This window comes from Desulfovibrio sp. An276 (assembly GCF_002159665.1).
In the GTDB taxonomy this organism is placed as follows: Bacteria; Desulfobacterota; Desulfovibrionia; order Desulfovibrionales; family Desulfovibrionaceae; genus Desulfovibrio; species Desulfovibrio faecigallinarum.
This window is the reverse complement of the sequence record NZ_NFJC01000006.1, coordinates 1-57,417: the sequence shown is the minus strand read 5'-3', so window position 1 is coordinate 57,417 and position 57,417 is coordinate 1. Positions and strand designations below refer to the sequence as shown.

Below are 57,417 nucleotides of genomic sequence, written 5' to 3'. Positions count from 1 at the left end.
CGTCGTCCCAGTCCATTGTGTGGATGTTAAACAGCATGGTCCTGCTGGCATTTGAGGGATCCGTTGCGTGTACGGCTCCCTTGGTCAGATTCCAGATGAGCCAGGTATCGACGGTTCCGAACAGCAAATGTCCTGCTTCCGCCTCGCTTCTTGTGTTCGGGATATTGTCCAGAATCCAGCGAAGCTTTGTTCCCGAGAAGTAGGCGTCGGGCAAAAGCCCTGTCCTTGAGGCTACAAGCTCTGCCTTGCCATCCCTTTTCAGCACGTCGCTTATGGCAGCGCTGCGCCTGTCCTGCCAGACTATGGCATTGCAAATGGGCGCTCCCGTTCGCCTGTCCCAGACAATGGTTGTTTCCCTCTGATTCGTAATCCCTATTGCGGCTATCTCTTCCAGCGGGATGTTTGCCGCACGCACGCATTCCTGGGCCACGGCAAGCTGGCTGTCAAAAATCTCGTTGGGATTGTGTTCTACCCAGCCTGGTTTGGGGTAAATCTGGGTGAACTCCTGCTGGGCTATCCGCACAATATTGCCGCGATGGTCAAAGAGAATGGCTCTGGAGCTGGTCGTTCCCTGGTCGAGAGCAAGAACATAACGCTTCATCACAAATACCACAGTGCAAAGCCCCTGCTTTCCGCAGGGGATACTGCGCTGCCTCCCTGGGTTAGAGTTGTACGTGGAGGGACGGGCATCCAAGAGGCCCTTTTTGTCTCTTCCCGGATTTTTCCGGATTTTGCAAGATGCCCGAAAAGACCCAAGAGCATGAACAAAGCCCAGGGCACAGGCATAAAAAAGGATCCGGCGTGCACTTGGGTGTCACACCGGATCCGTATAATCAGAAGGAAGTTTGCCGCATGTCTACATGGCGTCGAGCTGGGCCTTGGCGTCCTCGGCTTCCTTTTCAAGAAGTGCCTGACGCACCTTGTCTATGGCAAGGGCCCCTGCAAGGGCGTCGAGATAGCCTCTTTCCATAAAGTGATCTATGTCGAGCACAAGGCAGGAGAGACGATAGAGGTCTTCACGCTGTTCCTGGGACTGCATCTGGGAGGCGAGAAGGTCGAGATTCAGAGGTTCCCGCACAAGCTCGTCCACAATGGCCTGAGAGTTGCGGCCAGGCAAAAACTGCTGGGTCAGCTTGCCTATTCTTTCCTGTTCGGCAGCATCAATGTGGCCGTCGGCTCGCGCTGCATAGACCATGGCTCTGAGCATGAGCATGGCCGCGGGATCTTCTGCCGGAGGGAGCGCTTCCTGCGCAGCAGGGATTTCCGCTGCCTGCTGTTCCTTGTTGGTAGACCACTTTTTGTAGAAATTCCAGGCAATTGCTCCGGCTCCCACCACGGCAGCGGTCTTGACAACATCCTTGGGGAGGACTGCGCCAAGCAGGGCAACAAGGGATCCCACACCAAGCAGGGTTCCGGTATTCTTGGGCAAATTGTTGCTTACGGTTCCAACTGCGTCCTTGGCCCTAGCGCCAAGGTCCTGCACAGACTGGGGGATATTCTTGCCAACGCTTCCGGCCGCGTCCTTGGCTCTGTTGCCAAGATCCTGAACCGACTGGGGAATATTTTTGCCGACAGTTCCGGCCACTTCCATGGCCTTGCCGGACAGAGACTGCAGGGTAGAGCTGAAGCTGTCAGACTTCAAAATACTGAAAATGGACATTATGTACCTCGTGCATGTGTTTTCCTGGGTGTACTGGAGCTGGGCAGGGAAACAGATTTTTTCGTCTGACTAAAAGCGTCAGCAACCAAGTCCGCTTTCTTGCCCGTATGTCGGAAAGATAGACATGTTTGACAGGTTTTCAAGTGTATGAAAAATAAACACCCAACATATAACACTGTAATATCAATTAATATATATCATATATATTGAAAAACTATATTACAAATAATGTTTAAAATATTTTTATATTATGCAATAAAATTATTTTTGTATTGACTTTATGACAGTTTATTGACAAATTACGGGAAACAATATTTTTTGTTCCAATTAGTTCATCAGATTCTTCGGAGGACTCATGGATTTTTCTTCATTTCTCGCCTCGGAATTTCCCGATACCACTCCGGAAAACGCGGGCTTTCACATAATCCCCGTACCACTGGAACGCACAGTCTCCTACGGAGCTGGCACGCACCTCGGCCCTGCGGCCATTCTCGAGGCCTCGCAGCAGCTCGAGGCCTGGGATGGAATTTCCTCCCCTGGCACTCTGGGCTTCCACACCTGTGAGCCTATAAACTGCGAACAATCGCTCGACGCGGTATTTGCAGATATCATGGCCAAAGTGCGCACGGCCCTGGATCACGGAGCAATTCCCGTCACCCTTGGTGGTGAGCACACAGTCAGCTACGCTCCCATCCGGGCCCTGCACGACGAAGGCAAGGAATTTGGCATACTGCACTTTGACGCGCACGCGGATCTGCGCAACATCTACGAAGGCGATGCATTCAGTCACGCCTGTGTCCTGAGGCGCGTAGTCGAAGACTGCGGGCTGCCCCTTGTCCAGTTCGGCACCAGAGACTACAGCGAGGAAGAGGCCGAATTCCGCAAAAAGGCAGGCATCACTGCCTACGATGCTGCCTTCCTTGCCCGCAAGGGACTGCCCAGGAAACCGCTGCCCAAACGCTTCCCCCAAAACGTCTATGTCACTTTCGACGTGGATGGTCTGGATTCCTCGCTCATGCCGGCCACAGGCACACCCTCCCCCGGAGGCCTCTTCTGGAATGATGCCATGCACATTCTTGCCACCTGTCTCAAGGGCAGAAGACTCATAGGCTTTGACGTGGTGGAGCTGGCACCCATTGAGTCTCTGCACCACGCGGATTTCACGGCTGCCAAGTTGGTCCACGCCCTCATGGGCATGGCTCAGCGCAGCAAAAAGTAGCCACCAGACTTTCAGCAGCTTTGCAAAACAGATGGGGGAGCCTCTTGGGGCTCCCCTTCTGCTTTTACTGCTCCTGTATTTTAACGACCCGTGCCGGAGAACCGCAGGCTACGGCAAACGGCGGAATGTCCCTGGTCACCACGCTGCCGGCTCCAACAATGGCTCCGCGCCCAATGGTAACGCCCTTCAATATAATGGAACGCATGCCAATCCAGGCATAATCCTCGATAACCACGGGCCTGTCGTTCTCAAGGCCCGGATCCGTGCTCCTCGATTCCATGGGCCAGGGAGCGTGAAAGTCGCTGTCGACGATGATGACGTCCGGGGCGACAAGCACCTTTTTGCCAAGGGTAATGGAGGTAGATCTGCAGGTGATAGATGTGCCCGAGAGCTCGCACCCCTCACCAATGGATATGAGCGCATCTGGACCAAAGGTGCGCAGACGCACGGGGTGCGAGAGTGCTGCCGCAGTTGCCCTGCGCCAGGACGAGATGAGGTGCACGTCATTTCCTATGACAATGCGGCTTTGAGGCCAGCGCATGATGGCTACAGGCCCGTGGGCTGTCACTCCATGTCCTAGGCTTGCGCCCAAAAGTCTTGCCTTGAGACCAAGGCAGCATGTGCCCCACACAACACCCCAGCGACGCATGATATCAAGAGAGAGATAGCTTGCCACATTGGGCACTGTCAGACCCCGATCAAGAGCCTTGCGCATGAATTCCCTCATGCCTCTACCCTCTTTTCCTCAAGCTGATGCCGTATGCGACACACACCACATATGGCCTCGCCGGATGTCGGATAGCCGCACTCTGGACAGTCGTGCAGGGGATTCCCCCTGTCCTGTTCCATGTTCTCGAATCCCTTGCGACCGCGATGGATAAAGCCCTGATAGAAATCAAGCTTGCGACCGGGCATGGCATATTCGAGACGCTGCAACACGGACTTCAGGGTGGTAAAGCTGGCTCCCGGACTGTACGGACAGGGTGCAATATGCGGCTCTATGCCTGTCAAAAAGGCATAGTTTGCTGTCTCGAATTCCGTAAGGCGCCACAATGGCTTGATCTTGCGCACAAACTTTCCACTTGCAGGCAAGCAGGGGCCGTCACAGGAAAGATAGGAAATGTCCCAGCGCAGGGTGTTGCTGAACAGCCGGGCCACCTCATCGTCGAGATTGTGTCCTGTAGCAAGCACGGTGTAGCCGCCTTCCATGGCGATTTTGTTGAAATAGTGCCTTTTAATCTTGCCGCAGACCGAGCACACTGGGCGCTTTAGGGCTGCCTTGACATCGGGAATGGCAAGCCCCTCCTTCTTCATTTCGCACACATGCAGCTTCAGACCCTGCCGGACACAAAAATCCTCGACAGTGGCCCTGGCCGACTCCGAGGATTTGGGAATGGCAAGGTCAATGAAAAGACCAGTCGCATCATAGCCCTGCCTTGTGAGCTCGTAGAGCAGGGAAAGACTGTCCTTGCCGCCGGACACGGCTACAAGGATCTTGTCCTCCTTGGTGCACAAATGCTCCTGCTCGATCCCGCGCTGTACCTGACGGGAAAAAAAATTCAAAAAGCAGTCGCGGCAAAAGGCGGCATTGTGCGCGCGCAGCTTGACTACGGCGTCACGCTTGCAAATCTTGCACTTCACGGCATTCCCCCAAGGCCCTGTTCTGTCCTTTGGGACAGAAGCTGCCGCCTCCCCCGCGAAGGGAAAGCGGCAGCAGACTTTTTTGTCCCCGTTACAGGGCTTGAATCGTTCGTTGCTGGCTTAGGCGATTAGGCAAGGAAGGTGTCGCGATCCTGTTCGTTCACGCGGACAAGGTCGCGCTTCACGAGTTCCTCGGCAATCTGCACGGCATTCAGAGCTGCGCCCTTGCGGATATTGTCCGCGACAATCCACATGTTGAGACCATTTTCAATGGACTCGTCATCGCGGATGCGTCCCACAAAGGTCTCGTCCTTGCCCGCGCCCATGAGAGGCATGGGGTACATGAGCTCGCGGGGGTTGTCGTAGACCCTGACACCCGGAGCCTGCGAAAGGAGCACGCGGCATTCCTTGGCGGTCAGCTTCTTCTCGGTCTCGACGTTTACAGACTCGGCATGGCCGTAGAAAACGGGCACGCGGGCACAGGTGGCAGTCACGCGGATGAGCGGGTCATGGAACATCTTGCGTGTCTCATTGACCATCTTCATCTCTTCCTTGGTGTAGTCATTGTCGAGGAAGACATCGATATGGGGCAGGATGTTGAAGGCAATCTGGTAGGGATAGGCCTTGCATTCGACGTACCTGGCATTGAAGAGGTCGCGAACCTGCTTTTCGAGCTCCGCAATGCCCTTCTGTCCTGTACCGGAAACAGCCTGATAAGTGGAGACCACAATGCGCTTGATGCCCACTGCGTCGTAGATGGGCTTCAAGGCCACAAGCATCTGTATGGTTGAGCAGTTGGGGTTGGCGATAATGCCCTTGTGCCAGGAAAGATCCTCGGGATTCACTTCCGGCACGACCAGGGGGCAGCGATCGTCCATACGCCAGGCAGCGGAATTGTCCACGACCACACAGCCAGCCTTGGCGGCGTAGGGAGCAAACTTGAGGGAAGTGGCACCACCAGCGGAAAAGATGGCGATATCCACTCCTTCAAAGCTGTCTTCCTTCAGTTCGCGTACGGTCAGTTCCTGGTCGCCAAATTCAACCTTGCTCCCCGCGCTTCTCGAAGAGGCAAAGGCCAGTACTTCGGTAGCAGGAAAGGCACGCTGATGCAGCGTGTTCAGCATTTCTCTGCCCACGGCACCGGTGGCACCACAGACCGCAACAGTCAACTTGCTCATCTAAAAAACCGGCGCAAAGGCCCTGACGAAATACAGGGGAGGAAGCGCCGCCTCCATGTTTTTCCTGAAAATGTCAATGCGATATGCGCCACACAAGGCCAGATTGTGCTCAAAGCACCCATATGCTCTTCGTCTCCCCTCTTTCTGGTGTTCCACCCCCAAAAGAGAAAGCTCAAAGCCTGTGGCTTCGTCTGGACATGAGCCCATCCCCATACAGAGGAAAGGCTTGTGGCGCAGTGTAAAATGAAAGTTTTTCTTACTCTTTCCCCCCAAAACGCGTCAATATGAAGGGCAGTCATTTTTCCGGCATTCGAACCACAGAGCTTTCCCTTTTTCCCAATGGATAGGATGGAGACAAGCAAGATTTTGGGGCGAAAAACACAATGTTCCCCTTCTTACATGGTTCAGAGCAGACACTTTTTGCAGGGATGGGATATTTTGCCTTTTTTGCCCTGCTGTGCCATAGTGAACCCCGTTGCAGACCTATAAAAAGATACACTGAAGACGCACACCTGCACGCCCTGCACCCGCTTTGTTCCCTGCAGTGCCGCTCTTCTCCCGAGGTAACCTATGGTCCCTACCACCGACTGCTGTGAACTCTCCGTCCTGGATCTTGTCCCCTTCGGATTGGCCGATCCTGTACACAGATATTTTGCCCTGCGCCTTTCGCCGCCAAACTGGCCGGACTGGAAACCCGGGCAATTTCTCATGATCCGCCCCAAATCCTTTGGCCTGGAGCTTCCCTGGGGACGCCCTCTCGGCATCTGCCTGATTCGTCCGCAACACCTCATCTGCTTTTTCCAGGTTGCAGGCCGTGGGACAGAGCTGATGGCACAGCTCCGCCCCCAGGATCCCGTACAGGTCTGGGGACCTCTTGGCAATGGCTTTGCTGTCGAGCCAGACACTCCCACCCTGCTGCTTGCCGGAGGCATGGGCATTGTCCCCTTCATCGGCTACGTGGCGCAGCACCCCAAAGCCTGGAATGTCAGCATGCTCTTCGGACACAGGGATCCAATCGAATGCTACCCGGTAGACAGCATCAACGAACACATTCCTGTGGACACCTTGCGCGAGACAGTGCCCGGAGATCTCGACAACTTCATCTTTACCCTGCAGGAAAGGATCAAGGAGTACGCCTCGCAAAACGGTCTCATTCTGGCCTGCGGCCCCCTGCCCTTCCTCAAGACCGTGCAAAGCTTTGCCAGGGAATACCACGCGAGAGTACAGCTTTCGCTGGAAAACAAGATGGCCTGCGGCGTGGGAGCCTGCCTCGGCTGTGTCGTTCGCACAACGGACGCCTGGCCGGATCCTGCACACCGCAACGCTCCTGTGCAATGCTGCACTCAGGGACCGGTGTTCTGGTCAAACCAGATTGAGCTGGCCTGATGGCAAGGCAGCGCGTCCATTTGCACCTGATCCAGGATAAAGAGATGTTGGAGGCGGCACAGCCCTGCTGGCCGAACACAAAGTGAAGCACAACGAACTTGCTGTCACCCTTACGGGCCCGAAGCACACCCTGTCCATGAAAAACCCAGTCATGACTGCCTCCGGGACCTTTGGCTACGGGATGGAATTTGCCAGATTCGGCGATCTCGCCACCCTTGGGGGAATCATCGTCAAAGGCATTTCCCTGAAGCCCAGGCACGGCAATCCCTGCCCGCGCATTGCCGAAACTCCCTGCGGCATGCTCAATTCCATTGGCTTGCAAAACGATGGGCTCGAGGCCTTTCGCGATCACAAGCTGCCGCAGCTTCCCTGGAAGGATGTTCCCATTATTGTGAACATGTACGCCACATCGGCAGAAGAATTCGGGGAACTGGCTGCAGAGCTCAACGCCATGGAAGGTGTTGCAGCCCTGGAGGTCAACATTTCCTGCCCCAACGTGAAGGAAGGGGGCTCCATTTTCGGAGCAGATCCCGTCCAGGCGGCCAGAGTCACAAAGGCTGTGCGCGAAAACGCCCCGAACAAACCTGTCATCATCAAACTTTCTCCCAATGTGACCAGCATTGCCGAAATTGCCCACAGCGTGGAGGACGCAGGAGCAGACATGATTTCCTGCATCAACACCCTGATCGGCATGAGCGTTGACTTGCGCACGCGCAAGCCCAGGCTTGCCAACATCATTGGCGGACTTTCCGGCCCCTGCATTAAGCCCGTGGCGCTGCGCTGCGTGTGGCAGGTGGCCAACGCGGTCAACATTCCTGTCATAGGCATTGGGGGCATCTGTTCTGCCGAAGACGTTCTGGAATTCCTCCTGGTGGGAGCCAGTGCTGTGGAAATAGGCACTGCAACATTCATGCGTCCAGACGCGGCATTCCACATCGTGGAAGAATTGCCGAAGACCATGGAAAAATACGGTATCCGCCACCTTGACGACATACGCGGCATGCTGTCGCTCGGCTAATCCTTCAGGACCGGCAAGGCGGGTTCATCTTCGGGCAGGAGACTGCAAATCCAGTGTTCACCCGAGCGCGCATTCTTGCGAGCACAAAGCCTTGTGAAATCCTGAACACCCCAGATTAAGGAGGAAGGCGCATCCTCGCAATCGCATACGCGAAAGGGGGCGCGCCGATATCTTGAGATGCCCCTTCCAGTCTCCATAGTTCCCGTTTCCACGCAAAGCGAGCTCGAGACCTTTGTCTCCCTTCCCTGGGAGATCTATCGGGATTTCCCTTTGTGGGTTCCCCCCATCAGAAAGGAAGATATCGCTCTTCTGACACCGGGAAAGCACCCCTTCTGGGAAACGGCAAGGCGTGAACTTTTCCTTGCCCTGCGTGGCAACAAGCCCGTAGGACGCATTGCTGCCATTGTTGACGACAAGTCCAATCGGTACTGGCAGGAAAAATGCGGCGCCTTCGGCTTTTTCGAATGCCTCCCGGACAATGAAGCGGCAATAGAACTGCTGGGCAGTGCAGCGAACTGGTTGCACAGTCAGGGCATGACCTTCATGCGCGGGCCATTGAATCCGTCAACGAACTACACATGCGGCCTGCTTGTGGACGGCTTTGATGTGCCCCCGGGGCTCATGATGCCCTGGAATCCGCCCTACTACGCCCAGATGTTCCACAGATTCTGCATGCGCAAGGAACAGGATCTCTTGGCCTACCACATCTACAAGGACAGGGTAAAGGTGGCATCCTGGCTTGAAACCGAGCTTGCCAGACTGAAGGAAAAAGGGGACTTCACCTTCAGACGCTCAAAAAGGAGTACCCTGGCTCAAGACGTAGAAATCATGCTGCAGATCTACGGTGAGTCCTGGGCCAAAAACTTTGCCTTCTCCCCCCTGTCGGAAGCAGAATCCAAGGCACTGGTCAAGGAACTGGTCTCCTTCCTGGATCCCCGCTTTTTCGTGCTCTTCTTCCATGGAAACGAGCCTGCCGGAGGCATGGTAGCCCTGCCAAACTTCAACCCTCTGCTCAAGCGCCTCAACGGCCGCATGGGACTGTCTGCAGTCTGGCACTACCTTGTGACCAGAAGGAAGATACGCGAAAGCTATCGCATCATGCTGTTCGGCATACGGGAAAAGTTCCGCCTGCTTGGCCTTCCCCTGCTTCTTTTCGACTACATGCTCGCACAGGCCCGCTCCCAGGCAGACTTCAGGTGGGTTGAAGGATCCTGGGTTCTGGAGGACAACGCGGCTGTGGACGATCTCATCGAGGATTTCGGCGGAGAAGCCTGCAAGCGGTACAGAATCTATCGCAAGGACTTGTTGTGAATTACGATATTGTGCGCGACAAGCGCATTCTTGTCACAGGCGGTACCGGCTTTGTGGGAAGCCGGGTTGTGCCCATGCTGCTGCGCGCTGGGGCGAAGGTTACACTGCTGTGCAGAAAATCCTCGCATACGGAAAACTATCCCTCCTCGGTCCGTGTCCTGCGCACGGACCTGTGCAAGAGCCAGGATTTCCTCCCTGCCCTTTGTGAATGCGACATCTTTATCCACATGGCAGCCCTGCTCTTTGGCCTGGGTTGGCAGGATTACCTCAAGGCAAACTGCGGCGCAGCCCAGAATCTGGCGTCCATGCTGCGCGCTGCAGGCGACAGGGGCCCGAAACGCGTCATCCTTGTTTCCTCGCTTGCAGCGGCAGGCCCATGTGATCAAAATGAGGGACGAAGCGAAAACCAGCCCTGCGAGCCTGTTTCCGCCTACGGCTGGTCCAAGGTGCTCACGGAAAACATCTTTCGCGGCGCAGCCCAGGACCGCCTCGTGATCCTGCGTCCCCCCATTATCTATGGTTCGGGCGATCTGGGGCTTCTGCCCGTGTACAGGGGCCTTGCAAAGGGTGTAGGCGCAGTGCCCGGCGTTGGCAGACGCTTTCCCGTTTCCATCCTGCACGTAGACGACATGGCTCAGGCCATTTTCCTGGCCTGTATGGACGAGGCCCACGGCATCTACCATTTGAGCGACGGCGACGTATGGAGCATGGCCGAATTCTATGCAGCTGCGGCAAAAGCCCTGGAGTGCAGGGCCCATATCTTCCATTTGCCCTTGTGGCTCATGGGCATGACGGCCCTAGCCTCCACCGGTTTCGCGCAACTGGTGCGCATCATCCTTGCCACCAACAACAGGGCGCCGAACTGGAATTTGGACAAGTATCGCGAGGCCAGCCAGTGCGGCTGGGTCGCCTCCAACAGACGTATTGTTGAAGAACTTGGGTTCAGGCCTACCCAAAACCTTGAAAGCGGCATGGCCGAAACTATTGCCGGCTACAAGTCTTTCAATCTTTTATAGTACTTGTTCCAGCACAGCCTGGTACTATTAGCAGCAAGGCCCTTGAAGAGGGCCTTGCTGTTTCGAATTTCCCCGCAAAAATCGCTTTTTCCAAGACAACGGATTCCCATCCGGGACAGAACAAAAACACATGAAAATCACATTGCACGAAATCTCCAAGGCCTTTGGCGGCAGGGACATTTTTACCAACTTCTCCTTGGACATTGAATCCGGCATGCATTTGTGCGTATGCGGCCCCAACGGCATGGGCAAGTCAACGCTGTTGCGTCTTGTTGCAGGCCTTGAAGTGCCGGATGCGGGCAGGGTTCTGATCCCTTCCGGCGTGCGCTTGGGCTATGTGGAACAGGAGCTGGACGCAAAGGCCCTGGAAACGCCACTTATCACCTATGTTCTGGATGTGGTCCACGACTGGAACGAATTCTGGCTGGACTGGGAAGAGGCGCAGGCAAAGGGAGACGAGGCCCGCATCAAAGAACTCATGCACAAGCAGGCCGAGCTTGAGGCAAGCGTAGGCTACAACCCGGAACAGAGAGCCAAGACCGTGCTCTCGGGCTTGGGCTTTTCCGAAAGAAAGTGGACGCGTACCCTGGGAGAGCTTTCTGGCGGCTGGCGCGAGCGGGCCAAACTGGCCAGGGTGCTCACTGCTGGCGCAGACGTCCTGCTTTTGGACGAGCCCACCAACCACCTGGACATAGACGCAGTGGAGTGGCTTGAGGATTTTCTCAAGAGCTTTCAGGGTGTCCTGGTTTTCGTTGCCCACGACAGGGTGTTCATGGACCACATGAGCACGCACATACTCTATCTCGGAGGCCAGAAACCGGTCTTCCGCAAGGCAACCTATACCCAGTTTCTGCATCTGCAGGAAGAATACGAACTGCAGCGCGAGCGGGAACGCAAGGCCGTGCAGGAAGATCTGCAGAGAAAGATGGCCTTTGTGGATCGCTTCCGCTACAAGGCAACCAAGGCAAGACAGGCAGGCTCAAGACTCAAGCAGGCCAAGAAGCTGGAAAAGGAGCTTGACGGACTGCGCCCGGAACCAAAGCGCAAGGAACTCAGGTTCAGCTGGCCGGAAGCCCCGCACGCTGAAAAGCTCATCTACCACGCAGTCGACCTGGAATTCCACTTTCCGGACGGCAAATTCATGTGGCCCAGGCTCAACTTCAGTATCTATAATGGCCAGAGGGTGGCCTTTGTGGGCCACAACGGCTGTGGCAAGTCCACGCTTATCAAGCTCATGGCTGAACGCCTTGCCCCTACCCATGGCGTTGTGCAAAGAAGCACTTCCGCAAGGGTTGGCTACTACGCCCAGCATCAGATGGAGCTTTTGCGCGAGGATATGACAGTGCTTGCCTGCATACGCAGCATGAGTGATCCACATACAACGGAAGAAGAGCTCATGAGCGTGCTAGGCCTCTTCCTGCTGGGTCAGAACTTTTTTGACAGACAGGTCTCGAATCTGTCTGGTGGCGAGAAATGCCGACTAGTCCTGGCCTCGCTCTTTTTGAAACGCTGCAATGTGCTCTTGTTGGACGAGCCGACCAACCACCTGGATCTGGAAAGCCGCGAGGCACTGGCCAATGCGCTCAAACGATTCGAAGGCACGCTGATCATGGTGGCCCACGACCGCTGGCTGCTTGGCGAGACCAATTGCGAAATCTGGGCTCTGGATAGGGAGGGCATACACGACTACGCCTCCTTTGCAGCCTACGACGAGGCGCGCCACAGCCTGCCCGCAAAGGAAGCTTCGGGCGCACCAAAACCTGTCCAGCCGCAGCAGGCAGCCAAATCCCAGGCACAGCCGAAATCCTTGAGCAGGGAAGAGCAAAAGCGCCTGCGCAGGGAACAGGCAGAGGCCCGCAATGCCCTGCACAAGAAACTCAAGCCCCTGAAGGAAAAATACGCCAAACTGGAGGAAGAACTGAACAGGGCAATGGAGGAAGAGCAGGAAACCGAGCACAAGCTTGCCGATCCCGAGACCTACGCGGACAAAAATCTTTCGACTACGCTTCTAGCCCGCTACAACGAGCTAAAGCTGCTTTGCGAAAAACTCTTCCTTGATCTCGAGGAGCTCGAGGGTCAGATCCGAACCATCGAGGAAGAAGCAGGAAAGGGCGAAACTGCCTGAGCTTCGGGAGGAGAAAGCATGCGTGAAATCGCCGTTTCCTGCGGCATTGTCTGGAAAGACATGGACATTCTCTGCTGTCTGCGTCCTGCAGACAAGGAGCAGGGAGGCTGGTATGAATTCCCCGGAGGCAAGCTGGAAGCAGGGGAAACACCCCAAATGGCCCTTTGCCGCGAATTGCAGGAAGAGCTTGGCCTTGAGGTCAGGCACTGCAGCCTCTACAGGACGCTGCGCCACGTCTATCCAAAGGAAGATCTGGCAGTCTTGCTGTATTTTTTCCACGTGACAGACTTTGCTGGCTCTCCCCGCGGGCTTGAGGGGCAGCACTTTATGTGGACACGCTACGACAGGGCAAGGGAGCTCCCCTTTCTGGCCGCAAACAGGGAGCTTCTCGCCAATCTCTCCCTGCCTTGTCAGGATCAAGCAGGTGAGAGGGTACAGGAACTGTCCCCACAAGGCGTGGGGATACATGCCGGAAACAATCTTCGTTGATGAGGACAAAGCATATGTCATTCCGCGAAAGACGCGAACGCCTGCGCAAACTTCTCGCAGAGCGTGCGCTGGATGCACTTGTAGTGACCTATCCGAGCAACCGCTACTATCTCTCTGGCTTCGAACTGCACGACGTGCAGTTCAACGAAAGCTCGGGGACCCTTGTGGTCACGAGATCCGGCAGAGATTACCTCATCACCGACGGGCGCTACGAGGACGCTGCCAGGCAATTCTTCTCCGAGGACGAAATCTACATCTACAGGAGAAACTACATCCATACCCTGAACCTGGTACTCTCCATGTGCGGAGTGCGCATTGGCTTTGAATCTGATTCCGTCAGCGCCCGTCGGGCAGGCCTCATGCAGGCCAGACGCAGGCTCGAGCCCTGCAATGGCCTTGTGGAACGCCTGCGTCTGCACAAGGACGCAGACGAAATTGCCGCACTGAAGAAATCCTTTGCCCTGAACCACGCAATGCTGAAATGGGTGCCGACCATACTGAAGGAGGGCATGACCGAAAGGGAGCTTGCCTGGAAAATAGAGCACTACTTCCGCGAAAACGGCGCAAGCGAGCTGGCTTTCCCGAGTATCGTGGCCTTTGGGGGCAACGCTGCCCTGCCCCACGCCATTCCTTCCGAAAGGCCTCTGCAGGAGAATACGGGTATTTTGCTCGACGTTGGCTGCAGGGTGGACAGCTACTGCTCGGATCAGACCAGATCCTTCTGGTTTGGCGAGAAGGAGAGCGATTTCTTCTTGCTCACAAGGGACATTGTCGCAAGGGTGCAGGAAGAGGTCATAAAGAGCATGGAACCCGGAGTGCCCCTCTCGAAGCTCGCCTGGAAGGCCCAGCACATTTTCGAGGATGCCGGGGTAGCGGACCACTTTACCCATGGTCTTGGACACGGAGTTGGTCTGGACACCCACGAGCAGCCCTCCTTCAACACGGGCTCGAAGGCTGTTCTTGAGCCAGGCATGACTGTGACTGTGGAGCCGGGCCTCTACTATACTGACAAGCTCGGCATACGCCTGGAAGTCACAGTGCTGGTGGAAGAAAACGGTATCACGGTTTTGTAGGGGGCACAGCATGCAAAGGACGCAACGTATCTTTCTCGTTGGCCCGAGGGGATGCGGCAAGACAACCATAGGACTTATGCTTGCCACGAAACTGGGAGCCAGGTTCTGGGACACGGACCTTGTGCTCCAGGATCTGCTTGGAAGAAGCATCGCCGACTTTGTCGCCAGCGAGGGCTGGGAGCGATTTCGCGAGGAGGAACACAAGGCCCTTTGTCTCGTGCTTGAAAAGGCCGATGTCCAGTGCCCGCACGTCGTCTCCACCGGCGGCGGCATAGTCCTTGGAGAAGCCAACAGGAAGCTCCTGCAGAAGGAGGGCTTTTGTATCTATCTCAAAGCGCCTGTCGCCATCCTGGCCGAAAGGCTTGCCAAAAGCCCCAACGCAGCTCAACGCCCCTCGCTGACAGGACGAGGGCTCATCGAGGAACTGGAAGAGGTCCTTGCCGCACGCGAAAGCCTCTACCAGGAAGCCTGCCACAGTATTGTTCCCGCAGACCAGAGCCCAGAGGACATCTGCTGCGCCATACTGCACATCCTGCCTGACAGGGAGCAGGTGTAGCCGCCTGACAGTCCGTGAAAAATATCACTACTGCAGGCACGAAAAAGACAAATAGAACACCTTTTTGTTCCAGGTTTCACGAGGAAGGCCCGCTGACCCGATCGGACTCAAGCGGGCTTTTCCTGTATAAACGAGAAGTTGCAGATCGCATGCGCGCCTATTCGACAAAAAGAGTAATACGCGCCAGACAGAAGGAAAGCGGGTGGCAATTGCAACTTAAAAAAGTTCTCAATGCATTTCATATTTAAATATGTGATTAAACGCCATCATTAGTACGCATATTGCCAAAGTCCCTTATGTACTTTTATTGATTTACCTAAAATATAAAGAAAAGAGGCAATTTGGGGCGCTCCCCCGGGCAGACAGGGTAACGAAGCGCCACAAGCCCAGTTCAATAACCATAATGATACGTGTTGCCAATAAGTTACAAAAGAAATTCTGAGATCCTTTGCTTAAGTCGGGGAAGAAAGTTTAAAAAAAACGCTCACAACCGCAGCATGTCTCATTAACTCGTTGACACAACAAGATGCGTCTAGTATAAGTGCAAATTAACTTATGCCGCGTGCAACCCTATGCTCTGGCATGGGAGTGCGGGCGACCTGACACCCCTCCCCATCTTTTGACCAGGGGGTATCGTATAAGCATTCAGGAAAGGACTAATGGTCCTGACTTGATAGGGGCATTGTGGACATGCCCGCGGCCTTCCGTTCTGCGGAATGCCGCAAAGTGGGGTCACCCATGAAGCCGTACACGCAAGTGGAAGGCAGTTCATCGTAATGCCCGCCAATCTTTTCCAGATGGAGGATGGAACGTGCTGGATCTCAACATAACACTGCTTTTTCAGCTGGTGAACTTCTTGGTCTCCATAGTCGTTCTCAACTATCTGCTCATCAAACCCCTTCGCAAAATCATGCGCGAAAGAAAGGCCATGATGGCAGAGCTGGGGAGCGAGGCCGAGGGCTTTGAAGCCAAGGCCCAGAGCAGCCTGGATGACTACGAGGCCCAGCTGGTAAAGGCACGTCAGGATGCTGCTGTCAACCGCGAGGACGGCCGCAATGCCGGTCTGAAGGAACAGCAGGCTGTTCTTGACGAAGCGCAGCAGCAAGCTCAGGGCATCCTTGGTGCAGCCCGCGCCCAGCTCAATGCCGAGGCGGAAAGTTCTCTCAAGGAACTGCGTGGCAAAATCGAGGGCTTCTCTCAGCAGCTCGCCGCTCGCATTCTCAATGGTTAAGCGGGCCATGAGCGAGTCTGACCATAACAGGAGGTGGGATGCATTGAGGAAGAAACTAGTGTGTACAGCCATGCTGGCCGCAGGGGGCCTTGCCTTGAGTCTCCTTGCTGCCGACCCTGCCATGGCCGCAGAAGGGCATGATCTCCCCTGGGGAGACTTTGCCTGGCGCGTGGTCAACATCATCGTCTTTGTTGCCATTCTGTGGCACTTTATCGGCAAGCTGTGCGTCAACTACTTCCGCGGACGCAAGCAGGGGATAAAGGACGGCATTGACGATCTGACTGCGCGGCGCGAGCAGGCCCAGCAGCGCCTTGCCGAAATCGAGAAACGCATAGCGAATCTCGAAGAAGAGCGCGAGGCCATTCTGGCAGAAAGCAAGGCTCAGGCTGAAGCCCTCAAGGAAGACATCATTGCCAAGGCTAAGGTGCAGGCGCAGCAGATTGTTGCCATGGCCCACGTCACTGCCGAAAGTGAAGGCCAGAGCATGCTGCAGCAGATGCGTGCCACCATTGCCGACGAGCTCATTGATGCCACGCGCGAGCACCTTGAGAAGTCCCTGAACAAGAGCAAGCATGAAAAGCTCATTGAAAACTCGCTGAAAAAGGTGGTGCTGCAATGAACGACACTCGTATTGCCCGTCGCTATGCCAGTGCTGTCTTCAAGGTGAGCATGCAGGAAGGCGGTGACGCCATTTCCAGACGCGGCGAATGGTTCGTTCAGCTCAATCAGATGCTCGACGAAAACTCCAGTCTGGACAATGTCTTCAAGAGCCCCATTTTTACCGTTGCCGAAAAAAAGAAGGTCCTTTCCGACATTCTTGACAAAATAGGATGCGATACAGTCACGCGCAATTTCTGCTATCTTCTGGCAGACAAGGAGCGCCTGCCCTGGTATCGTAGCATTGTCCTTGCCTACACCAAGCTTCTTGACGAGGCCAAGGGCATCATCCGCGGTACGCTAACGACCGCCATTCCCCTGACTCCGGCCAAGCAGAAGGCCGTTCGCGGGGAAATCGAAGCAAAGGCCGGTGCAGCACTGGAACTCACCTTTGATGTGGATCCTGCCATCCTGGGCGGTGTCGTCCTTAAGGTGGGCGATCGAATCCTGGATTCGAGCCTGCGTGCACAGTTGGAGATCCTGAGGAGTACGCTCAAGAGGGGTAATTAGCACATGCAGATCAAAGCAGACGAAATCAGCAAAATCATCGAAGATGAAATCCAAAACTACGACCAGCGCGTCGAGATGAGCGAAACCGGCACGGTTCTCTATGTCGGTGACGGCATCGCCCGCGTGTATGGCGTGGAAAACGCCATGGCCATGGAACTGTTGGAATTCCCCGGCGGCGTCATGGGCATGGTTCTGAACCTCGAAGAAGACAACGTTGGTGTTGCCCTTCTCGGCCCTGATACCGGCATCAAGGAAGGCGATACGGTCAAGCGTACCGGCAAGATCTTCTCCGTGCCCGTTGGCGAAGCCATCATGGGCCGCGTGCTCAACCCCCTTGGCCAGCCCATCGACGGTCTCGGACCGGTTGAGACCAGCGAAGTCCGCGAAGTGGAAATCAAGGCCCCCGGCATCATCGCCCGCAAGAGCGTGTGCGAGCCCATGCCCACAGGCTTGAAGGCCATCGACGCCATGACCCCCATCGGCCGCGGTCAGCGCGAGCTCATCATCGGCGACCGTCAGACCGGCAAGACCGCAGTGTGCATCGATGCCATTCTCGCCCAGAAGGACACAGACATCCACTGTTTCTACGTTGCCATCGGCCAGAAAAAGGCAAATGTCGCCCTTGTTGCAGACACCCTGCGCAAGTACGGCGCCATGGAGTACACCACCATCATCTCCTCCACGGCTTCCGAACCTGCGCCTCTGCAGTACATCGCAGCCTATACCGGCTGCACGATGGCGGAATACTATCGTGACAAGGGTCAGCACGCCCTCATCATCTACGATGACCTTTCCAAGCAGGCCGTTGCCTACAGACAGATGTCCCTGCTGCTCCGCCGTCCTCCCGGACGTGAAGCATTCCCCGGCGACGTCTTCTACCTGCACTCCCGCCTGCTCGAACGCGCAGCCAAGATGAGCGACGAACTCGGTGGCGGTTCCCTGACGGCTCTGCCCATCATCGAAACTCAGGCTGGCGACGTTTCGGCCTACATTCCCACCAACGTTATCTCCATCACCGACGGCCAGGTGTACCTCGAACCCAACCTCTTCAACGCTGGTGTGCGTCCCGCCATCAACGTCGGCCTCTCCGTCTCCCGTGTGGGTGGCGCAGCCCAGATCAAGGCCATGAAACAGGTTGCAGGCACGATGCGCCTTGACCTCGCCCAGTACCGCGAACTGGCCGCATTCGCCCAGTTCGGCTCCGACCTCGACAAGGCCACCAAAGCCAAGCTCGAGCGCGGCGCCCGCCTGGTGGAACTGCTCAAGCAGCCCCAGTACCAGCCCATGCCGGCACACGAGCAGGTCGCTTCCATCTACGCAGCCACAAACGGCTACATGGACGATGTGGCTGTGGAGAATGTAAGAGACTTCGAAGCCAAGTTCCTCACCTACATGCGCGATACCAAGAAGGACGTCCTTGAGGCCATCAGGGACAAGAAGGTTCTGGACGACGAACTCAAAGCCAGTCTCAACAGCGCCATACAGTCTTTCAAGCAAGGCTATACAGCCTAGTTAAGGAGGTGCCATGCCTTCTCTGAAAGATGTCAAGATGAAAATTGCGGGTGTCGGAAAGACCCAGCAGATCACGAAGGCCATGAACATGGTGGCCTCCGCGAAACTGCGCGGCGCACAAAGCCGTATTGAGCGCTTCCGGCCCTACGCAAGCAAATACAAGGCGGTCCTCACCGAGCTGGCAGGCAAGGTTGAAGGTGCTGCTCATCCCCTGTTCGAGGTCCATCAGGAGCACAAGACCTGCGCCCTGATTGTGATCACCTCCGACAGAGGCCTGTGCGGCAGTTTCAATGCCTCCATCATCGATGCAGCAGCCCGCATTGTCCGTGAAAAACAGAGCCAGGGTCAGCAGATCAAGGCAATCTGTGTGGGTCGCAAGGGCCGTGACGCCCTGCGCCGCATGGAGGGTGTTGAAATGCTCGACAGCTACGGCGACCGCATGGGCAGTCTGGATTTTGCGCTGGCAAGCAGTGTGGCCCAGACCGTTATTCACGGCTATGAAACAGGCGAACTGGATGAAGTCTACATGGTCTACGGAGAATTTGTCTCCATGGCCCATCAGCCTCCGCGCACCATCCAGCTTCTGCCTTTCGAAAAGCCTCAGACGGAAGAGAGCGAAAAGGCCCCCGAGGGGCCCCATTGCGAATACCTCTATGAACCTGCCGAGGAACAGCTGCTTGGAGTCATCCTGCCGCAGTACCTCAAGGTTCAGACGTACAGGGGAATGCTGGACACCTCGGCCAGCGAACATGCAGCCCGTATGGCAGCCATGGACAACGCCACACGCAACTGCACGGATCTTATCAACTCGCTGACCTTGCTGTTTAACAAGACTAGGCAGGCTTCCATCACCAGTGAGCTCATCGACATCGTCGGTGGAGCGGAAGCGCAGAATGGGTAAGGAGCCAACATGGAAGAAAAAAATATTGGCAAAATCGTCCAGGTCATCGGTGCTGTGGTGGACGTGGAGTTCGAAAGCGGCAAGCTTCCCTCCATCTTCACAGCACTGGAGATCAAAAACACAAACAATGTAAACGCCCCGGACCTCGTCTGTGAAGTTGCTCAGCATCTGGGTGACAATATCGTCCGCACCATCGCCATGGATGCTACGGAAGGACTTGTCCGCGGGATGGAAGTGGTTGACACCGGCCATCCCATCATGGTGCCGGTGGGCAAGGCTTCGGTCAGCCGTATCATGAACGTGCTTGGCCGCCCCGTGGATGAACTCGGCCCCATCAATGCCGAGAAGTACTACCCCATCCACAGGCCTGCTCCCGACTTCACAGAGCAGAACACCAAGGTCGAACTGCTTGAAACCGGTATCAAGGTCGTTGACCTGCTCGTGCCCTTCCCCAAGGGCGGCAAGATGGGCCTGTTCGGCGGCGCCGGCGTGGGCAAGACCGTTATCCTCATGGAAATGATCAACAACATCGCAAAGGCACACGGTGGCAACTCCGTGTTCGCCGGTGTTGGTGAGCGTACCCGTGAAGGCAACGACATGTACCATGAACTCAAGGAAGCCGGTGTTCTGGAGCGTTCCACGCTTGTCTACGGCCAGATGAACGAGCCTCCGGGAGCACGTGCACGTGTGGCCCTGACCGCCCTTGCCTGCGCAGAATACTTCCGCGATGAAGAAAACCAGGACGTGCTTCTCTTCATCGACAACATCTTCCGCTTCACCCAGGCAGGCTCGGAAGTGTCCGCACTTCTCGGTCGCATGCCCTCGGCCGTGGGTTACCAGCCCACCCTTGGCACCGACCTTGGCGCACTGCAGGAACGCATCACCTCCACAAACAAGGGTTCCATCACCTCCGTGCAGGCCGTGTACGTGCCCGCTGACGACTTGACCGACCCCGCACCCGCCACCACGTTCTCGCACCTTGACGGTACGCTCGTGCTTTCCCGTCAGATTGCAGAACTCGGCATCTACCCCGCAGTGGACCCGCTCGACTCCACCTCCCGCATCCTCTCCCCCGATGTCGTGGGCGAAGAGCACTACCAGGTGGCACGCCGTGTCCAGCAGGTGCTGCAAAAGTACAAGGAACTGCAGGACATCATCGCCATTCTGGGCATGGACGAGCTCTCCGACGAGGACAAGCTCACCGTGGCCCGTGCACGCCGCATCCAGCGCTTCCTCTCCCAGCCCTTCCACGTGGCAGAAGTCTTCACTGGCACTCCCGGTGCCTACGTGAAGGTCGAAGACACCATCAAGGGCTTCAAGGGTATCCTGGACGGCGAGTACGACGATCTCGCTGAAAGCGATTTCTACATGCTCGGCGACATCAGCCAGGCTGTGGAGAAAGCCGAAAAGCGTCGTGCCAGTGAAAAGTAGCCGCTTTAACGGGCACAGAAGGAGTATTCAATGAGCGAACTTACTCTTGAAGTTGTGACGCCGGACCGGACAGTTGTCAGCACCCCCGTTGCCGTGGCCGTGTGCCCCGGCATGGCTGGCGAGTTTGCGGTCCTGAAGAATCACATCTCGCTCCTGTCTGCCTTGAAAGTCGGCGTACTGCGCTACAGGACAGAGTCCAGAGAGGAACAGAAGGTGTTCGTCAACCAGGGCTTTGCCGATGTGAACAACAATGTGGTCACCGTCCTGGTGGAATCTGCGGAACTGGCGGAAGACATTGACGCCGCAAGAGCCGAAGCCGCCAAAAGACGCGCCGAAGAGCGCCTGGCAGACAAGTCCGACAACATCGACCATGCTAGGGCACAGGCTGCACTCAACCGTGCCCTGGTTCGCCTGAGTCTGGCACGTCACTAGACGAGTCAAGACCCACTCTTTAAAGGCCGGAATTCGTTTCCGGCCTTTTTCTTTATCCCTGCTCCAGCCCCCTGCTCGCGGGTATCAGATGCATTTGACGGAAATGGGGGGCTATAGTATCAGACCTTGCCCGACATAGGGCAGGCTTTTGCACAAGCAGCCAAAGCACGCACAAGACTTCATAGGGAAAACGCATGACAGCCTTAAGCAACATCAGGAATTTCTGCATCATTGCCCACATCGACCACGGGAAATCGACCCTTGCGGACCGCATTCTGGAACTGACAAAGCTTGTCAGCGCCCGAGAGGCCAAGGAACAGTACCTGGACCGCATGGACATAGAGCGCGAAAGAGGCATCACCATTAAGGCACAAACTGTGCGCATTCCCTACAGGTCCAGAAATGGCGAGCTGTACGAATTCAACCTGCTCGATACCCCCGGGCACGTTGACTTCAACTACGAGGTTTCCAGATCTCTTGCTGCATGCGAGGGAGCATTGCTGGTCGTGGACGCCACCCAGGGTGTGGAGGCACAGACCCTTGGCAATGTCTATCTCGCCATGGACCAGAATGTGGAAATCATTCCCGTTCTGAACAAGATTGATCTTCCTTCCGCCCAGCCGGACGTTGTAAAGGAAGAGATCGAGGACATTATCGGCATTGACTGCACAGACGCCCTCGAATGTTCCGCAAAGACAGGCCAGGGCGTGGGTGACATTCTGGAAGCCATCGTAGAGCGCCTGCCTGCCCCGAAGGGTGACATCAATGCTCCGCTCAAGGCCCTCATCTTCGATTCCTGGTACGACAGCTACCAAGGTGTAGTGGTCCTTTTCCGTATTATAGACGGCACACTGCGTCTCAACGAAAAGGTGCGCCTCATGAACACGGGCAAGGAATATGAGGTGCTGCGCCTTGGCGTCTTCTCCCCGGAGGCAATGGATATTCCCGAACTGCACGCGGGCGAAGTGGGCTTTTTGTGCGGATCCATCAAGGAGCTTGGCGACGCACGTGTGGGCGATACCATTACCCATGCCCTGAATCCTGCTGCAGAACCCGTGCCTGGCTTCAAGGAAGTGCAGCCCATGGTTTTCTGCGGCTTCTATCCTTCGGAGTCAGACAAGTACGAGGCACTGAAGTTTGCCCTGGAAAAACTGCAGCTCAATGATGCGGCCTTCCGCTTTGAACCAGAAACCAGCCAGGCCCTTGGTTTTGGCTTTCGCTGCGGCTTTCTGGGGCTTTTGCACATGGAAATCATTCAGGAGCGCCTTGAGAGGGAATTCGAAGTCGATCTCATAGCCACTGCTCCCTCGGTGATCTACCGCTGCCTGACAACGGGCAACGAATTGCTGGAGATCCACAACCCTGCCCATCTGCCAGATGCTGGCAAAATCCAGACCCTCTACGAGCCCTTTGTGGAACTGGACATTCACGTTCCCAACGAATACGTGGGTAACATCCTGAAATTGTGCGAAGACAAGCGTGGAATACAGAAGAATCTCCAGTACGCTGCCGCAAATCGCGTCATCATTACCTACGAGATGCCCTTTGCTGAAATTGTTTACGACTTCTTTGACAAGATGAAATCCATGACCAAGGGCTACGCGTCCATGGACTATCGTCCTGTCGGCTACAAGGAATCCGACCTTGTGCGCCTGGACATCCTGCTCAACGGCGATCCTGTGGATGCCCTGGCTGTCATTGTGCACAGGCAAAGCGCCTATCCCTATGGCAGAAGCCTTGCCCTGAAGCTCAAGCGTACCATCCCCCGCCAACTCTTTGAGGTGGCCATTCAGGCTGCCATCGGTACCAAGGTTATAGCCAGGGAAACCGTCCCGCCCTTCCGCAAGAACGTGACCGCAAAATGCTACGGTGGTGACATTACCCGCAAACGCAAGCTTTTGGAGAAGCAGAAGGAAGGCAAGCGCCGCATGAAGCGCATGGGCAACGTAGAATTGCCCCAGGAAGCCTTCCTTGCTGCGCTTACCGTGGGCAAGGACGATTAGGAAAACAGTTTGGGCAGTCTGTAGTAGATACTTGCGGCAACGTCAAAAAGCGAACCCGGCAGGTAGCTCAGCAGGCGAAAGGCCACGATCTTCCTGTTTTTCTTGCCATAGGGGGCAAGAAGGCTGCGAGCCCTTGCCCCGTCACCCTTCTGCCACAGGGAGACAGCCTCTTCAAAATCGGCCCTTGTCTGTAGAAGTTCGCACAAGTCCGCGTGTTCAATGTCGTAGTTCGGGTACAGCTTTCTGTGCTTTTCGAGGATGATACGCGTTTCTCTGGCAAATTCCCCAAAGCGCCGCAGAGTGGTGTTCTGCCCGTGTACACGCCAGCGTGTCAGAGGCTCGTCCACATAGTCGAGCTCCCAGTCGTGGGCTATGCGGTAGAAAACATCCGCCTCTTCGGAGACGTTGAGCTCCTCGTCAAACCAGCCGCCGCTCCAGCCTGTTCCCGGAACCAGATCCTCAAGGGCCTTTCTGCGCACTATGGCCGAGGACATGGATATCCACTGCCTTTTGATCAGCTCGGAAAAAACCATGCCCCGAGCGGGCCTTGCGCCTTCAAACACACGACGCATGACCTTGTCCCCGCTAAAGACCTCGGTGTCCGTTGTCACCAGTCCAATGCGGGGATTTTTGTCGAAAAGCGCAATCTGCTTTGCCAGCTTTGTCGGTTTCCACAAGTCGTCGCAGTCCAGAAAGGCTATGAATTCACCCCTTGCCTGGGCTATGGCCAGATTTCTACCTGCCCCCAGACGCACCTTTTTTTCACCGCGAAAATAGCGCACCTTGTCCTTATAACTCTTGGCTATTTCAGGGCTTGAGTCTGTGGAGCAATTGTCCCAGAAAACAATTTCGAAATCCTGGAAACTCTGGTTCATCACGCTGTCCATGGCACTTGCCAGATGCTTTTCGCCATCAAGACAGTTCATGATCACTGAAACCCTGGGAGTGGCCGTATTCTCGCTCATGGGGTATTCCTTGATGAAGTCGCCCGGCTTGGAGGCCGGGCGGCATGAAGACTAAAGGTTTTCGCAAGCTGCCTTGAGGGCAGCGCAGACATCCTGCACATCCTGGTCCGAAAGGCCTGGGTGCAGGGGCAGCGTCATGAGTTCACCAAAAAGAGCCTCGGTTGCAGGCAAGGGAGCCGCGTTTTCATCGTGGAAATAGGCAAGCAGATGATTCGGCTTATAGTGCACGCCAACAGGGATGCCTGCATCCAGCAGGGCCTGACGAACCCTTGGCATATGACCATCCAGCACGCGTACAGGCTGAATATGCGGCACTATGTCGTCGCGCGCATCGCTTGCAAGGAATCTGATCAGGGGTACGTCAGCCAGACAGTCGCGATACAACTGCGCGAGATGCTTTCTTGTGGGAACAAATTCGTTTTCAAAACGGGAGAGCTGCACACGACCTATTGCAGCCATGATATTGCTCATGTGAAAACGCCATCCCTGCCGCATGACACTGGGATCCCAGGTTCTGCCCCCGCAAAAACGTGCTTCCGTATCCTTGTTCACGGACAAAAGACGCGCGTCCTGTATGATCTTGGCCTCTTTCTCGTCAAAGGCAACCACAAGGCCACCTTCGCCGCAGGTAATGTTCTTGATGCCGTCGAAACTGAAGCAGACGACATCGCCAAAGCTGCCTATCCTTTTGCCATCATGCTTGCAGCCAAAGGCATGGGCTGCGTCCTCTATGACCCTGAGGCCGTGTTCCCTGGCAAAGGCGTATTCCTCATCCACACCCCAGGGATTGCTGGCGTAGTGTACGGGCATGATGGCAAAGGTGTCTTCCTGCAGGCGCTTTTTTGCGTCATCAAGATCAATGGTCCCTGTTTCAGGCAAGACCTCGCAGGCTATGGGTCTGCATCCTGCGGCAGTTACGGCCTGAAAGGACGCCACAAAGGTCAGCGAGGGGACAAGGACTGATCCTCGCACACCCTTGCCAAAGGTTCCCGGAGCCGTGGCATCCACTGCCAGGGTCAGGGCTGCGGTTCCGGTATTCACGGCAGCAAGCCTTGATGCCGGCACGCCCAGATAGGCCGCAATATCCTCTTCAAGGCACTGCACTTCCTTGCCCATGCCAAGATAGCCGTCCTCAATGATTATTCTTGCTACGGCATCGGCTTCGGCCTTGCCGACAATGGAGCGGGATAAACGCATAGCCATGTAAGAAACTCCTTCAAAAAAGGGTTTTCGCATCAAACCTTGTCGTCACTGACAACAAAGGCATCGGGGAAAACATCGCGAACGCGCCAGAGATTGTCGTTGGCAGTGTTGAGATCAGACCATGGCCCAAGCAGCACATACCAGCGGCTGCGCCTGTAATCCACTCTGGACTCCATGTCCAGACGCCTTGTCTTGCGCATGGCGGACAGGGCATTGCCTCTTTTGCCAAAAACGCCAACCTGGATATAGAACGTTCCTTCCACCTGTACGGGCTGCACTGCCGGAGGCAAGGGTCTTCTTGCCTCTTCTGCTCCCCCCACATGGCGCAGGCGCACCCTGGCTGTGCCTGTGCCTATGATATCGAGCTTTGTCGCAGCGGCCTTCGAGAGATCAATGATGCGCGAATCCGTGAAGGGGCCACGGTCATTGATGCGAACCACAATGGAGCGACCATTGCGTAAATTCGTCACTTCGATCTCGCTCTGAAAGGGCAGGATGGTATGGGCTGCAGTCATGGCATTCTGGTTGAATATTTCCCCGGAAGAGGTGGATTTGCCATGAAAGCCCGGGCCATACCAGGAAGCAATGCCCTCCTGCTCGAAACCTTCGGCAGAAAGAAGCGGATAGTATTTTTTGCCATTAACCACGTAGGGCTCATCCACTCCCGGTCCGTGCGTGCGTATGGAAGGCTCCTTGCTTCCACAACCGGCCAGGAGGAAAAGCATGGTCAGTACAAGCGCAAGAATGGCGGTAGCATACGTCGATCGAGAAGTTTCAGCCTTCATCAAATTTCGGCGCGTCCCCCTTGTTTACAGGGGATAAGGACGCCGCCTCCCTTAGCGTTTTATTTGTATCTTGCCCGTACCCAGTTGACGCTGCACGCCCCGGACAAAAGCGGGCCTTTTTTGCTCAACGTCCCTTTTGGGCAGATGTCGCCTCTGCACGCGCCCGCAGGGCATCCTCAAGCCTGACCCCGTCTTCGTCCAAAGAGCCAATGCCCCTTGCGTGCTCAAGCAGGGCCATAGCCTCAGAGGTTCTGCCGCAATCCAGAAAATCCACAGCCGCAAGAGTGTACATGCGCTCGGGATTGTTCTTGTAGAGAGCCTTGAGCAGGGCAGGATAGAGATTCTGGAAGGTTTTGCGCGCCCTTTCCTCGTCCGTAGCCAGCCAGCGGGCGAGACTGCAGTTCTCGGATGCAGAGGGAAGAAAACGTATAAGCAGAAGCATTCCTGCCCGCAAGACATGCAAAATACGCGTGATCTCCCTTTTGACGCTTTCAGCCGTCTGCCCGGCAAGAGGCATGAGCGGGGCAGACAGACGCATGGTCAGGGGATTTTCGCAGGAAAGTTGCACCAGCCTTGTTGCATAATGCTGTCCCTGAAAGGCATCCTCGCGCAATTTGCAGCACTCGTGAAAGGCATAGCCTATGCACCAGTCTATAAGACGGCCTATGTTTGTATAGCTTGCCGCAGAATTGTCCTGCTGGACGCTTTCTTCATTGCGGAAGAGATAGTGTGCTGTATCCTTCAGACGCCAGAGAACTCCCTTGCTCATGGATTCGCCAATCAGATTGCGAACCTGTGTGTAGGAGATATTGCCGTCCTTTCGGCAACGAACCTGCTGTTCATCTACAGCAAGGTAGACTACACAATAATCGCGCAAGAGATCACGCACGAAAAATTCGTGATTGCTGGCAAGCCTGTAGTTGCTCACTTCCTTTCCTTGTCCTGCAAAAGGGCCTCTGCCACAGAGGCATCATAGATGGCTTCTGGATGCCAGTTGTCGCCACGCTCGGTGCCGAAGAGCTCGATGGCTGCATTGACCACATCCATGGAGATCCAGCCGTGCTTTTCCCACACTTCATCGTGCTCTGCATCCCACATGCGAAATTCTATTGTGCCATCCTCTGCCCTGCGAACATAGACACGCACCTGGGGCAGGCTGGGGTTTGGATAGTAGTAAATGCCGTTTGCGTCTTCCATGAGAGAGTTCCTCTTTGAGCATGAATCTGTGAAGACATTCTCTGCCTTCACGAAGGAGCCTCAATGTAGCTTTTGCCCCCCGCTTCTGGCAAGAAGCTTTGTCGCGTCTTTGGTAGGCGTACTGCAGGGCACTTTTGTAAAAAAGCGCACAGGCAAGACAGAGCGTATGCACAGCCTGCCCCGAGGCTTGATCCAGCGGGAACAAGCACAAACAGATCCCGCAAACCCCTTCTTGTTCTGTTTTTCACAGCTTGCAGAGCAAAAAAACTTGCAGTTGCATGCCCGCAACGGCCTCTTTCGGCTAATAATTGTATTATTTCAATATGTTAAAAGCAAGAAACAACTCGTCTCAAAAACTTTTGTTGACTTTCTTTCTGGCTCGGGTATCCTTGTTCATTGTCCTTATATTCAAGCCCTGCATTGCAGACAAAATGCAGCGCGCTTCGCGGGAAAATCGCCCAGGTCAAGGCCAGAAACTAATGCCCAAAAGGGCTTTTGCGGGATGCACCAGGCCAAATGCACAAGAAAAAAACTCCTTCCCGAAAGCAGCATGATACTTTTTTCACAGCTTGCGCGGCAAAAATGAAGAACAGTTGCCAAGGCAGTAAAAATTGGCTATTGCTTTCGCATTCATTGATTTATATGGGTCTGTTTGGAAAGTCCGAGATTACGCATAAAGGCGTGCTTGAGAACAATTTCATCAGTCCCAAGATGGCCCAAAATGATATTGCCCAAACCACGTGGAGGTAAGGTAATGAAATTTGAGACCCCTCTGTTGGACCAACTCGAACAAGGCCCCTGGCCGAGCGTTGTGTCTGACATCAAACAAGAGGCCGCCCATCGCGCAGCTAACCCCGACGGATTGGATTATCAGATTCCCCAGGACTGCTGTGAAGATCTGCTTGGCCTTCTTGAACTGAGCTACAAGGACATGGAGACACACTGGAAACACGGTGGCATCGTGGGTGTCTTCGGTTACGGCGGCGGCGTTATCGGCCGTTACTGCGACCAGCCCGAAATGTTCCCCGGTGTGGCCCATTTCCACACCATGCGTGTTGCCCAGCCTTCCGGCAAATTCTACAGCACCAAGTTCCTCCGTCAGCTGTGTGACATTTGGGATCTGCGTGGCTCCGGTCTTACCAACATGCACGGTTCCACAGGCGATATCGTTCTTATTGGTACCACCACTCCCCAGCTCGAGGAAGTGTTCTACCAGCTCACCCATGAGATGAACAACGACCTTGGTGGTTCTGGCTCCAACCTGCGTACTCCTGCTGCCTGTATGGGTATGTCCCGCTGCGAATATGCCTGCTACAACACCCAGGACGTATGTTACCAGCTGACCGAAGACTACCAGGACGAACTGCACCGTCCCGCCTTCCCCTACAAGTTCAAGTTCAAATTTGACGGCTGTCCCAACGGCTGCGTCTGTGCCATGGCCCGTTCCGACTTCGCAGTCGTGGGCACCTGGCGCGACGACATCAAGATTGATCAGGACGCAGTGAAGGCCTATGTGGGCGGCGAATTCACCCCCAATGCCGGCGCTCACAGCGGCCGTGACTGGGGCAAGTTCGACATCCAGGCCGAAGTCATCGATCGCTGCCCGAGCCACTGCATGAGCTGGGATGGCCAGAAGCTGACCATCGACAATGCCAACTGCGTGCGCTGCATGCACTGCATCGATACCATGCCCCGCGCCCTGCACATCGGCGACGACCGCGGCGCTTCCGTCCTCTGCGGCGCTAAGGCCCCTGTCGTTGACGGCGCCCAGATGGGCTCCCTGCTCGTGCCCTTCGTGAAGGTCGAGCAGCCCTACGATGAACTCAAAGAGATCATCGAAAACATTTGGGACTGGTGGATTGAAGAAGGCAAGAACCGTGAGCGTCTTGGCGAACTGATGAAGCGTGCTTCCTTCCAGAAGCTGCTCGAAGTGACGAACACCGAGGCCCAGGCCTTCCATGTGAAAGAACCCCGTAACAACCCCTACATCTTCTTCAAGGAAGATGAGGTTCCCGGCGGCTTCAAGCGCGACCTCGCTGATTACCGTTCTCGTCATCAACGCTAAGATTAGGGGGAAACGAAAATGGCCTTTATTTCTTCCGGCTACAATCCTCAAAAACCCATGGAAGGTCGTATCACCGACATTGGTCCCCACAAGTACGACTCCATGTTCCCGCCCGTCATTGCCAAGAACTTTGGCAAATGGCAGTACCACGAAATTCTTGAGCCCGGCCTTTTGATGCACGTGGCCGAGTCCGGCGACAAGGCCTACACGGTCCGTTGCGCTGGCTCCCGTACCATGTCCATCACCGCCATCCGTGAAGTTTGCGATATCGCCGACAAGTACACTGGCGGCTTCGTGCGCTGGACCACCCGTAACAACATTGAGTTCATCACCGACAACCTTGAAACTGCCAAGGCCCTGAAAGACGACCTGAACTCCCGCAAGTTCGCTGGCGGCTCCTACAAGTTCCCCGTGGGCGGCACCGGTGCCGGTATCAGCAACCCTGTGCATACCCAGGGCTGGCTGCACTGCCACACCCCCGCTACCGACTCCACCGGTCCTGTGAAGGTGGTCATGGACGCCCTGTTCGACGAATTCAAGGACATGCGTCTGCCCGCCCCCGTGCGTGTGTCTCTGGCCTGCTGCATCAACATGTGCGGCGCAGTGCACTGCTCGGACATCGGCCTTGTGGGTATCCACCGCAAGCCTCCCATGATCGACCACAAGTGGGCCGACAAGCTGTGCGAAATCCCGCTTGCCGTGGCCGCCTGCCCCATGGCAGCCGTGCGTCCCACCAAGGTTGACTTTGAAGGCCAGAAGGTGAACTCCATCGCCATCAAGGAAGACCGCTGCATGTACTGCGGCAACTGCTACACCATGTGCCCCGCACTGCCCATCGCCGACAAGGAAGGCGACGGTATTGCCATCATGGTTGGCGGCAAGGTCTCCAACCGTATGACCTTCCCCAAATTCTCCAAGGTCGTTGTGGCCTACATCCCCAACGAGCCTCCTCGCTGGCCTACCCTTACCGCCACTGTGCGCAAGATCGTCGACACCTACGCCCAGCATGCCCGCAAGTACGAGCGTCTGGGTGACTGGGCCGAACGTATCGGCTGGCAGGACTTCTTCAAGCTGACAGGTCTGGAATTTAGCCATCATCTGATTGATGACTTCCGTGATCCCGCCTACTACACTTGGCGCCAGAGCACGCAGTTCAAGTTCTAATCCTGTCCCCCTCAACTCTTTCGTGACAGCGGGCACTGTCCGCTGTCACGCTTATGGAGCCCGTCATGGCAGACGAAAAAGAAGTCATCATCGAATACTTCAAGTCCAAGGCTAAAACAAAGTCCAAGCACTACTTCAACGACTTCCTGGACCTGTTCCCCGACAAGAAGCCCCGCGAAGTGAAGAAGATCCTCAGCGATCTCGTCAAGCAGGGTGTCATCGAATACTGGTCCTCCGGCTCTACCACCATGTACGGCATGAAGGGCCTTGGCAAGCAGGAAGAAGCCGAAGAGGGCAATCCTGTAGCCTAACGTCCTCCAGACATTTTCTCCAGCGGACAGTCTGTTTTTGCAGGCTGTCCGTTGTTTTTTGTCTTTCAGGCTCTCATCCTGTCAACCTGAACCATCAAATCCTTGTTTACAGCCATGATGCACATAACCCGCAAACACGAAATTTCCACAGCCCACAGAATCTACGAGCACAGCGGCAAATGCGAACGCCTGCACGGTCACAATTACACCATCCTGCTGACACTCTCCGCGCAAAAACTGGATCACCTGGGCATGATCCTGGACTTTGGCGAAGTAAAACGCCTTCTTTTTGGCGCCCTGGACGAAGCCTGGGACCACAGGACCTTGCTCTACGACATTGATCCCCTGGTAGAGCAACTGACTGTACTCAAGGAAGACGAATCCCTAGTCGCGATTCCCTTCAATCCTACTGCGGAAAACATGGCAGCCTATCTTGGAACTACGTTCTTTCCCAAAATATTGGAGGAATATGACATAGACAAGGATGTCTTTGTCAGCTCGGTCACTGTCTTTGAAACAGAAAAAAGCTACGCTACTTGGGAAAAATAGTTGTCTGTCAACGTATTGATCTGAAACTTGGTGGGAGATGCAAATACTTTTTGTTAACGAGGTTTTTGTTTCTCTGCAGGGAGAAGGACACTTTACCGGCACACCCGCCATTTTTGTCCGACTGCAGGGCTGCGATGTCCATTGTCCATGGTGTGACACAGGCTATGCCATGTCTCTTGCACGAGATTTGCGCACCAAAGACAACGATTTTTCTGTCCTGGCAAAAGAGACTGCCTCTGGCCTGTACACGTCAATGGATCCAGAAATCCTGTGCAACTATCTTTCAGGGCTGCACAAAAGTATTCGCCACGTTGTGCTTACTGGTGGTGAGCCATTTATGCAGGACGTTGCGCCCTTCATACGCCTTTTGCAGGGCAGGGGATTTTACGTACAGGTAGAAACAAGTGGCACAAGGCCCCTGTCCGTGTACAATGAGGAAAACCTGTGGATCACCCTCTCGCCCAAGCGGGCAAGGATGCCTCTCGCGGAAAACTGGTCAAGGGCCAACGAAATAAAGATCCCCATCGCCAGCGAAGAGGACGCAGACTTTCTTCTTTCCGAAGTTTTCGAACGTGTGGATCGCAAAAGCGCACAAAGCCCCATCATCGCCCTGCAGCCTGTGAGCCAGGACAGAGAAGCGACAAGACTTTGTTTCAAACTGTGCCTGAAGCACAATCTGCATCTGTCCCTGCAGACGCACAAATACACGGATTTTCGCTGAACCACTGCTGCCAGCCAATGACAGGCATTCAGCTGGCGGATTCGAAAAGTTCTTCCATGCGTCCCAAAGTCTTTTCCTCGGAAAGGATGTCGTTGACCAGAGCCCTCGCGTTTTGTGCCAAACGTAGGGCTCTTTCCCTGTCAAAAATCAGGCCCTTGATGGCCTCTGCCAGGGCCGGGACGTCCTTTTGCGGGACAAGACAGCCTGTTTCATTGTCTATGACCACATCCCCTATGCTTGCCACTCTTGTGCTCACCACCGGCACACCCATGCGCATGGCTTCGACAATAACCGTAGGCAGCCCGTCAGACTGTTCCGTTCCTTCAGGAATAATGGAAGGCATGACCAGTATGTCACTTTCGCGAAGCATTCCCGCAATCCTGTCGTGTGGCAGGGCACCGGTAAAGTGCACGTGTTCGTGTATGGGCTGTGCTTCGCTCTTCAGGGTGTGCATGAGTCCGCCCCCACCTACAATGGTCACATCTACCGGGACACCTTCCCCGTAAAGGCGTATGGCAGCCCTGATGAGATACGCAAAACCCTTCTTCTCGATAAGCCTGCCAATGCAGATGATTCTGCAGGGACTTTGCATCGGCACCGCAGCTGTGCCTTCGGAAGACATGGTCAGGGTGTTGTACACAAGATGCACCTTGTCCCACTTGTCGTCGGGGAGAAAGGAGCGCATGTGCGGCACGTTGAAGGAGGAGTCCGCTCTTGCAAAGGCGCAGTCCGCCAACTTTTCCCCCAAAAAGCCGTCCGGGGGACGCACATCCGTAGCTCTGGCAGTGAAGGAATAGGGTATGCCCTCAAGCTGATGTATGACCCAGGCCGCTGTAGCAGGCCCTGATGCCCAGGCCCCGTGTATGTGCCTGACGCCTTCCTTGCGAAATCTGTCTGCCAGATAGACACCACAGCAGAAAGCCCAGTAGTTTTCCAGGCGCATTTCCGCATCACGCCATTTTGCAAAGAGAATCCTGCGCAATATGCCGCCTACCAGGCGAGGCTGTCTGACAAGTCTTGCGATAACGGCTGCAGCAATGGGCAGGATATGGGGTATGCCCAGATGCCTGACAGGTACTTGCGTATTGCGCATGTGTTCTGCCAGATACTTTTTGCGTTCACCGTACAGAGTGACAACAGATACGGGAAAGCCCCTTCTCCACAAACCCTGTACCTCATAAAATACAAATGTTTCCGACAAAAGCGGAAACCACAGTGCCAAATACACAGTCTTTGGCAAGGACGATACTGTGGACAGGGGTGTGCCCATGGTGCTCCCGCGGTTCGAGTTGTTTTGCAGTGCCCAAGGCACGCATGGTTGTTCGATACATTGCACGCGACAAGCATGGGCAGAAATTTGTGTACCTCACCCTTTCAAGATGAGGAAAGCGCCTTTCTGACAGACAGTACTCAAGTGGTGCAAAGCGGCTTTATTACAAACTCCCCCTTGAAAAAAGTCAATGGTTCCAACCAAAATGATACGTCTTTCCGACTCTTTTGGAAGGTGGACAAAAAGCAGGACGGAGTATGACCTTCAAGCCATACTCCGTCCCTGAAAGATGGTGTGCCCGGGGAGATTCGAACTCCCGATCTTCGGCTCCGGAGGCCAACGCTCTATCCAGCTGAGCCACGGGCACAGAAGTCCATCTGAGAATTCCCATGGGCACAGAGTAGATCCTTGCACAAAGACTTTCAAGCAGAATTTTGGCAAAAATCGAAGCCGGACCAAGGAATACGGAATGTTCCAGACTTGCCCTTAAGCGCAAACACACCAGGTTCGATTGCCTATTTGCTGAATTCGACTGTATCGCCAATCTTCATGGGTACACAGCGACAGGACGGGACCTGTGAGCCAAGGAGCTGCTCGAACTCGTCCGTGTTCTGAGCCAGAATCGGGAAAGTTCCGTAATGCATGGGCACAACATGGCTGCATTTGAGCAGACCACATGCCATGGCTGCCTGACGCGCATCCATGGTGTAGTGCCCACCCACGGGCAAAAGGGCAACGTCAATGGGATACAATTTGCCCCACAGGGCCATGCCGCTGAAAATGCACGTGTCGCCGGCATGGTAGACAACCAGTCCGTCAGGCATTGTGATTATATAACCTGCGGGAGAGCCCGTCATGCTGGTATGATAGGCCTGCGTCATGGTTACCTTGACGCCCCTGTACTCCATGGTGCCACCCATGTTGAATCCGCCGTAGAGAATCTGTTCTGCCGGCACGCCCATTTCCTGCAAGTGCTCCGTTGTTCCGACAATGGCACCCACGCCGGCTTTCGTTCTCTGGGCGATACCAGCCACGTCACCGGTGTGATCCCCATGATCGTGCGTGATCAGAATGAGGTCAACACCTCCCTTTTCAGCCAAAGCAGCCATCTGGGGATCGGCAAAAAACGGATCGATCAGAATACGCACGCCTGAGCATTCAAGACCAAAGGCCGCATGACCATACCATGTGATATTGCTCATATATGCTCCTCTTTGTTTGCTTGCCAAAGGGGGAGAGAGCAATTCCTCCCCCTGATTGCATTAGAAAAGCCCCTTCAAGGGATTGCCGCCAGACCCGGGAAGAATCTTGCGTATTCCACCTTCAGTGGGACGCAGATTTTGCGGCGCCTGAAGCAGACCCTTGCCCATATTCTTCAAAAGCTTCTCCATGTCCACAGAGTAGGAAATATCGCTCAAGGGCCCATTGATCTTGAGAGGAATTGTCTGCCCCTGCACTGTCACATCGACATTTGCGTCTATGCGCTTGCCAACATAGTCGAGATCACCGGATCCCTTGCCGCCAAGCCCATCGCTCACAAGCCTTGCGTTCCACAGGCAATGTCCCTTTTGCAGCGTAAAGGGCACTGTTATGCTGTCTATCTGCTCAGGCAACACAATGGACGAAAGCTGCTTTGTTCCCTTGATTGCCTTGGTGATGCCGGGAATACGGACGCTGACAAGATTGACCTGTCCCTTGCCTGCTGCGGACTTTGCAAGAACATCTCCATTCTTGCCACGTGCAGAAACATCCCAGTTGAAGCTGCCGGTTCCCTGAATATTGAAGTCCTGCGCCGCAGCCTTTTGTATGGTGGCAAGGGAAAGATTCTTGACAGAGCCGCTTGTCTGATAACTGCTGTTTTTCAGATTGGCCTTTGCCCTGATATCCACAGCCGCGCTGCCATCAACCATGGCAGTAAGGGGCGAAACAGCATAATTGCCATTCTTGCCCAAAATAGTGCAGGTGAGTTTGTTCACGCTCACGCCATTATAGACAATGCCCTCACCCGTGATGGTCAAATTCACATCCGGCAGGATTGTGTCCTCTGTATCCTCATCGGTATTTGCCGATTCTTCGCTGGCCTGGGCCTGTTCCTTGGCGCCGTCTTTCTTTTCCTGCCCCTGCTTGCCAAGCAGGGCGTTCACATCCAGGGAAGAGCAATGCAGAGCGCCCCTGATGGCCAGGGAAGACAGACCCAACTCAAGATTGCCCTTGAGACTCGCCTTGTCCGCAGCAACCGCAAGAGAGGGGATTTTCAGGACATTGTCGGAGAAATCCGCCCTAGCATTGACCGTGAGGGTCTGTACGGAAGCGAGAGCCGGAATCAGGGCGAGTTTTGCAGGAGAGGCATTCACGGACACGTCTCCGGCAAAGGCCGGATTGTGCATGTTGCCGGTTCCTTTCAGGGAGACCCTGGCGCTGGTAATGCCTGCATCAAGCTTCTCCAGGGCAAAATCACCGCTTGCGAGGGACACATTACCCTTCACTGTGAAGCTAGCCGGGCCCAGATTCCTGTCATAGAGCCCCTTCACCGGCGTGATTGTCACCTGCAGCATGGGCAGACCGATTTCTGGCAGATTAAGCTTTGCCGCGCCTTGCAAAGCCATGTTTGCCTCAATGTATTCGCCCGTTGCCTTTTGCAGGGCAGCAACAAAGTCGCATTCAAGCTCGCCTGTCTCTCCCTGCCCGATGTTGCGTATGGAGAGATTCAGGCTGGAAATCGATATCTCGTCGCCCCCTTCCTGTACCAGCGTAAACTTTCCGTCCTGCAGGACAAGCCGTCTCAAAGATATCGGCAAGCTCATCGAGGAGGCAGGATGCTGTTCGGTTACCGCCTTGGCCTTTTCATCCTTGTCAGCCTCGGCGACCGGTCCCAGTGATGCCCCGGACTGGTTCTGGCGTATGGTTACCACAGGCTCCTGCAGTTCCACATCCTGTACTTCCGGGGTTCCACTGAATATGGAACCAAGGGCTACGCTCGCATGGCCGCTTTTGGCATAGACGGACAAGTCCGACTTGTCGTCTCCCCAGCGGACACCCTCAAAACGCACCCCAAGGGGGATTATGGAAATAACCGGCTGCTTGGCAAAGGTCAGGGCCTTGCCTGTGGATTTCTGGGAAATCTCGTTGGCTCTGGCAAGGACCTTTTCCAAAATGCTCGGTCCCGCGAGATACACTGCCGCGATTGCCACAATCACGATGGCGCACAGGCCAATCAGGGTGAACTTCACTATTTTCTTGGCTGCCATGCTGTTTCCTCGCAAAAGACACAGGGCCTGCCAAAACGTCAAAGCGTTCTGACAGGCCCCGGCAAAAAAACTAGAGATTGGCTGCGTACCAGTCACCTGCCAGACGCAATCCCTGGCGGACATTGAAGTGCGGCTCGTAGCCCAGAAGTGTTTTGGCCTTGTCTATATTGGCCAGGGAGTGGCGAACATCGCCGGCTCTGAAGTCACGATGCACGGGCATGGCGTTTGCTACATCCTTGTGGCGCATCACTTCCTCCTTGATGAGATCAAAGAGTTCGTTGAGCGTTGTCCTCTCTCCGAATGCCACATTGTAGATCTGGTTGCGTGCCTTCCCTTCCGCGAAGCTTGCCAAAAGGTTGGCCTGTACAACGTTGTCGATGTAGCAGAAGTCGCGGCTTGTCTCGCCGTCGCCGTTGACATAGACTGTTTCGTTGCGCAAAAGGCTGGCAAACCACTGGGGGATGACGGCTGCATAGGCGCCAAAGGGATCCTGACGCTGCCCAAAGACATTGAAGTAGCGCAGGCCAACCGTGGTAAAGCCGTAGCAGCGTGCAAACACGTCACCATAGAGTTCATCCACGTATTTGGTCACTGCATAGGGAGAAAGGGGATGTCCTATGTGGTCCTCCACCTTGGGAAGCTCGGGACTGTCGCCATAGGTCGACGAAGAGGCTGCATAGACAAAGCTCTTCACGCCTGCGTCACGGGCAGCCACCAGCATGTTGAGAAAGCCAGTGATGTTGCAGCTGTTGGACAGAAGAGGATCGTCAATGGAACGGGGAACAGAGCCCAGGGCTGCCTCGTGAAGGACATGATCCACATTTTCGCAAACCTTGTGGCAGGTATCGATGTCACGGATATCACCCTCGACAAAGGTGAAGCGACTCCAGGCCTCGGGACCGACAAGGGCTTCCACCATATCAAGGTTTTTCTGATAGCCAGTCAGAAAGTTGTCGAGACCAATTACCTTCTGACCGAGCTTGAGCAGCCGCTCAATCAGATTGGAGCCTATGAAGCCGGCGCAGCCGGTCACAAGCCAGTATCCGGGTTTCTCCTGCATCTGTGAGCACAGTTGCTCGTAGTTTTTTGCAGCCATGATTCTGCTCCTTCAGAACCCCCTTTTGGGGCATTGTCTGTTGTCTTGTGTGCTGCACCGCAGACAGTCACTGACAGGGCGGCAGGCCTCTTTGTGCCTTGCCACAGATTGCCGCGCACAGCCTTTGAACAGAGCGGGCGCGACAAGACTGGCGAGGACTTGCGATGAGTGCAGTTCTTTTTCGTGAATGTGACACAGGCAGGCAAAAAAAGCTAGATTGACGGATTGCAGAACCCATTTGTAATCTGCTGGAACGGACAAAAAACTTTTCATCTTATTTCAAGAACTTGGACTCCCTGTTTCCTTCTTGGTTGCCTTGTGGTAGGACCTTGCCGGAATAGGGCGCATTCCAGGACATACCAGAGCATCACCTGGCGCTCTTTCACTTTTGCAACTCAAGGATATTTCCCCTTCTTTCTGCCGCCTTCCCGGTTCAGGGAAGAGGAAGCAGAAACAATCAGCAAAGGAAAAGGCCATGCGCATCTGCGTACTCGGCAATCAGGCCAGAGCTACCTTTCTCTTCTGGCGCGTGCTCATGCTTGCCGCAAAGGCAAGGGGGCACAGCGTTCTGTGTCTTGTCCCGGATGGGGACACGGAAAGCAACCAGCGTATTCGTGACCTGGGCGTAGACCTGCGCCACTACAGTCTGGATCGCAAGGGGCTGAGCCCGTCAAACGACATCAGAACCTTTCTTGAACTCAAGAAGATTTTTGGAAAAGAACGCATAGATCTGCTTTTTGCCAGCACCATAAAGCCGGTGATCTACGGATGTCTTGCGGCAAAAAGCGCCGGTATTCGACATATCTATGCGACAATCACCGGCCTGGGATATGCCTTTGAGGCAGATTCTCTCTTCAAGAAGCTCATCAACAGGCTGAGCATTGTTCTGTACCATACAGCCCTCTCTGGTATCGAAGGTGTCTTTTTCCAGAACAGGGACGATGCAGAGCTCTTTGCCAGCTGCGGCATCCTCAAGAAGAATGCCCGCGTGCTCTTTGCCAGGGGAACAGGGGTGGACTGCAGTCATTTTGCTCCCCTGCCTCTGCCGAACAGGGACAATGGCCTTGTTTTTCTGAGCATAGGTCGTCTGCTTGAAGCCAAGGGCTTTCGCGAATTTGTCGAGGCTGCAAAAATAGTCAGACAAAAGTACCCAGATACTCTCTTCCGCATCCTGGGCCCCAAAGAGCAGGGGCTGGGCAGCATAGGTGAAGAAGAGATAGCTTCCTGGAAGGGAAGCGTGGACTACCTCGGGGCAACAAGCGATGTGCGCCCCGAAGTTCAGGCAGCCCACGTCATCGTGCTTGCCTCCTGGCGCGAGGGCACGCCTACTGCCATCATGGAAGCCATGAGCATGGCAAGACCCTGTATCGTGACGGATGTTCCCGGCTGCAGGGAAGTGGTCGAGGACGGCAAGAACGGTCTGCTTGTTCCCTTAAAGAACCCTGCTGCTCTTGCCGAAGCCATGGAACGGCTTTGCGCAAATCCCGAACTTCTTGTCTCGATGGGTGCATGTGGCAGGGAACTTGCTGCAGAAAAGTTTGACGCCAATGTGGTGGCAAATGGCATCCTGGACGACATGCATGTCCCTGACCTTACCTGAGCGGACGTTGGCCTGAAAACAATTCGACAAATCTGGGCCCCGGATACACGGGGCAGTGCATTTCCACGAAACAAAGGGTTTATCCACCATGATCAGCAATTATCGCAGAGCGCTGCTGCAGGCAGTGGATCTCTTGTGCATACTCATCGCACTCCTTGCCTGTGAACTTCTGACAATTGCGCCGGATCTCAATATCCTCAAGGACTATACGGGCGCCTGCCTGTTTACCATCTTCTTTTACCTGCTCTTCTTCTACATTCTTGACGCCTACAATGTCGGCAACGAGGATTTCAAGGAGACCATAGGCAGGGTCTCGGTAGCCTGTGTGCTTGGTATCATCAGTTCTGCCACGGCATCCTATGCATTTCAGCACTGGCGCTTTGACAGAACAACCACGAGCCTGCTCTTTCTGCTCTCTCTGCTGCTCTGTCTTGCCTGGCGCTACATATACAACCGCAATACAGACGAGCTCACCCACCCCCTGCGCATTCTGCTCGTAGGTGTGGACAGGGCAGGCAAGGTACGCCAGCTTCTGAACGAAGGACTCCCCAAGGCCCGCATCATTGGCTACGTGGGCGAGAGGGACATGGATCCGGACGCAGGTCCCTGCCTTGGAGCTCCCTTCAATGTGCTTGAGGCCGCAAAGGAGCATGGGGCAACCATGATATTGCTCCTGCCCGATGCGCCCATAGACGACGACATTGCCCATTCCCTGCTTGAAGCCAAGCTGCACGGTGCCATGGTGGTCGATATCCGCAGCTTCTACGAACATGTGGTCAAGAGCCTGCCCATCTCGCAGATAACGGAAGAGTGGCTCTTGCAGACCGAAGGCTTCAACCTCAATACCAGAGGTTCCCTGCGCCGCCTGAAAAGAGCTTTGGACGTGCTCATTTCCATTGTGCTGCTCATCCCTGCCGCGCCCATCATGCTCATCACGGCCCTTGCCATACGCCTGGAATCCAAGGGCCCCATCATCTACAAGCAGGACCGCGTAGGACTTTTCGAAAAGGAATTCACTGTCTACAAATTCCGTTCCATGCGCACGGATGCCGAGAAAAACGGTGCTGTCTGGGCCAAGGAGCACGATGACCGCGTGACCCGCGTTGGTCGCATCATCCGCAAAGTGCGCATAGACGAGCTTCCCCAGATCTGGAACATTCTGAAGGGCGACATGAGCTTCATAGGTCCAAGGCCCGAACGCATGACCTTTGTCCAGGAACTGAAAAAGCAGATTCCCTATTACGGTCTGCGTCACACTGTAAAGCCGGGGCTGACCGGCTGGGCCCAGGTCTGCTACCCCTACGGCGCATCGGTGGAAGACAGCCTGCGCAAGCTTGAGTACGACCTCTACTACATCAAGAACATCTCCATTCTGCTGGATATTACCATTATTCTGAAGACCATTGGTGTCGTGCTCTTCCCCAAGGGCGCAAGATAGCTTCCATTCTTCAAAGTATTGCTAGACCGCTCGCACGCCTGGTACAAGTCCCGGGTGCGGGCGGTCTTTGCTGTTCGCAACAGGACAGGAATCTTTCCGTACCCAGGCAGAAGACCAAACAGGAGCACAAGACCCATGGAAGACCCAAGGCAGCTGACAGAAAGTCTCAAGACGTCCTTCATGGATGTCACACATCCATCGGACGAGTTTTTGCGCGTCAGCCTGCTTTCGAACATTCCCGGGCAGCACAAGGTTCTCGAGGACCTTGAAAGCGAGCTCTCCGGATGCGAGAGCTTTTCCATCAGCGTGGCCTTCATCACTCTCGGGGGTATCACACCGCTTTTGCAGATTCTGAAGGAGCTCGAAGAAAGAAATGTTCCCGGACGCATCCTCACCACAGACTACCTGTCATTCACCCAGCCTGCAGCCCTGCACAAGCTTTTGAGCCTCGGCAACATAGAACTGCGCATCTACCGCACAGGCCCGGACAACAGCGACGGCTTTCACACCAAGGGCTATATCTTCGAAAGGGACGAAACCCTGCGGCTGATCGTTGGAAGTTCCAATCTGACGGACAGGGCCCTTTCGCTGAGCAGGGAATGGAATACGCGTCTGGTCTGTCTTGGCACAGGCGAGTTTGCAAGAAGCGTCCTCAAGGAATTCGACGAACTCTGGAATCACGAAAAGACACGTCCAGCCAGGGATATCCTCGCGGACTACGAACAGGAATACAAAGCCCGTCTTGTGCAAATGCGGGCTCTTGAAAAACTGCGTGAAAAGATCATGCCTGTGCGCGAAAAGCCTGTTCCCAACTCCATGCAGCAGGCCTTCCTCGAACGCCTTGCAAAAGCGTGGAAGCTGGGACAAAAACGCGCCCTACTCATCTCTGCCACAGGCACGGGCAAAACCTATGCTGCCGCCTTTGCCGTCCGCGACTTTCAGCCCAGACGCCTGCTCTTTGTGTGCACAGGGAACAAATTGCAAGGCAGGCCAGGTCTTCCTTCATGCGTGTTCTTGGCGGCGACAAGGGCGAGTACGGCATTATGTCCGGAACTGTTCATGAAGAGAACAGAAGGTACGTCTTTGCCACCATGCAAACCCTGGCCAGGAAACTGAACGACTTTGCGGTCTCGGACTTCGATTTCATCATCATAGACGAGGTCCACAGGGCCGGGGCGCCCAGCTATCAGAAAATCATGGCCCATTTCCAGCCCAGGTTCTGGCTTGGCATGACAGGCAGTCCGGACAGGCCGGACGGCTTCGACATCTACGGTCTGTTCGACTACAACATTGTCTATGAAATCCGTCTTCAGGACGCAATGAAGAACGATTTGCTCTGTCCTTTCCATTATTTTGGAATTGGTGACCTTGCTGTTCAGAACACAGATCGCCAATACAGAGCTTATACCCCATCTGAATTCATGCGTCTTGAGAAAAAGGAATATATTCGACACATCATAGAAAAGGCGAAATACTACGGATACTGCGGGGAAAGAGTCAAGGGACTTGTCTTTGCATCAAGCAGACAAAAGGCTTGGGACATTGCTCAGGGCCTCAACGAGAACGGGTACAAGGCCCTTGCCCTTTCCGGAGACGACAGTCAGGATGTCAGGGACGAGGCAGTGCGCAGGCTCACCTCTGGCAATGGGGAAGAACGCCTCGACTATCTGGTGACCGTGGACATTTTCAACGAAGGCGTCGATCTGCCGGAAGTCAATCAGATCCTGTTGCTGCGCCCAACCCAAAGCCCCATCATTTTTGTCCAGCAGCTCGGCCGCGGCCTGAGAAAGCACGAAGGCAAGGACTTTGTGGTCGTCCTCGACTTCATCGGTGACTACGACAACAACTACCTTATCCCCGTGGCCCTTTCCGGCGATCTCTCGTACAGGAAGGACAGGCTGCGCCGCATCGTAAGCGTCGAATCCAGGCACATTCCCGGCATTTCCTCCATCCATTTTGACAGGATTGCCAAGGAAAGAATCTATCAGGCCATAGACAGGGCAAAGACCAGTTCCATGGAGCTCCTGAGAGAAGCGTATCTGGCCCTCAAAAACAAGCTTGGCCGTGTGCCCGATCTGACAGACTACGAGGAGCACGGGCAAATCGACGCAGTGAAATTCTTGCAAAAAGGCACAGGCTACTCATACCACAGCTTTCTTGCTAGGGTCGAACGAAACTATCAGATCCGGCTTACACAGGACGCGACAAGGCGCATTGCCTGGCTGTCCAGAAAACTCGGAAATGCAGTCCGCCTGTCGGAAACCATTGTGCTGCGTTCCATCCTAGAGGGAGAACACCATCTCAAAGCCAGCCTTGTTCGCAGGCTTGCCGCTGCATGTGGCTACAAGGCCACACAGGCCCATCTGCAATCCGTGGAAAACATGCTGACCAACAACTTTGAGCGCACAGAGCAGGACAGAGCGCGACAATGGGGCATGACCTTCATTGCAGTGTCTCCAAATGGAGAATGGGAGGCAGATCCGGGCTTTGTGCAGGCCCTTGAGGATGCAAACTTCAAACATATGGTCGAAGAGCTCTGTACATTCGTGGAAAGGCGCTGGCAGGCGCTCTACTCGGCACGGTACAAGGCAACCATGCTGTCGCTGGGTGCATCCTACACCTACGACGATGTGTGCAGGCTGCTGGACTGGGACAAGCTTATGCCCGCGCAAAACATCGGCGGCTACTTCTATCATGCCGGGACAAAAACCCTGCCCATATTCATCAACTACGACAAGCCCAGTGACGCCATCCCCTACGAAGACCGCTTCCTTTCCAGGCAGGAGCTCCTCTTCCTCTCCAAGACAAACAGGCGGGCAGACTCGGATGACGCCAGGCGCATGACAAGGCAGAATCCGTATGAAGACACGACAATCTATCTTTTCGTGCGCAAGAACAAGAACGACAACGAGGCCAAGAGCTTTTATTTCCTGGGCGAAATAGAGGCCTGCGGTGCCCCTCACGATGTCACTCTGCGCGACGGGAAAGGCAGGGCCTTCGAGATACGCTGGAAACTGCAGCAGGCGGTTGAACAGGGACTATACGAATACCTCACAGGAGAATAGCAATGAAACACATAACAGTGTCCGCAGCCATGATACACCACAACGGGCGCATTCTGGCCACGCAGCGCGGGTACGGAGACTTCAAGGACGGCTGGGAATTTCCCGGAGGAAAGGTCGAGCAGGGCGAAAGTCCGGCTGAGGCCATTGTCAGGGAAATCAGGGAAGAGCTTCGTGTGGATATCGTCCCCGAGGAGCTGGTCACGACAGTCGAATATGACTATCCGACCTTTCACATCACCATGCACTGCTTTTTGGCCAGCATACGCAGCGGTGAGGTCCATCTTCTGGAGCATGAGGCTGCCCGCTGGCTTGCCCCTGAAGAGCTGGACGAGGTTTCCTGGCTTCCTGCCGACATTGCAGCCGTGGAGAAGCTCAAGATGTTGCTGACCCGGCAAAATGTAGCGTAGCGCGTCATTTCCCGGGCATCAGATCGCATCCTTTGTTGCTTGCTATCTGCATCCCCGAAAGGCTGCGGTTTCGTCGTCCACCTCGTCCTGCCAGCCGTTTTTCGTGTTGTCCACGCGATCAAAGCGACGCGAATACGGCTTGATATCGAGAAGAGGAGTTCCGTCCAGCACATCTATGGAGCCCACATGCAGCACATTGCCCTCGCGCCCGAGCAGCTGGACAATGCTCATGCCTATTGGGTTTGGCCTTCCCGGCATGCGGGTGGCAAAAAGACCGCGCTCCACGTTCTGTAAAAAGGGTTTCACCAGCATGGGGCAGGGCTTTGCCCTGTGACAATGGTAGAGAAGAATGATGTGGGAAAAACCATCGAGATCCTGGAGACCCTGCGTATACTGCTCAAAGACATCCACTGTTCCCAGACAGCCATCGGCATAGCAGGGCTGAATTGGCCCATGGGCCGGATCCGTGTGCTCGCTGTGAATAATGCCTATGGGATGGTAGATGAAAGCCTCGCTCACGGTCACACCTCCTGAGGATGTGGAGAAAGTTCTTGCTTTTTGCAAACCCTGTTGTCGCAACTGTCAGACTGCAGGCGCCCATGAATGGTATAGCCCTTTTGGGCATCCCTTGTCTTCTTCCCTCATCGAGCCATGTTCCCTGGAACGCCGTCCATGAGTCCTGAACCCGCAACTCCTCCCCTTGTTCCTTCTCGCTGCCAGATAGCTGTCCCTCTTTTGCTTGTTCCCTGCCTTCTGCTCTTTGCTGCCCACTGCTACAGGGCAGGGCTCGCGGGACTTGCGGCATGCGCCATTGTCTGGGGCATTGCCACCCTGTTTCGCTCGGCCTGGATGCGCCCTGTCTCCTTTGTCGCGCTGCTTGCCATTGCAGTCGAATGGTTTGTGACCTGCAACCAGTTCATGCAGATTCGCATGGCCATGGGCGCGCCATGGCTGAGACTTGTTCTCATACTGGGCACTGTTGCTGCCCTGGCTCTGGGAACTGCCCTGCTCCTTACCCTCAACCCCGGAAAGAGCTGGTTTTGCAAAAAGACCGAAAGCTGTGGCAGACAGTGCACGGCCTTTGCGCTTGTCCTTTTGATCATGCTGCCCATCTGGCTCAAGATGCCGTACATGCTGCTTGCGGAAAGACTTGTGCCCGGGGCAGCTATACTGCAGGTGCTCTTGGCAGCTTTCTGGGCTGCCCTTGTCTGCGACTGGCTTGGCAATCGTTCCCTTGCCCACAAAAGGCGCCTTCTGATCTGGAGACTCTTCTCCGTGGTCTTTTTCGGGCAATTTGCCCTGGCGTGCCTGGGCTATGGCCTTTTTGCCATGACTGGCTCCCTGCACATCCCTGTTCCGGGGGTCATTGTCGCTGGCGCAATCTACAGGGGCGAGACTGGCTTCATGCTGATGCTCTTCCTTGCCACCATCCTTCTGCTTGGCCCTGCCTGGTGCAGCCATCTATGCTACTTTGGCTCCTGGGACGCTGCGGCGGCGGACAGGAAAAGACAGGCGGAAAAGCGCCTGCACCCCCTTTTCTGGCGCCTGTGCATGCTTGGGCTTGTCATTGCCTGCACCTTTGCGCTCAGATTGAGTGGAGCCCCATTATCTCTCGCCATGGCCTGCGCTCTCCTTCTGGGCCTGTTCCTGCTTCCCTGTGCCCTCTTCTGGAGCCGCAGATATGGCCAGGCATGCTACTGCACTCTTTTCTGCCCTCTGGGACTTCTCGCCTGCGTGGCTGGCAAAATTGCTCCCTGGCGCGTGCGCATAACAAAAGCCTGCACACAGTGTGGTGCCTGCACCAGGGTTTGTCGTTACGGAGCCCTGGACATGGACAGAATACGCAAGGGAAGCCCTGGTCTGTCCTGCGTTTTGTGCAGGAACTGTATCAACGCCTGCCCTCATCAGGGAATGCAACTGGTTTGGGCTGGAAGAAGCTGGCAAGGATACGCGGAAAGCCTTTTCGTGAGCCTTGCTTCCGCTCTGCACGCAAGCTTTCTCTTTCTGGCAATGGTGTAGCGCCATGAAGGGTAGCAGTGTGCACAGCGCAGGGCTTGCCCTGACTGGTATACATTGGAGACTGCCAGCCTTCTTTTGGTGTATACCTGTGCCTAGACCAGATTTTCCCGATAAGTGACTGCCTCTGCTTCCTGCCATTGGTATGACAGGAAGAAAAGTGAACTGCCCTGCGAGTCTCAGGTCATACCGTTTCTCATACCAAATTCTGATGATGCAGAGACAAACAGAAGCATAAATTGCTTGTTATGCAGCGTAGTTGCACCACATTTACGGTATCTTTGACGGCTCCCTGCTGCCCAAAGTGAGAAGTACCGCACAAAATACCGTAAAACGCTCGATATGAAAGGAGAGACCCTAGAACACGCAAGGTGCTTCAGACAATCCCAAAAGCAGTCCCGTGGACTGTTTGGGGCTGACAAGGAATGCCGGAAATTTCTTGGTGAAGGAACTCAAGATCTTATTTTTATAGCTGTTAACAATAGGCTTTTTTGTGAAGGTCGGGTTAAGGTACTCAGAGCGGCTTTGGGCAAAACCTGTACATTCACCTTCACAAATCGACCCAAGTCGTGTGGTCGAAGAAGAACAGCTACAAACGCCCATGAAAGCTAACTGCATGAAAAAAAGGACTTTGTTGACCTTCAAAGTCGAACAAAGTCCTTTGATTTCAATGTATTGGCGGAACGGAAGGGACTCGAACCCTCGGCCTCCGGCGTGACAGGCCGGCGTTATAACCGTCTTAACTACCGTTCCGCGGTAGACATGGGGTGGTGGGCAGTACAAGACTTGAACTTGTGACCCCCGCCGTGTGAAGGCGATGCTCTACCAACTGAGCTAACTGCCCCCATGCGAAGAGTAGTGATACGCAGACTTTTGCTGTTTGTCAACAACTTTGTGACAAAAAATTTTCCGGGACGCATCCTCTGCCCGAAAAATTTCGCAAACGGGCCTGCATGGCGCAAGAAGCCCCCCTCCCACCTCTGAACACTTTTCGCCGGACACAGGCAAACTCCGACAAAAAGTCCTCCGCAGGGCGCCTCGCAGGTTTGGAAAAAGTTGCAGTTTTGTTTTCGGGATAGTAGAAACCTGCCTGTCATTTTTCAGCGGACGGTACTCCAATGCTGCAACGCACATTTTTCTCCCTTTTCCTGTTCTCGACTCTTCTCGTATTGTCCTGTCTTTGGACAGATCTGGCCCGCGCGACCGGAACCATGCCCCAGAGTACTCCTTCCGAAGCGCAGGAAGAGCTGACACAGGATTATACGCCCTACCATGGCAGGCTCATCTACGAGCAGACCATGGGCGAGAACCTCTGTGCCATAACCTTTGACGACGGCCCGTCCAACTACACGCCCCAGCTGCTGGACACCCTAGACTACTATGGTGTTCCCGCTACCTTCTTCATGCTCGGCGCAAATGTTGCCAAGCTCCCCCATGTTGTGCGCAGGGTCGTTGCCGAGGGCCATGAAGTTGCCAGCCATTCCTACCGGCACCCGAATTTCAGGCGCATTTCCCAGCAGCGCAGATGGGAGGAGCTGGATAAGACAGACAGGCTTTTGCGCGCCTGTGGAGCCGAACCCGTGCTCTTTCGTCCTCCCTATGGGGAACAAGATCACGCGCTCGCACAGATGGCTGCGGAGTTTGGCATGCGCATTGTCACCTGGTCCTACGACACAGAGGACTGGAAACACCTGCCTGCAGACTATGCCCAGCTTCGTGATCCACGCGGACGCATTGCCGCGCGCGGACATTTGCGCGGCATCTTCCTGTTTCACGATATTCACAAAACCACAGTGGATGATATGCCCCGCGTCATTGCCCAGCTCAAGGCCGGTGGATGCGACCGGTTTGTTACAGTCAGCGACTACATGAACGAACTCTTTGTGGACCCGGAACCGCCGCTGCACATGACTATGCGCAAAAAGGGCCACATAGAGCCCGCAACTGTGAGTACAGTCGGCATGAGCACGCATGCGAGAGCCCGAGAGCTTGCCACAAGGATTGTCTCCGAAGCTGAAAGCCAGGCTGCTCCCCTTGCTGCAGCTCCCCTTATTGCAGATGCAAGTGTCGAAGGGACACCCGCCCTTGTGGCCTGGCATGGCTTCGCAAGGGACGACATCAAAATCCTCCCGCCCCCAAGCCAGTTTGTCTCCCTGAGCAGGAAAATCCGTGAGGTGTTCAGCCACGCTCCCAAGACCGGCAGGCCGGTTTCCTTCTTCCATGTGGGAAAACAGGTGATCCTGCCCAAAATTGGCAGCAAATCCTACATTGTGCGTCCCTTGAGCCACCAGACAGCCCAGCGCGATCCCGAATTCTGATGCGCCTTGCGCATAACGATCAGGGGGCCCGGTGCAAGTGCTTGCACCGGGCCCCCTGTTGTATTTTTCCCTCTGCAGATTTAAGGCTTACGCCAGGCGATCGCGGAAATCCTCGTATCCGAAAACATGGAGCAGGCTGAAGACATCTCTGCCGCTTGCGCTGTCCACAAGGCCTATGGAGGGCAGACGCAGGCCGTTAAAGGTCGTTGTCTTCACCATACTGTAGATGGCCATATCCTGCAAAAGCAGGCGCTGCCCTACTTTCAGGGGAGCGGCAAAGCCATATTCCCCGAACACGTCGCCAGCAAGGCAGCTCTTGCCACCCAGACGGCAGCGCCAGAAGCCGTTTTCGTCCATGCTCTCGCAAAGCCTGTCCCCATGCTCGTAGATGATGCGCGGTCTGTAGGGCATTTCCAGCACATCGGGAGTATGGCAGGCAGCAGAGATATCGAGCTGAACAAGGGGCATGTCCGCCTCGGTAATATCAAGCACCGTGGCCACCAACACGCCTGCGTTCAGGGCAACGGCCTCGCCGGGCTCCACGTATATCTGTGCCCCCCAGCGCTCGTGCAGGCGCGTAAGCGTCGAGCAAAGCAGGTCGATATCGTAGTCTGCCCTCGTGATATGGTGGCCTCCGCCAACATTGATCCAGCTGCACTTTTCCAGGAATGGAGCGAAATTTCGCTCCACAACCTCGGCAGTGCGGGCAAAGGCGTCTGCATTCTGTTCACACAACGTGTGGAAATGCAGTCCGCTTATCCCCTCTTCCATAATCCCTGCCGGCAAATGGCGCAGACGAATGCCCAGACGCGACCCTGGCGAGCAGGGATCATACATGGGCACAGTCCCTTCGCTGTGCTCGGGATTGATGCGCAGCCCGGCCTCTACACCCTTTTTGGCAAGAAAATCGCGATACGTGCGCCACTGGGCAACGGAGTTGAAGACAATGGTGTCCGCAAGGCTCACCAGCTCTTTCACTTCAGCCTTTGTCCAGGCAGCGGCAAAGGCGTGAACCTCGCCGCCGAATTCCTCTCTGCCAAGCCTGGCCTCGTCAACGCTGCTGGCGCAAGTTCCCCACAAGGGCCCCTCCTTGGCCCTTGAGAGCAGGGAAAAGGTTTTCCAGCAGGCGTAACTCTTGAGGGCAAGCAGCACCTTTGCGCCGGTGCGCTCCTGCACGCTGTTCAGAATGGCGGCGTTTGCGCGCAGCTTGTCCACATCCACCACAAAGCAGGGCGAGGGAACGTCTGCACTCAAAAGCAGTTCTTCGTGAGCCACTAGACAAGCTCCTTGCCGGTCACATCAATGCAGGTCCAGGGCAGCCCGTAATCGCCAAGATCCTGCAGGAAGGGATCGGGGTCGAACTGTTCCATGTTCCAGACGCCGGGACGCAGCCACTTTTCCTCGCACATCATCTTGGCGCCTATCATGGCGGGCACACCGGTAGTGTAGGAAATGGCCTGCGATCCCACTTCGCTGAAGCATTCCTCGTGGCAGCAGATATTGTAGATGTAGACGCTCTTGGCCTTGCCGTCCTTCACGCCCTGCATGACATCGCCAATGCAAGTCTTGCCCCTGGTCAGGGGGCCAAGGGTTGCCGGATCGGGCAAAAGTGCGGAAAGGAACTGGATGGGCACAATCTTCTGGCCCTTGTACTCGACCTCGTCGATACGCGTCATGCCCACGTTCTTCAGCACGGACAAATGCTTCAGGTAATTGTCCGAGAAGGTCATCCAGAAGCGGGCGCGCTTCAGCCCCTTCAGATTCTGGGCCAGGGATTCGAGCTCCTCGTGATACATGAGGTAGCACTTTTTGCTGCCTATGCCATCCGGGAAATCAAAGTCCATGGACCAGGAAAGAGGAGCTGTCTGCACCCATTCGCCGCGCTCCCAGTAGCGGCCACGGGCGGACACCTCGCGGATGTTGATTTCGGGGTTGAAGTTGGTGGCAAAGGCCTGGCCATTGTCACCGGCATTGCAGTCTATGATGTCCAGCACATGCACTTCGTCGAGCTCGTGCTTCATGACCCAGGCTGCAAAGACGTTGGTAACGCCGGGATCGAAGCCAGAGCCAAGCAGGGCGCACAGCCCCCTTTCCCTGAAGCGTCCATCGTAGGCCCACTGCCACTTGTACTCGAACTTGGCTGTGTCCAGCGGCTCGTAGTTGGCAGTGTCGAGATAATGTACCCCGCACTCGAGGCAGGCGTCCATGATGTGCAGATCCTGGTAGGGAAGAGCAATGTTCAGCACCATGAAGGGATTGACAGAACGGATGAGAGCGCACAGTTCGGGCACGTTGTCCGCATCCACCTGTGCTGTTTCGATGGTCACGCCGTAACGCTGCTTCACGGATTCGGCAATTGCCTTGCAGCGCGACTCTGTCCTGCTGGCAAGCACGATTTTGCCGAAAACTCCCTTGGTGGCCGCCTGGGCGCACTTGTGGGCAACAACGCTGCCGACGCCGCCGGCTCCGATAATCAAGATGTCTTGGGCCATGTTTTTTCCTCCAGGGGCCAGGATTTGTTGGGGATGAATGATGTTTCGTCCAGGCAAAGGACATGGGCAAATCTGCCGCTTGCGCGGGCCTCGTGGACTTGCTCATGGGCTTGGTTGCGGCAGGATGCGCAGGCATCGCGGGGAACAAGAACGCAAAAGGATAGCGCCGTGCGCGTGGATTGCGTAAACCACATGGTGTAGCCTGCACAGGAGGAGCAGAGCTTCGAATACACGCGCTGCCCTTCGCTGATGCCGTCCGTATCGTAGTAAATCTGTTTGTCCTCGACCCAGAAACCGTGCTCTTCCCTGCCTCGCCAGGGAGCCTTGGGGGGATCGAAATACTGGGCCAGGGCCTCTTCGGCCACAGCGCACACCTGATCCGTAACCCTCGCGGACTGACGCAGATACCTCTCGTCCCAGTCTGGCTCGCGTATGTCAGAGGCATCAAGCCCGGCCAGGGCCAGGCAAATACCCATGTTGACATAGGGCAGCGCGCCACGAATGGAGTACCCGCCCTCAAGGACTGCGATATCTGGATCAAGCAGCGTATTGAGAGCCGCGTAGCCCCTGGCTGTCAGAAGCTCGCTGGCCAAAGGATCCGTGAAGTGATTGTCCTGGCCTGCAGAATTGACCACAAGATCCGGGGCAAAATCCCGCAGGATTGGCAAAACTGCGTGCTCCATGACGTAGAGATAGCCGTCGTCACAGGTCCCTGGCGGCAGGGGGATGTTCACTGTGCGCCCGAGCGCAGCCGGCCCTCCGCATTCGCGCACAGCGCCCGTTCCCGGGTAGAGCGTGCGGCCATCCTGGTGCAGGGAAATAAAGAGCGTGTCCGGATCATTCCAGAAAATGTCCTGGCTGCCATCGCCATGGTGTACGTCCGTATCCACTATGGCAAGACGCAGGGGCCTTCCCTGGATACGGTAGTTGGCCCGTATCCAGGCAAGCATGAGCGCCTCGTTGTTGATATTGCAAAAGCCCCTGTTGCCATGGGCCACGCGCATGGCATGGTGTCCTGGTGGCCGCACCAGGGCAAAGGCCTTCTTTTCCCTTCCTTCGAGCACAAGACGGGCTGCCTCTATGGCACCTCCGGCTGCGGCAAGATGGGAGTCTGTGACAACATCGCGTATGGAGGGCAGGCAAAAATGCACTCGTGCCACATCCTCGAGAGGCATGAGGCGGGGCCGGTACTCGCGAATGCCCTCGATGTCGAAAAGGCCTTCCTCCTTGAGCTGATCGCGCGTGTAGAGCAGGCGCTCCTCCCTCTCCGGATGGGTGGGAGAAATGGCCCAGTCAAAGGCGGGAAAGAAGACCACGCCAAGGGAATTCCTTGCTCTGGAAAAGGCTTGCATGACCTGTGCCCTTGTGTGCCTGGCCGGAACTATTCTTCACCCTCGATATTCTCGAAGATATCCTGGCCGTAGCGGATATTGGAAACCATGCTGGCAAAATGGGATGCTGCGGCCACAAGATCAAGATTGGTATTGGCTATGGCGCAGAAAAGGACCTCGTCCATGGCAGAGACGACAACTATACCGCCGGGATTCTGGGGCTGGCGAAAGACATTTGTATAGACAAGCTCGGTATCCCCGGCTGCCATAAAGGGTTCCATCCACTCGAAATTGTCCGTCTCGGCAGCCTGCTTGAGCAAGGGATCCACAGCGCCGCTCTTGGCAAGGGGTGTGAGTCGTCCGCCATCGACGTTTTCAAAAACGTAAATTTCCCTCATTATTTTTCTCCGGGCACACTGGCCTGTAAAAGTGTTCGCAAACTATTCAAACCGGAAGACAAAACTTCACCCTCTCCGGTGCTCCCCCTAGCCTGTATGGCCTCAAGGCAGGCGCAAAGGACCTCCTCTTTTGAAAGGGTTGCGTCAAGGACACATACCCTAGAAGGTGCCTGTTCGGCAATGAAGCGAAAGCCCGCGCGCACAGCCTCGTGGAAGGCCCGCTTCTCGGCGTCGAGTCTGTCGTAGCCCTCATCGCCCAACTGTGCCCTGCGCTCTTCGACACGCCTGAGCCCTTCCTCGACAGGCAGATCGAAAAGGAGAGTCAGGTCCGGCTCAAGCCCTCCTGTGGCTGCCTGATTGAAGCTTGCCAAAACCTGCAGATCAAGCTTTCTGGCATGGCCCTGGTAGGCCAGAGTGGAATCGGTAAAGCGATCGCAAAGCACCATGGCCCCTCGCGCAAGGGCCGGACGTATGACTTCGGCCACATGCTGGGCCCTATCGGCAAGAAAGAGAAAGAGCTCGGCCTCCGGGACCATGCTGCGTTTCGCGTCAAGCAAAAGTGTGCGCACTGTCCGCCCAAGCTCGCTCCCCCCAGGCTCCCTTGTGCAAACCACATCCATTCCCATGGCTTCAAGACGTTCGGCAACGCCGGCCAGGGCCGTGGACTTTCCGGAGCCTTCCATGCCTTCGAAGGTGACAAACATTGTTTCCTCTCCCGGTTATCTGCCGAGAAGGCCAAGCAGGGAGTCCCTGGGGCCTGCGCCCCGTTCCTCGGCATGCCTGCCCTGTAGCTTGCCCTGGTTTGTGTCTGGGGCCCTGTGCGAGCCTTGTTCATCCAGGCTGTAGGCAAGACTCTCCAGATAGCCGTCTTCCCACTGTGGCGGTTCGGAAGAACTCACGGGCTGACTGTGCTCCTCTACTGCCTGCGCCTGCCCCCTTCCCCTGGAGGCGGCGCAAGCAGGCCTTGCGAGGCGTGCGTGCAACTCGGCTGGCGTTGCCCTGAACTGTTCATCCATGTTTGACGCGGCTTCCGGCTGCGGGACACGCGCTGCACGTGAGATATTTGCTGATGTCGTCACGGGCGCAACGTTTTCCCTGTGCTCCGAATCGCTGCGTACAGCCCTGTAGAGAGCCCTGCCAAATTCGCGCTGCATGGGCGTCAGCGCCCCTTCCTCCACGTCTTCGAGCAAGCCTTGCATGGTATTGAGCTTTGCATCCATGTAGTCGGCCGAAGCCAGAACAATGGCTTCCATGCTTGCCGGCTCCCTGACTGCCCCAAATTCGATGCGTCCGTGGTGGCTCAGGACAAGGTGGAAGAGATGGTCGCGCATGGGGGCAGGGATGTCCGCCTTCTCGCAGGCCTTGCCCAGCATGGCTACGCCAAGGACAATATGCCCTATGAGATTGCCGGGAATGGTGTACGAGACCTCGAAGGGATCTGTGTGCATCTCCTCAAGCTTGCCTATATCGTGGAAAAGGGCTCCGGTGACAAGGGTCGGCCTGTCCAGGACGGGAAAGAGATCGGCCATGGCAAGGCAGATGCGGCAGACCTCGAGGGTATGGATCACAAGCCCTCCACGTCCGGCATGGTGCATGCTGCGGGCAGCCGAAGAATTGACAAAGGCCCTTCTGTTCTCCTCATCCCCGAAAAAGACCTGTACAAGGCGCTCCCAGGGCGTGCCTGCGACTTCCTTCATGACCAGATCCATGAGCTCTGCCATGCCCTTTTCGCCATCGTAGGGCGACGGAGGAAAATAGTCCTCAAGGCGCAATCCCTCGCACTCCGCCTGGGCAAGTACAGTGAGAGCATCGATGCGGACCTGCAGGTTGTCGCGGAACTTGTTCGCCTGGCCCCGCACATGCACAAAGCTGCGGCTTTGCAACTCCCTTGGCTGGAGGACACCACGCTGGGACCAGATCTTTGCCTGCACTGTTCCTGTGGAATCGCTCAAGCCCAGCGACCAGTAGGGATTGCCGTTCTTGTCGTTGAGCTTTGCTACGTCACATGTGACGAAAATGCCTTCAATTACGGGAGTAAATTCATTGATATCCGATACAAAGATTCCCTTTTCCATGGTCGGCCTTTTTTTTGTTGCTGCAAGGAGAGCAGAATTTCCCTTGCCCTTCGGGGGGATTGACAACACAACAAAAGGCAGTGAAATTTTGCGGAAACCGCCCATTGCTGCGCCTTGTGGCTGCAGTTGCCCCGAAATTGGGTAAAAGTCAAATGAACTCTTCCCCTTCCCGCACGCTCCCGGACACAGCCTCAGGGAGAGGCACAATTGTAGGACGGTTTTGTGACAAAGTGTCGACGGGATGGCAAAACACAGCTTTCAATCCCCACGGAAAAGGTTATGGACGTACTTCTGACAAACGATGACGGCATACACGCAAGGGGTCTCATGGCTCTGTATACAGCCCTGAGAGAACGCGGGCACACTGTGCATGTGGTAGCCCCCATGGAACAGCAGTCCGGGGTTGGTCATTCGCTCACAGTGTTTGAGCCACTGCGCTGCCTGCACTTCAAGCAGCCGGGCTTTGAAGGGCTTGGCCTGTACGGCACACCTACGGACTGCGTCAAGCTGGCTCTGGCTTCCCTGCTTGAAAAAAGGCCGGATCTTGTGATGAGCGGCATCAACGCAGGCCCCAATGTGGGCCCGGACATTCTCTACTCTGGCACTGTGGGTGCTGCAACAGAAGCCTGCCACGAGGATCTGCCAAGCATGGCCATTTCCGACGACGAGCAGGATCCCATCGATATTCTGGCCAAGGCCAGGCATGCCGTGGGCATTGCAGAAACCATCAACTGGCAGGCCATGCCTACCCGCCGCGTCATCAATGTGAACTATCCACGCGGCCTGCTCTCTTCGAGCAAGGGCGTACGCGTCTGCAAGCAGACTTCTGCCGTGTGGAAGAACAGCTACCTCGAGCGCAGGGATCCGCGCGGGGGACGCTACTGGTGGCTTGTGGGCAGCATTCCCCCGGAGACGGTCAACTCCGGCTCGGACAAGGATCTGCTCAATCGTGGTTTTGTCACCATAACGCCACTGTGCTTCAACTTTACGGATGATGCAGGATTGCGCATCCTCGAAAGAGAAAGCTTTCCCAACGTGCGCTGAACGCGGTTTTTTGTTCCCTGCGCCTCCATATTGTGGCAAAATATTTCAAGATACCGTATTGTGTTCTCAAACAGGGGCCCGCAGAGAACGTCTTTGCCTGCCCTGTTCGGGTACACGGCATTTTTAGCACAACGCATCCCTTATAATGGAGGAGTCCAATGCCCCTTATCGGCCCAAAGAAAATGTTCGAGGCTGCCTACGCAGGACAGTTTGCCATTGGTGCATTCAATGTGAACAACATGGAGATCATTCAGGGCATCATGCGTGCTGCCTCTGAAGAGAAATCTCCCCTCATCCTGCAGGTGTCCGCCGGTGCACGCAAATACGCCGGGCAGACCTACATCATGAAACTCGTGGAAGCTGCTCTCACCGAGGACCCGTCCATTCCGGTCTGCGTGCATCTTGACCATGGCCCCTCCTTTGAAATGTGCCGCGACTGCATTGACGGCGGCTTCACCTCCGTCATGATCGACGGCTCTTCCCTGCCCTTCGAGGAAAACATCGCCCTGACCAAGAAGGTGGTGGAATACGCACATCCGCGCGGTGTCTGGGTCGAGGCCGAACTTGGCCGCCTTGCGGGCATCGAGGAACATGTGGTTTCCGAGGGCCACAGCTTTACGGATCCCGATGAGGCAGTGGAATTCGTGGAAAAGACGGGCTGCGACTCCCTTGCCGTGGCCATTGGCACAAGCCATGGCGCCTACAAGTTCAAGGGCGAAGCCAAGCTGGATTTCCCCAGACTGAAAACCATCTGCGAAAAGCTGCCCAACTACCCCCTCGTTCTGCACGGAGCATCCTCCGTTCCCCAGGAATTTGTCGAGCTGTGCAACAAATACGGCGGCAACGTGGGCGGAGCCAAGGGCGTGCCGGAAGACATGCTGCGCGAGGCTGCCCGCATGGGAGTGTGCAAGATCAACGTGGACACGGATATCCGCCTTGCCCTGACAGCTTCCATCCGTCAGTTCATGGTGGAACATCCCGAGGCCTTTGATCCCCGCCAGTATCTGAAGCCTGCCCGCGAAGCCGTCTACAAGATGGTGGCCCGCAAGATCCGCGACGTCATGGGCTCCTCCGGCAAGGCCGATCTGCTCTAAAAATCATCTGTCTTCCCAGATCCGGGGCGCAGGTCTGCACCAATTGGCTGCAGGCTTGCGTCCTTTTTTTGTGGACTTGCAATATACGTGAATTTCCTGAAATCAGGTACGTGAATTTCCTGAAATCAGGTAACAGGTGACGTCAAAAATTCATATCTACCCATCGGCCTAAATGTATGATAGCTATTTGAAATTAAATGATTAACCTATCACACG

General features: G+C 55.5%; 52 protein-coding genes, 3 tRNA genes and 1 pseudogene (1 of these 56 only partly in view). 32 read left to right on the top strand and 24 right to left on the bottom strand.

Annotation, left to right across the window (positions count from 1 at the left end; all coding sequences use genetic code 11):
• On the bottom strand, positions 1-601 hold the 5' portion of the coding sequence (gene glpK / locus B5F76_RS04670) for a glycerol kinase GlpK (RefSeq protein WP_087351784.1). The gene continues 893 nt to the left of window position 1, outside the view; only the first 601 of its 1,494 coding nucleotides appear in the window; the start codon lies at positions 599-601; the stop codon falls past the left edge of the window.
• 255 nt (positions 602-856) lie between these two features.
• Positions 857-1,660 carry a tellurite resistance TerB family protein gene (locus B5F76_RS04665; protein WP_087351782.1) on the bottom strand — a complete coding sequence of 268 codons (804 nt, stop codon included), beginning with the start codon at positions 1,658-1,660 and terminating at the stop codon, positions 857-859.
• 355 nt (positions 1,661-2,015) lie between these two features.
• Between B5F76_RS04665 and speB the strand changes: the two genes are divergently transcribed.
• Positions 2,016-2,879 carry an agmatinase gene (speB, locus tag B5F76_RS04660; protein WP_087351780.1) on the top strand — a complete coding sequence of 288 codons (864 nt, stop codon included), beginning with the start codon at positions 2,016-2,018 and terminating at the stop codon, positions 2,877-2,879.
• A gap of 64 nt (positions 2,880-2,943) precedes the next feature.
• Here the strand turns inward: speB and B5F76_RS04655 are convergent, their stop codons facing one another.
• The 3 genes from B5F76_RS04655 to B5F76_RS04645 form a co-directional block, all read right to left on the bottom strand.
• The gene (locus tag B5F76_RS04655) at positions 2,944-3,606 is read right to left on the bottom strand and encodes an acyltransferase (RefSeq protein WP_087351778.1); all 663 of its coding nucleotides are present in this window, start codon (positions 3,604-3,606) and stop codon (positions 2,944-2,946) included.
• Positions 3,603-4,520, bottom strand: a complete 918-nt coding sequence (locus B5F76_RS04650) for an ATP-binding protein (protein WP_087351775.1) — start codon at positions 4,518-4,520, stop codon at positions 3,603-3,605. The genes B5F76_RS04655 and B5F76_RS04650 overlap by 4 nt, the downstream gene beginning before the upstream one ends.
• A gap of 128 nt (positions 4,521-4,648) precedes the next feature.
• On the bottom strand, positions 4,649-5,698 hold the full coding sequence (locus B5F76_RS04645) for an aspartate-semialdehyde dehydrogenase (RefSeq protein ID WP_087351773.1): 1,050 nt from the start codon (positions 5,696-5,698) through the stop codon (positions 4,649-4,651).
• 570 nt (positions 5,699-6,268) lie between these two features.
• Between B5F76_RS04645 and B5F76_RS04635 the strand changes: the two genes are divergently transcribed.
• From B5F76_RS04635 to lepA, 16 genes are all read left to right on the top strand, one after another.
• Positions 6,269-7,084, top strand: a complete 816-nt coding sequence (locus B5F76_RS04635; protein ID WP_087351769.1) for an iron-sulfur cluster-binding protein — start codon at positions 6,269-6,271, stop codon at positions 7,082-7,084.
• Positions 7,085-7,166: 82 nt separating this feature from the next.
• Entirely contained in the window at positions 7,167-8,102 is a 936-nt protein-coding gene (locus B5F76_RS04630; RefSeq protein ID WP_275074526.1) for a dihydroorotate dehydrogenase, read from the top strand.
• Between the two features lie 177 nt (positions 8,103-8,279).
• Positions 8,280-9,413, top strand: coding sequence for a hypothetical protein (locus tag B5F76_RS04625; RefSeq protein WP_087351767.1), 1,134 nt, complete (start codon positions 8,280-8,282; stop codon positions 9,411-9,413).
• Positions 9,410-10,429 (top strand): NAD-dependent epimerase/dehydratase family protein, encoded by a 1,020-nt coding sequence (locus B5F76_RS04620; RefSeq protein WP_087351765.1) that lies wholly within the window; start codon positions 9,410-9,412, stop codon positions 10,427-10,429. The genes B5F76_RS04625 and B5F76_RS04620 overlap by 4 nt, the downstream gene beginning before the upstream one ends.
• 130 nt (positions 10,430-10,559) lie before the next feature.
• Positions 10,560-12,554, top strand: coding sequence for a ribosomal protection-like ABC-F family protein (gene abc-f, locus B5F76_RS04615; RefSeq protein ID WP_087351763.1), 1,995 nt, complete (start codon positions 10,560-10,562; stop codon positions 12,552-12,554).
• Between the two features lie 18 nt (positions 12,555-12,572).
• Positions 12,573-13,043, top strand: coding sequence for a (deoxy)nucleoside triphosphate pyrophosphohydrolase (locus B5F76_RS04610; RefSeq protein WP_087351761.1), 471 nt, complete (start codon positions 12,573-12,575; stop codon positions 13,041-13,043).
• Positions 13,044-13,057: 14 nt separating this feature from the next.
• Positions 13,058-14,116, top strand: a complete 1,059-nt coding sequence (locus B5F76_RS04605; RefSeq protein WP_239406962.1) for a M24 family metallopeptidase — start codon at positions 13,058-13,060, stop codon at positions 14,114-14,116.
• A gap of 10 nt (positions 14,117-14,126) precedes the next feature.
• Complete coding sequence (aroL, locus tag B5F76_RS04600; RefSeq protein WP_087351757.1) at positions 14,127-14,672, top strand: shikimate kinase AroL; 546 nt, start codon at positions 14,127-14,129, stop codon at positions 14,670-14,672.
• A gap of 811 nt (positions 14,673-15,483) precedes the next feature.
• Complete coding sequence (locus B5F76_RS04595) at positions 15,484-15,903, top strand: ATP synthase F0 subunit B (protein WP_087351755.1); 420 nt, start codon at positions 15,484-15,486, stop codon at positions 15,901-15,903.
• A 58-nt stretch (positions 15,904-15,961) separates the two neighbouring features.
• Entirely contained in the window at positions 15,962-16,522 is a 561-nt protein-coding gene (locus tag B5F76_RS04590) for an ATP synthase F0 subunit B (RefSeq protein WP_239406961.1), read from the top strand.
• Complete coding sequence (gene atpH / locus B5F76_RS04585; RefSeq protein WP_087351753.1) at positions 16,519-17,070, top strand: ATP synthase F1 subunit delta; 552 nt, start codon at positions 16,519-16,521, stop codon at positions 17,068-17,070. The genes B5F76_RS04590 and atpH overlap by 4 nt, the downstream gene beginning before the upstream one ends.
• A 3-nt stretch (positions 17,071-17,073) precedes the next feature.
• Positions 17,074-18,582 carry a F0F1 ATP synthase subunit alpha gene (gene atpA / locus B5F76_RS04580; RefSeq protein WP_087351751.1) on the top strand — a complete coding sequence of 503 codons (1,509 nt, stop codon included), beginning with the start codon at positions 17,074-17,076 and terminating at the stop codon, positions 18,580-18,582.
• Positions 18,583-18,595: 13 nt separating this feature from the next.
• Positions 18,596-19,483, top strand: coding sequence for a F0F1 ATP synthase subunit gamma (locus tag B5F76_RS04575; protein WP_087351749.1), 888 nt, complete (start codon positions 18,596-18,598; stop codon positions 19,481-19,483).
• Positions 19,484-19,492: 9 nt separating this feature from the next.
• Positions 19,493-20,914: a F0F1 ATP synthase subunit beta gene (atpD, locus tag B5F76_RS04570; RefSeq protein ID WP_087351747.1), complete on the top strand. Its 1,422-nt coding sequence runs from the start codon at positions 19,493-19,495 to the stop codon at positions 20,912-20,914.
• Positions 20,915-20,944: 30 nt separating this feature from the next.
• Entirely contained in the window at positions 20,945-21,346 is a 402-nt protein-coding gene (locus B5F76_RS04565) for a F0F1 ATP synthase subunit epsilon (protein ID WP_087351745.1), read from the top strand.
• A gap of 194 nt (positions 21,347-21,540) precedes the next feature.
• Entirely contained in the window at positions 21,541-23,349 is a 1,809-nt protein-coding gene (gene lepA, locus B5F76_RS04560) for a translation elongation factor 4 (protein WP_087351742.1), read from the top strand.
• Here lepA and B5F76_RS04555 read toward each other — a convergent pair.
• The 5 genes from B5F76_RS04555 to B5F76_RS04535 all read right to left on the bottom strand — a co-directional run bounded on the left by B5F76_RS04555 (position 23,346) and on the right by B5F76_RS04535 (position 27,499).
• Positions 23,346-24,314 carry a glycosyltransferase family 2 protein gene (locus tag B5F76_RS04555; RefSeq protein WP_087351740.1) on the bottom strand — a complete coding sequence of 323 codons (969 nt, stop codon included), beginning with the start codon at positions 24,312-24,314 and terminating at the stop codon, positions 23,346-23,348. The two genes, lepA and B5F76_RS04555, sit on opposite strands and share 4 nt — an antisense overlap.
• A 51-nt stretch (positions 24,315-24,365) precedes the next feature.
• On the bottom strand, positions 24,366-25,517 hold the full coding sequence (locus B5F76_RS04550) for a DegT/DnrJ/EryC1/StrS family aminotransferase (protein ID WP_087351738.1): 1,152 nt from the start codon (positions 25,515-25,517) through the stop codon (positions 24,366-24,368).
• Positions 25,518-25,549: 32 nt separating this feature from the next.
• On the bottom strand, positions 25,550-26,242 hold the full coding sequence (locus tag B5F76_RS04545) for a septal ring lytic transglycosylase RlpA family protein (protein WP_087351846.1): 693 nt from the start codon (positions 26,240-26,242) through the stop codon (positions 25,550-25,552).
• A gap of 184 nt (positions 26,243-26,426) precedes the next feature.
• Positions 26,427-27,230 carry a hypothetical protein gene (locus B5F76_RS04540; protein ID WP_087351736.1) on the bottom strand — a complete coding sequence of 268 codons (804 nt, stop codon included), beginning with the start codon at positions 27,228-27,230 and terminating at the stop codon, positions 26,427-26,429.
• Positions 27,227-27,499 (bottom strand): hypothetical protein, encoded by a 273-nt coding sequence (locus tag B5F76_RS04535; protein ID WP_087351735.1) that lies wholly within the window; start codon positions 27,497-27,499, stop codon positions 27,227-27,229. Before B5F76_RS04535 ends, B5F76_RS04540 begins: the two co-directional genes overlap by 4 nt.
• On the opposite strand from B5F76_RS04535, the gene B5F76_RS04530 reads away from it, so the two are divergent.
• The 6 genes from B5F76_RS04530 (at position 27,498) to B5F76_RS04505 (ending at position 32,309) form a co-directional block, all read left to right on the top strand.
• Positions 27,498-28,085 (top strand): hypothetical protein, encoded by a 588-nt coding sequence (locus B5F76_RS04530; protein ID WP_087351733.1) that lies wholly within the window; start codon positions 27,498-27,500, stop codon positions 28,083-28,085. The two genes, B5F76_RS04535 and B5F76_RS04530, sit on opposite strands and share 2 nt — an antisense overlap.
• 168 nt (positions 28,086-28,253) lie before the next feature.
• A complete protein-coding gene (gene dsrA / locus B5F76_RS04525; protein WP_446717627.1) occupies positions 28,254-29,564 on the top strand; it encodes a dissimilatory-type sulfite reductase subunit alpha in 1,311 nt (436 codons plus the stop codon).
• Between the two features lie 18 nt (positions 29,565-29,582).
• Complete coding sequence (gene dsrB / locus B5F76_RS04520) at positions 29,583-30,728, top strand: dissimilatory-type sulfite reductase subunit beta (protein WP_087351729.1); 1,146 nt, start codon at positions 29,583-29,585, stop codon at positions 30,726-30,728.
• 65 nt (positions 30,729-30,793) lie between these two features.
• Positions 30,794-31,039: a dissimilatory sulfite reductase D family protein gene (locus B5F76_RS04515; protein ID WP_087351727.1), complete on the top strand. Its 246-nt coding sequence runs from the start codon at positions 30,794-30,796 to the stop codon at positions 31,037-31,039.
• Between the two features lie 114 nt (positions 31,040-31,153).
• Positions 31,154-31,588, top strand: coding sequence for a 6-pyruvoyl trahydropterin synthase family protein (locus tag B5F76_RS04510; RefSeq protein WP_087351726.1), 435 nt, complete (start codon positions 31,154-31,156; stop codon positions 31,586-31,588).
• 37 nt (positions 31,589-31,625) lie between these two features.
• Positions 31,626-32,309 carry a radical SAM protein gene (locus B5F76_RS04505; protein ID WP_087351724.1) on the top strand — a complete coding sequence of 228 codons (684 nt, stop codon included), beginning with the start codon at positions 31,626-31,628 and terminating at the stop codon, positions 32,307-32,309.
• Positions 32,310-32,337: 28 nt separating this feature from the next.
• On the opposite strand, the gene B5F76_RS04500 is transcribed toward B5F76_RS04505, so the two are convergent.
• The 5 genes from B5F76_RS04500 to B5F76_RS04480 all read right to left on the bottom strand — a co-directional run bounded on the left by B5F76_RS04500 (position 32,338) and on the right by B5F76_RS04480 (position 37,923).
• Positions 32,338-33,402, bottom strand: coding sequence for a glycosyltransferase family 4 protein (locus B5F76_RS04500; RefSeq protein ID WP_162608684.1), 1,065 nt, complete (start codon positions 33,400-33,402; stop codon positions 32,338-32,340).
• A 467-nt stretch (positions 33,403-33,869) separates the two neighbouring features.
• Positions 33,870-33,946, bottom strand: a tRNA-Arg gene (locus B5F76_RS04495).
• A gap of 148 nt (positions 33,947-34,094) precedes the next feature.
• Entirely contained in the window at positions 34,095-34,781 is a 687-nt protein-coding gene (locus B5F76_RS04490; RefSeq protein ID WP_087351721.1) for a metal-dependent hydrolase, read from the bottom strand.
• Positions 34,782-34,841: 60 nt separating this feature from the next.
• A complete protein-coding gene (locus B5F76_RS04485; RefSeq protein WP_087351720.1) occupies positions 34,842-36,827 on the bottom strand; it encodes an AsmA family protein in 1,986 nt (661 codons plus the stop codon).
• A gap of 70 nt (positions 36,828-36,897) precedes the next feature.
• Complete coding sequence (locus B5F76_RS04480; RefSeq protein ID WP_087351718.1) at positions 36,898-37,923, bottom strand: SDR family oxidoreductase; 1,026 nt, start codon at positions 37,921-37,923, stop codon at positions 36,898-36,900.
• Between the two features lie 475 nt (positions 37,924-38,398).
• On the opposite strand from B5F76_RS04480, the gene B5F76_RS04475 reads away from it, so the two are divergent.
• The 5 genes and pseudogenes from B5F76_RS04475 (at position 38,399) to B5F76_RS04455 (ending at position 44,433) form a co-directional block, all read left to right on the top strand.
• A complete protein-coding gene (locus B5F76_RS04475) occupies positions 38,399-39,523 on the top strand; it encodes a glycosyltransferase family 4 protein (protein WP_087351716.1) in 1,125 nt (374 codons plus the stop codon).
• 88 nt (positions 39,524-39,611) lie between these two features.
• Positions 39,612-40,961, top strand: a complete 1,350-nt coding sequence (locus B5F76_RS04470) for a sugar transferase (protein WP_087351714.1) — start codon at positions 39,612-39,614, stop codon at positions 40,959-40,961.
• Positions 40,962-41,096: 135 nt separating this feature from the next.
• Positions 41,097-42,743 (top strand): annotated as a pseudogene (locus tag B5F76_RS15560) (DEAD/DEAH box helicase); the annotation flags it as partial.
• Between the two features lie 233 nt (positions 42,744-42,976).
• A complete protein-coding gene (locus B5F76_RS15555) occupies positions 42,977-44,026 on the top strand; it encodes a DUF3427 domain-containing protein (protein WP_204218325.1) in 1,050 nt (349 codons plus the stop codon).
• Between the two features lie 2 nt (positions 44,027-44,028).
• Positions 44,029-44,433, top strand: coding sequence for a (deoxy)nucleoside triphosphate pyrophosphohydrolase (locus tag B5F76_RS04455; RefSeq protein WP_087351708.1), 405 nt, complete (start codon positions 44,029-44,031; stop codon positions 44,431-44,433).
• Between the two features lie 42 nt (positions 44,434-44,475).
• On the opposite strand, the gene tsaA is transcribed toward B5F76_RS04455, so the two are convergent.
• The gene (tsaA, locus tag B5F76_RS04450; RefSeq protein WP_087351705.1) at positions 44,476-44,952 is read right to left on the bottom strand and encodes a tRNA (N6-threonylcarbamoyladenosine(37)-N6)-methyltransferase TrmO; all 477 of its coding nucleotides are present in this window, start codon (positions 44,950-44,952) and stop codon (positions 44,476-44,478) included.
• Between the two features lie 153 nt (positions 44,953-45,105).
• On the opposite strand from tsaA, the gene B5F76_RS04445 reads away from it, so the two are divergent.
• A complete protein-coding gene (locus B5F76_RS04445; RefSeq protein ID WP_162608682.1) occupies positions 45,106-46,452 on the top strand; it encodes a 4Fe-4S binding protein in 1,347 nt (448 codons plus the stop codon).
• 673 nt (positions 46,453-47,125) lie between these two features.
• Here the strand turns inward: B5F76_RS04445 and B5F76_RS04440 are convergent.
• Positions 47,126-47,202, bottom strand: a tRNA-Asp gene (locus B5F76_RS04440).
• Positions 47,203-47,217: 15 nt separating this feature from the next.
• Positions 47,218-47,293 (bottom strand) — tRNA-Val (locus B5F76_RS04435).
• A 274-nt stretch (positions 47,294-47,567) separates the two neighbouring features.
• Between B5F76_RS04435 and B5F76_RS04430 the strand changes: the two genes are divergently transcribed.
• Positions 47,568-48,767: a polysaccharide deacetylase family protein gene (locus tag B5F76_RS04430; protein ID WP_239406960.1), complete on the top strand. Its 1,200-nt coding sequence runs from the start codon at positions 47,568-47,570 to the stop codon at positions 48,765-48,767.
• Positions 48,768-48,854: 87 nt separating this feature from the next.
• On the opposite strand, the gene nspC is transcribed toward B5F76_RS04430, so the two are convergent.
• The 6 genes from nspC to B5F76_RS04400 are packed head-to-tail and all read right to left on the bottom strand — an operon-like array spanning position 48,855 to position 55,063.
• A complete protein-coding gene (gene nspC, locus B5F76_RS04425) occupies positions 48,855-50,042 on the bottom strand; it encodes a carboxynorspermidine decarboxylase (RefSeq protein WP_087351701.1) in 1,188 nt (395 codons plus the stop codon).
• The gene (locus B5F76_RS04420) at positions 50,042-51,259 is read right to left on the bottom strand and encodes a saccharopine dehydrogenase family protein (RefSeq protein ID WP_087351699.1); all 1,218 of its coding nucleotides are present in this window, start codon (positions 51,257-51,259) and stop codon (positions 50,042-50,044) included. Before B5F76_RS04420 ends, nspC begins: the two co-directional genes overlap by 1 nt.
• Positions 51,241-52,611 (bottom strand): histone deacetylase family protein, encoded by a 1,371-nt coding sequence (locus B5F76_RS04415; protein WP_087351697.1) that lies wholly within the window; start codon positions 52,609-52,611, stop codon positions 51,241-51,243. Before B5F76_RS04415 ends, B5F76_RS04420 begins: the two co-directional genes overlap by 19 nt.
• A 29-nt stretch (positions 52,612-52,640) precedes the next feature.
• A complete protein-coding gene (locus tag B5F76_RS04410; RefSeq protein WP_087351695.1) occupies positions 52,641-52,988 on the bottom strand; it encodes a hypothetical protein in 348 nt (115 codons plus the stop codon).
• Positions 52,988-53,692 carry a dTMP kinase gene (tmk, locus tag B5F76_RS04405; RefSeq protein WP_087351693.1) on the bottom strand — a complete coding sequence of 235 codons (705 nt, stop codon included), beginning with the start codon at positions 53,690-53,692 and terminating at the stop codon, positions 52,988-52,990. The genes B5F76_RS04410 and tmk overlap by 1 nt, the downstream gene beginning before the upstream one ends.
• Positions 53,693-53,707: 15 nt before the next feature.
• Positions 53,708-55,063, bottom strand: a complete 1,356-nt coding sequence (locus tag B5F76_RS04400) for a 3'-5' exoribonuclease YhaM family protein (RefSeq protein ID WP_162608681.1) — start codon at positions 55,061-55,063, stop codon at positions 53,708-53,710.
• 279 nt (positions 55,064-55,342) lie between these two features.
• On the opposite strand from B5F76_RS04400, the gene surE reads away from it, so the two are divergent.
• Both surE and fba read left to right on the top strand, forming a co-directional pair.
• Positions 55,343-56,107 (top strand): 5'/3'-nucleotidase SurE, encoded by a 765-nt coding sequence (gene surE / locus B5F76_RS04395; protein WP_087351688.1) that lies wholly within the window; start codon positions 55,343-55,345, stop codon positions 56,105-56,107.
• A gap of 158 nt (positions 56,108-56,265) precedes the next feature.
• Positions 56,266-57,201 carry a class II fructose-1,6-bisphosphate aldolase gene (fba, locus tag B5F76_RS04390; protein WP_087351686.1) on the top strand — a complete coding sequence of 312 codons (936 nt, stop codon included), beginning with the start codon at positions 56,266-56,268 and terminating at the stop codon, positions 57,199-57,201.
• Positions 57,202-57,417 lie beyond the last annotated feature (216 nt).

What these genes read in the sequence shown, in the direction of transcription:
- lepA (WP_087351742.1), top strand. Translation starts at nt 21,541, where the DNA reads ATGACAGCCTTAAGCAACATCAGGAATTTCTGCATCATTGCCCACATC.
- atpA (WP_087351751.1), top strand. Translation starts at nt 17,074, where the DNA reads ATGCAGATCAAAGCAGACGAAATCAGCAAAATCATCGAAGATGAAATC.
- speB (WP_087351780.1), top strand. Translation starts at nt 2,016, where the DNA reads ATGGATTTTTCTTCATTTCTCGCCTCGGAATTTCCCGATACCACTCCG.
- fba (WP_087351686.1), top strand. Translation starts at nt 56,266, where the DNA reads ATGCCCCTTATCGGCCCAAAGAAAATGTTCGAGGCTGCCTACGCAGGA.
- B5F76_RS04635 (WP_087351769.1), top strand. Translation starts at nt 6,269, where the DNA reads ATGGTCCCTACCACCGACTGCTGTGAACTCTCCGTCCTGGATCTTGTC.
- surE (WP_087351688.1), top strand. Translation starts at nt 55,343, where the DNA reads ATGGACGTACTTCTGACAAACGATGACGGCATACACGCAAGGGGTCTC.
- B5F76_RS04500 (WP_162608684.1), bottom strand. Translation starts at nt 33,402, where the DNA reads ATGCGCAATACGCAAGTACCTGTCAGGCATCTGGGCATACCCCATATC.
- B5F76_RS04420 (WP_087351699.1), bottom strand. Translation starts at nt 51,259, where the DNA reads ATGGCCCAAGACATCTTGATTATCGGAGCCGGCGGCGTCGGCAGCGTT.
- B5F76_RS04665 (WP_087351782.1), bottom strand. Translation starts at nt 1,660, where the DNA reads ATGTCCATTTTCAGTATTTTGAAGTCTGACAGCTTCAGCTCTACCCTG.
- B5F76_RS04485 (WP_087351720.1), bottom strand. Translation starts at nt 36,827, where the DNA reads ATGGCAGCCAAGAAAATAGTGAAGTTCACCCTGATTGGCCTGTGCGCC.
- B5F76_RS04550 (WP_087351738.1), bottom strand. Translation starts at nt 25,517, where the DNA reads ATGGCTATGCGTTTATCCCGCTCCATTGTCGGCAAGGCCGAAGCCGAT.
- B5F76_RS04480 (WP_087351718.1), bottom strand. Translation starts at nt 37,923, where the DNA reads ATGGCTGCAAAAAACTACGAGCAACTGTGCTCACAGATGCAGGAGAAA.
- B5F76_RS04515 (WP_087351727.1), top strand. Translation starts at nt 30,794, where the DNA reads ATGGCAGACGAAAAAGAAGTCATCATCGAATACTTCAAGTCCAAGGCT.
- B5F76_RS04415 (WP_087351697.1), bottom strand. Translation starts at nt 52,611, where the DNA reads ATGCAAGCCTTTTCCAGAGCAAGGAATTCCCTTGGCGTGGTCTTCTTT.
- atpH (WP_087351753.1), top strand. Translation starts at nt 16,519, where the DNA reads ATGAACGACACTCGTATTGCCCGTCGCTATGCCAGTGCTGTCTTCAAG.
- B5F76_RS04565 (WP_087351745.1), top strand. Translation starts at nt 20,945, where the DNA reads ATGAGCGAACTTACTCTTGAAGTTGTGACGCCGGACCGGACAGTTGTC.
- tmk (WP_087351693.1), bottom strand. Translation starts at nt 53,692, where the DNA reads ATGTTTGTCACCTTCGAAGGCATGGAAGGCTCCGGAAAGTCCACGGCC.
- B5F76_RS04605 (WP_239406962.1), top strand. Translation starts at nt 13,058, where the DNA reads ATGTCATTCCGCGAAAGACGCGAACGCCTGCGCAAACTTCTCGCAGAG.
- dsrA (WP_446717627.1), top strand. Translation starts at nt 28,254, where the DNA reads ATGAAATTTGAGACCCCTCTGTTGGACCAACTCGAACAAGGCCCCTGG.
- B5F76_RS04645 (WP_087351773.1), bottom strand. Translation starts at nt 5,698, where the DNA reads ATGAGCAAGTTGACTGTTGCGGTCTGTGGTGCCACCGGTGCCGTGGGC.
- abc-f (WP_087351763.1), top strand. Translation starts at nt 10,560, where the DNA reads ATGAAAATCACATTGCACGAAATCTCCAAGGCCTTTGGCGGCAGGGAC.
- B5F76_RS04455 (WP_087351708.1), top strand. Translation starts at nt 44,029, where the DNA reads ATGAAACACATAACAGTGTCCGCAGCCATGATACACCACAACGGGCGC.
- B5F76_RS04555 (WP_087351740.1), bottom strand. Translation starts at nt 24,314, where the DNA reads ATGAGCGAGAATACGGCCACTCCCAGGGTTTCAGTGATCATGAACTGT.
- B5F76_RS04655 (WP_087351778.1), bottom strand. Translation starts at nt 3,606, where the DNA reads ATGAGGGAATTCATGCGCAAGGCTCTTGATCGGGGTCTGACAGTGCCC.
- B5F76_RS15555 (WP_204218325.1), top strand. Translation starts at nt 42,977, where the DNA reads ATGGAGCTCCTGAGAGAAGCGTATCTGGCCCTCAAAAACAAGCTTGGC.
- B5F76_RS04475 (WP_087351716.1), top strand. Translation starts at nt 38,399, where the DNA reads ATGCGCATCTGCGTACTCGGCAATCAGGCCAGAGCTACCTTTCTCTTC.
- B5F76_RS04490 (WP_087351721.1), bottom strand. Translation starts at nt 34,781, where the DNA reads ATGAGCAATATCACATGGTATGGTCATGCGGCCTTTGGTCTTGAATGC.
- B5F76_RS04445 (WP_162608682.1), top strand. Translation starts at nt 45,106, where the DNA reads ATGAGTCCTGAACCCGCAACTCCTCCCCTTGTTCCTTCTCGCTGCCAG.
- B5F76_RS04410 (WP_087351695.1), bottom strand. Translation starts at nt 52,988, where the DNA reads ATGAGGGAAATTTACGTTTTTGAAAACGTCGATGGCGGACGACTCACA.
- B5F76_RS04400 (WP_162608681.1), bottom strand. Translation starts at nt 55,063, where the DNA reads ATGGAAAAGGGAATCTTTGTATCGGATATCAATGAATTTACTCCCGTA.
- aroL (WP_087351757.1), top strand. Translation starts at nt 14,127, where the DNA reads ATGCAAAGGACGCAACGTATCTTTCTCGTTGGCCCGAGGGGATGCGGC.
- B5F76_RS04625 (WP_087351767.1), top strand. Translation starts at nt 8,280, where the DNA reads ATGCCCCTTCCAGTCTCCATAGTTCCCGTTTCCACGCAAAGCGAGCTC.
- dsrB (WP_087351729.1), top strand. Translation starts at nt 29,583, where the DNA reads ATGGCCTTTATTTCTTCCGGCTACAATCCTCAAAAACCCATGGAAGGT.
- atpD (WP_087351747.1), top strand. Translation starts at nt 19,493, where the DNA reads ATGGAAGAAAAAAATATTGGCAAAATCGTCCAGGTCATCGGTGCTGTG.
- B5F76_RS04535 (WP_087351735.1), bottom strand. Translation starts at nt 27,499, where the DNA reads ATGGAAGACGCAAACGGCATTTACTACTATCCAAACCCCAGCCTGCCC.
- B5F76_RS04545 (WP_087351846.1), bottom strand. Translation starts at nt 26,242, where the DNA reads ATGCTTTTCCTCCTGGCCGGTTGTGGAAGCAAGGAGCCTTCCATACGC.
- B5F76_RS04470 (WP_087351714.1), top strand. Translation starts at nt 39,612, where the DNA reads ATGATCAGCAATTATCGCAGAGCGCTGCTGCAGGCAGTGGATCTCTTG.
- B5F76_RS04430 (WP_239406960.1), top strand. Translation starts at nt 47,568, where the DNA reads ATGCTGCAACGCACATTTTTCTCCCTTTTCCTGTTCTCGACTCTTCTC.
- B5F76_RS04610 (WP_087351761.1), top strand. Translation starts at nt 12,573, where the DNA reads ATGCGTGAAATCGCCGTTTCCTGCGGCATTGTCTGGAAAGACATGGAC.
- B5F76_RS04575 (WP_087351749.1), top strand. Translation starts at nt 18,596, where the DNA reads ATGCCTTCTCTGAAAGATGTCAAGATGAAAATTGCGGGTGTCGGAAAG.
- B5F76_RS04505 (WP_087351724.1), top strand. Translation starts at nt 31,626, where the DNA reads ATGCAAATACTTTTTGTTAACGAGGTTTTTGTTTCTCTGCAGGGAGAA.
- B5F76_RS04510 (WP_087351726.1), top strand. Translation starts at nt 31,154, where the DNA reads ATGATGCACATAACCCGCAAACACGAAATTTCCACAGCCCACAGAATC.
- B5F76_RS04530 (WP_087351733.1), top strand. Translation starts at nt 27,498, where the DNA reads ATGAGAGAGTTCCTCTTTGAGCATGAATCTGTGAAGACATTCTCTGCC.